We start from the raw sequence: 57,671 nt of genomic DNA on the forward strand, positions 1-57,671 counted from the left end.
AATCAGCAACGTAAAGGCCAGACAGCTACCGACCACCACGGTAAGTGCATTAACCGGGGTTTTCCCGGCGGACAACTGTGCCAGCTTACTTTCCGGGCGCACTTGAGCCTGTGACCACACCATGCGGGCGAAGCTTTGGGTATAAATATTAACACTGGCAAAACAGGCTAAATAGCCAATAATGCAGGCAATCCACAGTGCATGTGCGCCAAACAGCTGCACCACAATACCGGGTAATGAGGCCGCAGCAGCCTGCTGTTCACCATAAGCATGAAAATGCAGCACCGCCACGGTACATCCCCAGTAAACGGCACCTGCAACCAATAACCCGACCATCAGGGCGCGCGGAAAATCACGTTCAGGATGACGGAATTCTGTTGCCAGATGGGCAAAAGCCTCCAGCCCGACAAAGCACCAGAACATCACAGCCAGCGCGCCGAACATATTAGGCAAGGAAATGTCTTGCACCTCAGGCCAGGGGATCTGTGATGGATGAATGTCACCCTGCCACCAAATAGCCACCACTAGCGCGATGACCAGCAATGCAATCAAGGTTTGGACATTAGCACTGGAGCCCGCACTGCGGGTTCCCAACACCCAGATAACCAGCAAAGTGGCCAACTGCACCATCAACAGCCCGCTATCACTCCAACCGAAAGTCGCCTGCCAAAAACCGGCAGCGATTTGGAGTGCCGCGGGTAAACCAACCGGAATGACAGATAAGAATAGCCAGCCAGTGACCTTCCCCAATTTCGGGCCAAAGGCCATTGTGACAAAATGAGCCGCACCACCCGCACTGGGGAAATGACGGCCTAAAGCAGCAAAAGCAATCGCGATGGGAAAAACCAATACAATCAATATCGGCCAAGCCCACAAACTGGCATCACCTGCCAGCATGGCCGCCAACGCGGGAACAGCAAAGACGCCAGTTCCCAGCAGTGAGGTGGATAGCAACCCGACACCCTGCGCCAGGCTTAACTCCTGTTTTAGTCCCACCCAATCCCCTTCTTAATTGACCTTGCAGCGGTGTTAGCTGCGCTCTCTCACCCAAATCACTGACCTGAGTCAGCTCATCGGGATTCACTCGTTTGCTGCCTATTTACAACGCCAATTAATTTGGGGATACCTATTAATTTGGGGATACCTATTAATTTAGGGTTAATAATATTAACGCTGGTTTAGCCACGGCCATTCTTGATTGACTGAATAATATTGGTGGTGGAAACACCATCTTCAAAATTCAGCACTTTAACCTCCCCACCTGCGGCCCAAACTTCGGCGCTACCGGCAATTTCATCTGGCTTATAATCGCCGCCTTTCACCAGTAAATCCGGTAAAATATCAGCAATTAAGCGCTGTGGAGTGTCTTCTTCAAAGGGCACGACCCAATCTACGGCTTCCAGTGCACCTAAGACAATCATGCGTTGATCCAATGGATTTACCGGGCGTTTTTCGCCTTTCAATCGTTTAGTGGAAGCATCGCTGTTAACTGCCACAATCAGCCGGTCACCCAGTTTGCGGGCATTGGCTAAGTAGGAAACATGACCCGCATGGAGAATGTCGAAGATGCCATTGGTCATCACGACTTTTTCGCCGCGCTGCCGGGCCTGCGCAACTGCTTTTTTCAGTTGCTGCTCATCCATCACGCCGAAACCGGTTTCAGCACGGCCACGGATAGCATTTTCCAGCTCAATTGGCGACACCGTCGAGGTGCCTAACTTACCCACCACCACACCGGCTGCTGCATTCGCGAGGAAGCAGGATTCTTCAAGGGTGTTACCTGCCGCCAATGCCGCCGCCAGCACCCCAATAACCGTGTCACCGGCACCGGTTACATCAAACACTTCTTGTGCTTGAGTCGGTAAATGTAACGGTGGCTTGCCCGGTTGTAGCAAAGTCATCCCTTGTTCAGAGCGGGTCACCAGCAACGCTGAAAGCTCAAAATCTGCCACCAGCCTCATCCCACGGCTCACCAATTCTTCTTCATTTTTACAGTGGCCGACCACGGCTTCAAATTCAGATAAATTAGGTGTTAGCAGAGTTGCGCCGCGATAACGTTCAAAATCGCTGCCTTTAGGATCGATAAGTACCGGAACTTTTGCTTTACGCGCCAGTTGGATCATCGGTTGTACGCAGCTCAACGCACCTTTGGCGTAATCAGACAGTACCAATGCGCCAATTTGTGGTAGCGCTTGTTGAATACGCTCAAAAATAGGCTGAGGGTCAACCCCATCAAAACCTTCTTCAAAATCCAGACGGATCAGCTGTTGGTTTCGAGAAAGCACCCGCAATTTGGTAATGGTTGGGTGAGTTGGCACCGAAACAAAATCACAGCGCACCTGGACTTCATTCAGCTTGCTGGTTAGAGCGCGCGCGGCATCATCAATACCGGTCAAGCCGACAAGACGGGAAATTGCGCCAAGGGAAGCGATATTCATCGCAACGTTCGCAGCGCCACCGGGGCGTTCTTCGATGGTATCGACTTTGACAACCGGCACTGGCGCTTCTGGTGAAATTCGGCTGGTTGGGCCATACCAATAGCGGTCTAACATAACATCACCGACAACTAATACACCGGCGCGGCGAAAATCAGGCAGTGTGACTTTCATACGTTAGCCCCCCAAAGTAAGCTGTCATTAACCCCGAAAACACCCATCCCTTCGCTCCAATTTTGTGTTTATTTTATAGCGTCAGATAATATCACAGACGCCTTGCATACCTTTAATAACTGGAATTTATGCACTTGCTGGCGCGGCCACCAGCCATTTATGCCAGCTGTCAGCCACTTGTTTTCTTTCTGTGATAAAGCTCTCAACCGAGACTTTGCTTGATTGTTCCTGCAATGCCAGATGATGAATTTCATCACGCATAGTGACATAAGCATGGGTCAGTGCCGCCGCTTCCTCCGCTGCCATAATGTCGTAATTGGCCATAAGCTCAAAAATACGCACATTATCAGACCAGCGAGTTAGGCGCGGTTCACTGGCGGCATAGCGCAACACCAAGTATTGCGCGATAAACTCAATATCAGTTATGCCACCTTCATCTGCTTTGATATCAAAGACATCGCGCTGCTTACTGCCCAGATGATTGCGCATTTTCTCGCGCATTTCGCGCACTTCTTGCTGCAATTGCGCATTTTCACGATGACGGCAAAGTATTTGCTGGCGAATGCTATCAAACTGTTGGTGCAGCTCAGGATCGCCATACACAATGCGGGCACGAACCAACGCCTGATGCTCCCATGTCCAGGCCTCATTCTGCTGGTAATCGGCGAACGCCTCGACGGTGCTGACCAGCATGCCCGCTTCACCGGATGGCCGCAGCCGCGCGTCTACCTCATACAAAATGCCGGAGGAAGTGCGGGTACTGAATAAATGCATGACGCGCTGCGCTAAACGTAAATAAAACTGGCGACCATCAATACTGCGCTCACCGTCGGTCATTACATCCAGCGGGCAATCGAGCAAGAATACCAAATCCAAATCAGAGCTGTAACCCAGTTCCCAGCCCCCTAATTTGCCATAACCAATCACCGCAAAACCACGTCCTTCGCGGTGTTGTAATGGCTCGGCTGACCGTAGCGCGCGACCATCTGCCCCCAGGCTTGCTGAATAACCGCATCAATAATGGCCTCAGCCAGGTAGGTTAAGTGGTCGCTAACTTTCATTACTGGCAGTGCCTCGGTGATATCACCCGCAGCAATGCGTAATTGTTGAGCCTGTTTAAACTGGCGCAATGCTTCCAGTTGCTGCTCTTCGTCATCTTCCGGCACCCGCAGCAAATATTGGCGCAATTCATCGCGGTAGGCACCGGGCGCTAATGGCTGGTAGAAGGATTGAGAATCGAGTAATTCATCCAACAACAAAGGGTAGCGGGCCAACTGACTGGCAACCATCGGAGAGGCTGAACATAAGCGAATAACATGTTTTAGCGCCGCATGGTACTCAACCAATAATTCCAGATAGGTGGTGCGGGTAACAATGCTCAGCAGCAGCTGCACCAGGCGGCGCAGTGCAATATTGGCATCAGGGCGTGGGCAGACCTCGGCAAACAGCCTCGGCATAAGTTGATCTAGCACCTCACGCCCCCGTGGGCCAATAGTGCGTTTATCCACATCATGGCGAAAATCATAAATAGTGGTCAATAATTGGCGGCGAGCGGCTTCGTCCAGATGAGGAGTCAGTGGCGCTAAGTCACACTCCTCCAGGGCATCCTGCCACAAGCTTTTATACAGGCCGTGACAGGGATCTTCACCGATATCAGGGGTATCATCGCCAATCAGGTCATCAAAAACCCGCCGCACTGCCTGCATATGCTGCTCTAAAGCGCGATGCATTGCAGCCCAGTCCGCATACCCCATCCCCCACGCAAGGCGGGCTTGATTCAGGGTATCATTAGGTAGTGTCTGGGTTTGTTCATCACCAATAGCTTGCAGCAGATTCTCTAAGCGGCGCAAAAACAGATAGCTGCCACTGAGGTCATTTACCTGTTCCTCGGGCAATAAACCTAGCTCTGCCACTGCCTGCAAGGTGGGCAGCAAAGCTCGCAGTTGTAAGCGCGGCTCACGGCCACCACGAATTAACTGGAATACCTGCGTGATAAATTCAATCTCACGGATCCCACCAGCCCCTAGCTTGATATTGTCTTTCAGCCCACGCCGCCGAACTTCGCGCGCAATCATCCCTTTCATGTTACGCAGCGATTGGATCACACTGAAATCGATATAGCGACGAAAGATAAAGGGTCGCAGCGTCTGGCGCAGTTCATGACTGTAATGGTCATCAGCACCGCCCATCAGACGGGCCTTAACCATCGCATAGCGCTCCCAGTCACGCCCTTGTTCCTGGTAATAATCCTCCAGTGCAGCAAAGCTGAGCACCAGCGGGCCACTGTCACCAAATGGGCGTAGGCGCATATCCACCCGGTAGACAAAACCGTCGATGGTTTGCTGATCCAGCGCCTTAATTAACCGTTGGCCTAAGCGAGTAAAAAACTGGGCATTATCCAGTTGGCGGCGTCCGCCCTGTGTCTGGCCGTTTTCCGGGTAGGCAAAAATCAGGTCGATATCTGACGAGAAATTCAGCTCGCCACCGCCTAATTTCCCCATACCTAAAATCAGCAAAGGTTGCGGCAGGCCTTGGCTGTTAACAGGGGTACCGAACTCGCGACAGCAAGCCTGATAAAGCCAATCACGTGCTGCAATAATGACACATTCAGCCAACCAACTCAGTTGCTGCAAGGTATCAGTCGTCGAGCTGGTTTGCAGTGCCTGTGACCAGGCAATTCGCACCATAATCCGGCGGCGAAATAGCCGTAACGCCGCTAATAACGCGGCTTCATCGGTTACGTCGGCCAGTGCCTGCTCTAGCCACTGGGGATAATATTGCCACTCTTGCGGTTGCGGCGGTTGCTGATGCAACTCATCCAGCCATTGAGGGTGAATCAGCAACATGTCACTGACAAAATCACTCAACGCTAATACTGCAATATCTTCTTCACGCAAGCTCGGTGGAGCTGCTAACTCATTGAAGCGCTGCTGAACATGCTGCACCTGAAGCTGTAATTCCGAAGAGAGTGGCAACATAGCAAATTCCTTTAATTGGCAGCGCCATTAAGCCAAAATGCAGCCTGGGATAAAGCTTCCTTACGAGCGGTATCGCGCCAGTGGCCCTGACGTTCCATTATCGCCAGTTGCAAACCAAACCAGCCGTCAATATAGGGATGCCATTCATTCTGTGGATAAAAGCCGGAAAGCAATTGGAAGGACATAATCTGCCGGTTTAAACGCGGAAGTTGTGCCAAATAACCATCATCGTCCATATGGTGGCCAAAGGCCTCTTTCAAGTCCGCTGCACTGCGGCTCAACATGATGTCGCAGAAGCGTTTAAACGAACCTTCAAACTTGGTTAGCGCTTTAGCGTCCATAAATGGTCGCCAGCCGGAGGTTACCAGCCACGATGTGAGTGCTAACTTACATTTCAGATAATCCGCGCTATAGCAGAGTAACTCAGCATTGGCATTTTTCGGCTCTAGCTGTGGTTCTAGCGCAATAATTGAAGCACGTAAATCGGTGCTGGCTTTGCGTGGCACGAGTCCACCAAAAATCGCCAATGTCTGGCGTATCATCGCTAATGCTTCCAGAATCATTGCCTTGGCGGCAGGCTCGCCGCGCAGCCATAACTCTTCGTGATATTGCCAGTGATCCAAAGCCATCTCTAACCCTGCAACCATCCCTTGCTCAACAGTAGATTTTGGCGCTGGCTGTAAGACTAATAATGGGCGCAATTCACGTGGCGGATTGCCTTGTGCTAAATGATAGCCGCGTGCCGCTTTACTCAAATTACCCTGACGCAAGCCGCCGATGTGTGCCAACTCGGTTGCCAGTGCCAGTAAATCTGCCGTATTACCTTGCTTCAGTTCCAGCTCAATTTCACTCACTGGCTCCGACAATTCAACTCCATCATCAGCTTGGAGAGATGAAATAGTGCCTTGGTCAAGAGCAAGCTCAATCTCGCTCTCACCGTAAGTGATTACCCACTTCTCACGAGTGAAATCGGTACGGAACAAGGGCTGCAATTCGGTTTGTAGCGCCGCGATATTCCAGCCTTCAGGCCAGATATCCGCCGGGAAACGCGCCAAATCTAATTTGTCGCTATCAATATCGACATTATATTCAGGCCGCTGATGCACACCGCCGACCACTTTGCCGCCGGTTTTCACCGTCATTTCATAACGGCCATCATAACCACGAATACGTAAGCCAATATCATGTTGGCGCAGACGGTTATCCGCCGTCTCAAAATAGATATTGGTCAGATTTTGCGGCGCTGAATGCTGGCTTTGCCAAGCTGCTACCTGCGCGGGCAAAGCGGCAATGGCCGCAGGAGTAGCAATAAATTTTAATTCTATTTCAACGGTCATAATTTCATTCACACCGGTATGTTACGAGATTACGGACATTATGCCTTTTTTGTGCTGGTTTGCCTGTTTTACACAAGAAAACCGCGCGGCAGCCCCGAGTCAAAGTCTATTTTAACCTGTTTTATCCGGTCTAGACTAAGTCTTCATAAGACTAATTTTCACTGCGGTTAAAATAAGCAATAGAATGGCTAAAGCCGCGTAGGCTATGAGAGTAAGATAGTTCTCATTCCGGTTTATCCGTTGCGTCGGCAAACTGAACACACTACTATCGTCCCATAAATTCACTCACAAATGACTCCCTAATGCAGAAATTACGCCTAATTTGCCTCGCCATGCTAAGTCTCAGTATTTCTCTGGGCGCTTATGCTGAAGAAAAACGTTACATCTCTGATGAGCTGGATACCTACGTTCATAGCGGCCCCGGTAACCAATACCGTATTGTTGGCACGCTAAAAGGTGGGGATGAAGTTACCCTGATAAGCGTTGATAACGATACAAATTATGGTCAAATTCGCGACAGTAAGGGTAAAACAATTTGGATTCCACTGTCTCAATTGAGTGAGACTCCAAGCTTACGTGTTCGGGTGCCAGACCTTGAGCAGCAGGTCAAAACACTGACTGACAAACTGGCTAACATTGATAATAGCTGGAATCAGCGCACCGCAGAAATGCAGCAAAAAGTGGCGGCCAGCGACAGTGTCATCTCCGAGTTACAAAAAGAGAATGAATCACTGAAAAACCAGTTAGTGGTTGCTCAGAAGAAAGTCAGTGCAGTAAATCTGCAATTGGATGACAAACAGCGCACCATTATTCTGCAATGGTTTATGTACGGCGGCGGTGTGGCGGGAATCGGCTTGTTGCTGGGTCTGGTACTGCCACATTTGATCCCAAGCCGTAAAAAGAATAACCGCTGGATGAACTGATATCCGCTTGGTGTGAAAAATTCCACAGGCTGCCCATCCGGGCGGCCTTTCGTTAGTCTGTTTGCATCCCCCAACTATACTGAACTGATTGCTGGTAATTTTGGCGGCCAGTTATAAAATCACCGCCATCTTAGCTGTTATCCCCAACGCTATAACATCAAGAACGAAAGCTATAACCCACAGTTGTTGGTGTTATTGGTGTTATAGCTAGGCAGCAAACGAATAAATCCCGATGAGCTGACACTGATCAGTGACTCGGGTGCATGAGAGCGGCTAACAACGCTATAACGCCAAGAACGAAAGCTATAACCCAAAGTTATTGGTGTTATAGCTAGGCAGCAAACGAATAAATCCCGATGAGCTGACACTGGTCAGTGATTCGGGTGCATGAGAGCGGCTAACAACGCTATAACGCCAAGAACGAAGGGTTAACATGGAAATCTATCTGGTCGGCGGTGCCGTACGCGACAGCTTATTAAACCTGCCTGTTACCGAACAGGATTGGGTGGTGGTGGGCGCGACGCCGGAACAATTACTGGCACAGGGTTATCAACAAGTCGGGAAAGATTTTCCGGTATTTCTTCATCCGGTGAGCCATGAAGAATATGCGCTGGCCCGTACGGAACGTAAATCTGGCCAAGGCTATACCGGCTTTACTTGCTATGCCGCGCCTGACGTTACGCTGGAAGAAGATTTACTGCGCCGCGATTTGACCATCAATGCCATTGCTCGCAGCAGTGAAGGGAAGCTATTTGACCCCTACAATGGCCAACAAGACTTGGCAAACCGCGTGCTGCGCCATGTTTCTGATGCTTTTGGCGAGGATCCATTGCGGGTTTTGCGCGTCGCCCGGTTCGCCGCCCGTTTTGCTCACTTGGGCTTTACTGTCGCCCCAGAGACCCAATCATTGATGGCAGCGATGGCAGAAAGTGGAGAGCTTTCTGCTCTGACACCTGAGCGGGTCTGGAAAGAAACTGAAAAAGCGTTGAAAACATCAAGCCCGCAGATCTATTTTCAGGTGCTACGCGATTGTGGTGCCTTGGCCGTGCTGTTCCCGGAAATTGAGCGCTTATTTGGTGTTCCTGCGCCGGAAAAATGGCATCCAGAAATTGATACCGGGATTCATACCTTAATGACGCTCGCCATCGCCGCCAAACTCAGCCCAGAGGTTGACGTGCGTTTTGCTGCACTTTGCCATGATTTAGGCAAAGGTCTGACACCGAAAGAGTTTTGGCCGCATCATCATGGCCACGGCCCTGCGGGTGTTAAATTGGTCGAACAGTTATGCCAGCGTTTGCGCGTCCCTAATCCTGTGCGAGATTTAGCAAAACTGGTTGCGGAATATCATGATCTTATCCATACCGTGAATAAACTCCGCCCTGAAACCTTACTTAAACTGTTTGATGCTATTGATGTATGGCGCAAACCCGAGCGCCTGGAACAGATGATTCTCACCAGTGAAGCGGATGCCCGTGGCCGCACCGGCTTTGAAGAAAACCCTTATCCACAAGGCGATTATTTGCGAGCAGCATTCCAAATTGCTAATGGGGTATCAGTGCAGGAAGTGGTCGCCAGTGGGCTGCAAGGTTTAGCTATTCGCGACGAGCTAAAACGCCGTCGCCAGCTTGCTTTAGCGCAATGGAAACAAACCCAAGACGCGGTTTCACCCTAAATTACCCAGATTAAAAACTCTGAATAATTATTAAGTTAAAAATAACAGTAACGTTAATCAGAGTGAAAATGTACTCGCTGGGTCTTACTGGCGTAGGCCATATTAGTGCTCATCGTGACTGATTTGACACTGATAATGTCGGTCTATCACAAAATCAAAAGCCCTGAATAATCAGGGCTTTTTTTTATTGCTTAATCTCTCTTGGCGGTTACATAAAGACCCAATACACCGCGGCGGCAACCACAAAACGATAAATGGCAAAAGGCACAAAAGAGATACGTTTAATCAATGACAGGAAGGTTTTGATAGCTATCAGCGCGACGATAAATGCAGTGATAAACCCGACCGCAAACATCGGCAAATCACCCAATGTCAGAAAATGCAGACTCTTATATAAATCTAATGCGCTGGCCCCGAGCATCATCGGGACGGCCAAAATAAAGGAGAATTCAGAAGCGGCGTAGCGATTTACCCCGACCAACATCCCACCGGAAATAGTCGCACCTGAGCGGGAGAACCCTGGCCACAATGCCAGGCATTGGAAGCAACCAATGGCAAAAGCTTGGCGATAAGTAATATCGTCCAGCCCAATGGATTTAGGATTTTTAGGTTTAAACCACTCAGCAGCCAACAACAGTAACCCACCGGCCACTAAGGCATACATCACACTTTGCGGATTAAATAATGATTTGATGGCATCGTGAAATACTAATCCCAAACCGACCGCAGGGATCATCGCCAATAAAATATGGCCCAAAGTCAGATGGCCGCTGGTTTTCCCTTCGTGAGGTACTTTACCAAAATGGATACCAATCAGGCCGAACAAACGCCGCCAGAACACCACGACTACCGCGAGAATCGACCCTAACTGAATAATGACTTCAAAGGTTTTTGCTTTGTCGCCAGTAAAGCCCAATAGCTCACCGACAATAATCATATGCCCAGTAGATGACACCGGAAGAAACTCAGTTAGCCCTTCCACCACACCCAAAACAAAAGCCACAAACAGCGAATACATATCTGTCATCTACGATACCCAATGCCATATAATTGAGAAAGCAAAAAACGGCAATGTCGTAAACCTCACCGATAGTGATAAAAACAATATCGATAGTTAACAAAACAATGCCGTTCAAATTTAATGTTAATTAACTTTTCACGCCATACGCTGTCATCAGACCACATTATTGATACAGCGTTACACTTTTATGTCACTACAGCGAGAAAAATTATTTCGTCACCATCACAATAAATTAGTTGGGACGCTGACCGCGTTCAATCACCACACCGACATTCCGTGCTTGAGCAACCGCGCCGGGTTTGCTGACCTTAATCCGCACCCAAGGAGACTTAAATTGCTGTAATAATAGCGCGGCAATCTCTTCAGCCACCCGCTCAACTAGCGCAAAACGCTGCGCTTCTACGTGTTTTATGACGGCTTCACTGATATCCGCGTAGCTCAGGCAATCATTGACATCATCACTGCCCGCTGCTTTACGATTATCCCAGCCCATTTCGATATCGAACACTAACTTTTGCTGAATGGTCTGTTCCCAGTCATAAACACCGATAGTGGTTATGACACTGAGTTCCTCAATAAATACGATGTCCATCACGTCATTCTCTGTTTTTGCGCCTGCCGGATACCACTTCCAGCCGAATATGCGTATTATCCACTGATGTTGCGATTAAAACGATCATTATTCAACGGGGCGGTGTTATGAGTGCTATCGCGCTTGGCATGATTATCTTCGCGTATTTGTGTGGCTCTATTTCCAGTGCAGTCCTGGTCTGCCGGGTTGCAAAGCTACCAGATCCGCGTGTGCATGGCTCCGGAAATCCCGGTGCCACCAACGTACTGCGCATTGGTGGCCGCACCGCAGCTGCAACAGTGCTTATTTTCGATGTGCTGAAAGGCATGTTGCCAGTTTGGATAGCTTATCTGCTGCATGTTTCGCCGCTGTATCTTGGCCTAACCGCGATTGCGGCCTGCCTTGGCCATATTTACCCGGTATTCTTCCACTTTAAAGGTGGAAAAGGCGTCGCCACTGCATTTGGTGCTATCGCCCCTATTGGTTGGGACTTGACCGGCCTGATGACAGGGACTTGGTTGCTGACGGTGTTACTGAGCGGCTATTCATCTTTAGGGGCCATTATCAGCGCCCTAATCGCCCCTTTCTACGTCTGGTGGTTCAAACCACAATTTACCTTCCCGGTTGCCATGCTTTCCTGCCTAATTTTGATGCGTCACCACGATAATATTCAACGTTTATGGCGCGGCAAAGAAAGTAAAATCTGGGATAAACTTAAAAAGAAAAAACAGAAAACCACCGCAGAAGAAGCCGCAGAATTGGAAGAGAAAGAAGATTAGTTTACCTCTCCCGCCCAATAAAGAATGGCTGAGCGGGAGCGAGGCAAGGCGCAAGGCGTTGAGAGAGCGGAGCATACATCAGTATGTGAGCATCGCGAGATGACGCAGCAACACAGCCACAGCCCCACTCAGACTTTCTGATCAGACTTTCGGCAACTCAGCCAGCGGCCAGCGCGGCCGCACCGACACCGCCAACTCACTATTTACACCGCTTTTTAGCCGAATCAGCCCAGCATAGGCGATCATCGCGCCATTATCGGTACAAAATTCTGGTCGGGCATAAAATACTTCACCACCACGCTTTTGCATCATTTCTGCCAGTTTTGAGCGCAAGGTGCGGTTAGCGCTCACACCGCCCGCAATCACTAAACGTTTAAAACCGGTTTGATCCAGTGCTCGTTTTGATTTAATTGCCAGTGTATCTACTACCGCGTCTTCAAATGCACGGGCGATATCAGCGCGCGTTTGGTCATCATTACCATTGGCACGAATAGTGTTTGCTGCAAAAGTTTTTAAGCCAGAAAAACTGAAATCCAGACCGGGGCGATCTGTCATTGGCCGTGGGAAAGTAAATCGACCAGCAGTACCTTGTTGTGCCATACGCGACAACATTGGCCCACCGGGATAATCCAGGCCTAATAATTTTGCTGTTTTATCAAAAGCTTCACCTGCTGCATCATCAACAGACTCGCCCAGCAACAAATATTCGCCAATGCCCGTCACACTGATTAATTGTGTGTGACCACCAGAGACCAGCAGTGCGACAAACGGGAATTCCGGTACATTATCTTCCAACATCGGCGCCAATAAGTGGCCTTCCATATGATGAACCGGCACTGCGGGAACCCCCCAAGCGAATGCCAATGCGCGCCCCACTGTAGCACCGACCAGCAATGCACCAACCAGACCTGGGCCTGCGGTATACGCGACACCATCGATGTCTTTGGCACTCAGATTAGCTTCTTTTAATGCTGCTTGAATCAAGGGCACAGTTTTGCGCACATGATCACGAGAAGCCAGTTCAGGTACTACGCCACCATAATCGGCATGCAATTTAACCTGACTGTACAATTGGTTAGCTAACAGACCGGTTTCATCGTCATACACTGCAATTCCGGTTTCATCGCAGGATGTTTCTATACCCAAAACTCGCATTACATTTCCCATCATTCACGTGCGGCCGATAGTTTAGCATAACCGAGTCGCCAGTCATGATTTCTGATGGCAAATTGGGTATAAAAACGGCATTTTGGCTCTTCAGCAACAGGAATGTTGTTGATAGTGGTCATATTTGAAAAGAATGTTGATAAATTCGCTCAATGGCGCTGTTTAGTATATAATCAGCGCCCGTCGCACTCTTGGCACCAACTTTCTTGTAAAGAACGGGGGCGACATCACAGGGGCGTGCCTGTTTCAATTTGCTATGGTGCTTTACAAAGCAGCATCCATTGAAGTAAAATTCCGCACCATTTTAAGAAGGCTGGCGATTGGCCAGCAGCAAACCGATTTCTATTGAGGTGAGAGGCACATGCCGGTAATTAAAGTACGTGAAAACGAGCCGTTCGACGTAGCTCTTCGTCGTTTCAAACGTTCCTGCGAAAAAGCAGGTGTTTTAGCTGAAGTTCGTCGTCGTGAATTCTATGAAAAACCGACTACCGAACGTAAACGCGCTAAAGCTTCTGCTGTAAAACGTCACGCGAAGAAATTGGCTCGCGAAAACGCACGCCGCACTCGTCTGTATTAATTCTTCGGGGGTAACCCCCCAGCGTAGTTTTTTATGTTCTAAGAACGCGCAGATCGAGTAGTTGCATACGAAGGCCGTGCTTTCCGAAAGGAATGCGCGGCTTGTTCTCGTTTATGGACTGACCGAATAGGGGCTTATGGCTGGACGTATTCCGCGTATATTTATCAATGACTTGCTAGCTCGCACTGACATTGTCGATCTTATCGATGCCAGGGTAAAGCTGAAGAAGCAAGGCAAAAATTATCATGCGTGCTGTCCGTTCCATCATGAGAAAACACCCTCATTCACCGTTAATGGCGAAAAACAGTTTTATCACTGTTTCGGCTGTGGTGCTCATGGTAACGCTGTTGATTTCTTGATGAATTACGACAGACTTGAATTTGTCGAAAGCATCGAAGAATTAGCCACCATGCACGGGCTAGAAGTGCCTTACGAGGCAGGAACTGGCACCACCCAGATCGAACGTCATCAACGACAAAGTCTCTATCAACTGATGGAAAACCTAAGCGGATTCTATCAACAGTCACTCAAAAGCCAGACAGCCAATCAGGCGCGCGAATATCTTAAACATCGCGGATTGAGTGAAGAAATCATTCAACATTTTGCTATCGGTTTTGCTCCCCCCGGTTGGGACAATGCCTTAAAACGTTTTGGTCGCGATGGTGAAAGCCGTACTGCGCTGAACGATGCAGGGATGTTGGTGACTAATGATACAGGGCGAACTTACGATCGTTTTCGTGAGCGCGTCATGTTCCCTATCCGTGATAAACGCGGGCGGGTTATCGCTTTTGGCGGGCGAATTCTGGGTGACGGAGTGCCGAAATACCTCAACTCCCCAGAAACAGAAATTTTTCATAAGGGCCGCCAGTTATACGGCTTGTATGAAGCGCAGGTTAACCACCCTAACCCAACACGGCTACTGGTCGTGGAAGGCTATATGGATGTGGTGGCCTTGGCGCAATTTGGTATTGATTATGCGGTGGCGTCACTGGGCACAGCCACTACAGCGGAACATATTCAATTATTATTCCGCGCGACCGATAATGTCATTTGTTGCTATGACGGTGATAGGGCGGGTAGAGATGCAGCCTGGCGCGCATTAGAAACGGCGTTGCCCTATCTAAATGATGGGCGTCAGCTACGTTTTATGTTTTTGCCTGATGGCGAAGATCCGGACACACTGGTTCGTAAAGAAGGGAAAGATAGATTCGAAAAGCGGATGGAGGAGGCGCAGCCACTCTCAACTTTCTTGTTCGAAACATTAATGCCGCAGGTCGATTTGAGCAGCCCAGATGGCCGAGCCAAATTAAGCACCTTGGCACTCCCTTTGATAAGCCAGGTGCCCGGCGAAACCTTGCGGCTTTACCTACGCCAACAGTTAGGTAACAAGCTAGGTCTGCTCGATGATAGCCAGCTTGATAAGCTGATGCCCAAACAAGCTGAAAGCATAAATAGCTACCAGCCGCCCCAGCTAAAACGCACAACCATGCGTATACTTATAGGGCTACTGGTACAAAACCCACAACTGGCTACACTCATTCCCTCATTGCAGGGTGTTGAGCAGGCAAAGTTAGCTGGTTTGCCGTTATTTATTGAGTTAGTTGAGACTTGCCTGGCCCAGCCAGGGCTAACAACCGGGCAGTTATTAGAACTGTATCGTGATAATAAATTCAGCCAACAGCTTGAAACTCTCGCAACATGGAACCACATGATTGTTGAGGACATGGTTGAACAGACTTTTGTCGACACGCTAACAAGCCTGTATGACTCCATATTGGAGCAACGTCAGGAAACACTCATAGCGCGTGACCGTACTCATGGATTAAACGCCGAAGAACGTAAAGAACTTTGGTCTTTGAATCTGGCTTTAGCCAGAAAAAAATGAAATACCTAACGGCTTAATTGCCGATAAATGTGGGGGCGAATCCCCACAACATGCCGTCATAGCGGGCAGCGGCGACAAAAAAAAAGCCCCAAATGTTATTGTTGGCGGTTTCGCCGACCGACACCAACCCAAATACTCTGAAGTGTGGATACCGTCTTATGGAGCAAAACCCGCAGTCACAGCTGAAGCTACTTGTCACCCGTGGTAAGGAGCAAGGCTATCTGACCTATGCTGAGGTCAATGACCATCTGCCGGAAGATATCGTCGATTCCGATCAGATCGAAGACATCATCCAGATGATTAATGACATGGGCATACAGGTGCTGGAAGAAGCGCCTGATGCTGATGATTTAATGCTGGCCGAGAACACCACTGATACCGACGATGACGCAGCCGAAGCTGCTGCACAGGTGTTGTCCAGTGTTGAATCCGAAATCGGGCGTACTACTGACCCGGTGCGTATGTATATGCGCGAAATGGGTACCGTTGAGCTATTGACGCGTGAAGGCGAGATTGATATCGCCAAACGCATCGAAGAAGGTATCAATCAGGTTCAATGTTCAGTTGCTGAATATCCTGAAGCTATTACTTATCTGTTGGAACAATATGATCGTGTTGAAGCGGGTGAATCCCGTTTATCTGACCTGATCACCGGCTTTGTTGATCCAAACGCCGAAGAAGACATTGCGCCGACAGCAACTCACGTTGGTTCTGAATTATCCACTGAAGAAATGGATGATGACGACGACGAAGAGGAAGACGAGGAAGAAGAAGAAGACGATAACAGCATTGATCCAGAGCTGGCTCGTCAGAAATTCAGCGAATTACGTGAGCAGTACGAAAGTACGCGCATGGAAATCAAGAAAAACGGCCGTAGCCATGCGAATGCTGCCGCTGAGATTCTGAAGCTTTCTGAAGTCTTCAAACAGTTCCGCCTGGTACCGAAGCAGTTCGACTATCTGGTTAATAACATGCGTGCCATGATGGACCGCGTTCGTACTCAAGAACGTATCATCATGAAGCTGTGTGTTGAACAGTGTAAAATGCCGAAGAAAAACTTCGTTACCTTGTTCTCCAGTAATGAAACTAGCGATACTTGGTTTGCGGCAGCGATCGCCATGGGTAAACCTTGGTCTGAAAAACTGAAAGATGTTTCGGACGATGTTCAACGTAGCTTGCAGAAATTGCGCCAGATCGAAGAAGAAACCGGTCTGACCATCGAACAAGTGAAAGACATCAACCGCCGTATGTCTATCGGTGAAGCAAAAGCCCGTCGCGCCAAGAAAGAAATGGTTGAGGCTAACCTGCGTTTGGTTATCTCTATTGCGAAAAAATACACCAACCGTGGCCTGCAATTCCTTGATTTAATTCAGGAAGGCAATATCGGCTTGATGAAAGCAGTAGATAAATTCGAATACCGTCGTGGTTATAAGTTCTCAACTTATGCAACTTGGTGGATTCGTCAGGCAATCACCCGCTCTATCGCGGATCAGGCACGCACCATCCGTATTCCGGTGCATATGATTGAGACCATTAACAAACTCAATCGTATCTCACGCCAGATGCTGCAAGAAATGGGCCGCGAGCCAACGCCAGAAGAATTGGCTGAACGCATGCTGATGCCGGAAGACAAAATCCGTAAAGTATTGAAGATTGCTAAAGAGCCAATCTCAATGGAAACCCCAATCGGTGATGATGAAGATTCACATCTGGGCGATTTCATTGAAGATACCACTCTGGAGCTGCCGCTGGACTCTGCAACTTCTGAGAGCCTGCGTTCTGCCACTCACGACGTGTTAGCTGGCCTAACTGCGCGTGAAGCCAAAGTTCTGCGTATGCGTTTTGGTATCGATATGAACACTGACCACACTCTGGAAGAAGTGGGCAAGCAGTTCGACGTAACCCGTGAACGTATCCGTCAGATAGAAGCTAAGGCATTGCGCAAACTGCGCCACCCAAGCCGCTCTGAAGTGCTACGCAGCTTCCTTGACGATTAATCGTCAGTCGCAGTGATAAGCACAAAAAACCCCGACGTGTAATACATGCCGGGGTTTTTCTTTTTTGTCGAAGACTAAGTATTCTGCTGTTATTGTCTAATATCTCACGGTTATTTACGTAAAAAACCTTAAATTTGTGCATAAAACATCCATCTAGTTCTTCAGCTCTAGACCGCGGGATAAAAACTACCGTATAATCAGCGCCCAAGTCTGGCCCCTTAGCTCAGTTGGTTAGAGCACGCGACTCATAATCGCTTGGTCACTGGTTCAAGTCCAGTAGGGGCCACCAAATAAAACAAGGAGTTAGATGAGAAATCGTCTGACTCCTTTTTCGTTTTATACGAATCGGGTCAGGTAATGGGTCAGGTAATGGGTCAGGTAAGGAATTGCTTCCCTGCCCTCTTCATCTCGCTGCCAGCATCCCCGGATAGTGCTTCGCCACGATATCATTCATCTTTTCTGTCAGATCACACCGCTTAAAAGTGATGTGCGCGGTTCCTTTCTGGAAGTAACGTATACTGAAAAAATCATCTTCGTAGAGATCCTTCGAAGGGTTGTCCCGAATATGCTCCATCAACCGTGTAGTGACATCGCCACGATTGTCAGGTATCGGTTTACCATCGAGCAGAAACAACATTCTCTCCAGGTCCGCTAGTTGATCCCGTCGCCAACCCCAGTTCAAACTAAATCCCCAGCGATTGTGATTCACCAGATTGTTGACGATGATTCTCTTATTGAAGCTACAAGGACTATTGGTTTTGTAATCCCATGACAGTCCTTTGAATACATTAATAATACCACGCTCAAAGACATCCATTTTGTTCAGATGTAGCTGCTCAAAAGTACTGAGGATATTCGCCTCGCTGATGGCAGGCAGATCCCCTTCCTCCAGGTTCTTATGCCACTGGTCACGAGCCTGAGCATCCATCAATGCCATCATGCCGGATTTCAACATCAAGTCTCGCCAGATACTACGGTCAATATTGCGGGTGACAGCAGGCAGCGCTTTATCTACCTTTTCGGTCATCCAGCTGTCGTAACGGTGCCCGGCTTTCATCGCCCAGTCTTGCGCTGTACCACCGCCAATTTCTGAGGTTAGCCGTGAAATCGAATCAAGCTGCTGAATGAGTTGTTCTATCTGTTTCAGTGCGGTATCACGGCCAGTGACCACACGTTCAATATTGGTCGAAAGGATAAGTTCGTTGTGATCTGTTAACACGTCGGGTTCTGTTTGCATCGTTAATCTTCCGTAAAAGCAAACACGCCTGCCGAAAGTGGCAGGCGCATTATGCGTTGAATAAAAAAGGTGGAAAGCGCAGAGGTAAAAATCAGGAATGAGGCTCGAAGAATTTACGTATTCATTAATCCGGTAGCTCGCTTTGCTCTGAGAATATCGGTAGCGGTCAGGAACGGTGTCTGCTCCTGCCATGTAAACCCTTTACGGTCAGTGCGTATCAGTTCATAGCGTTCCACAAGGAAATTCACCGCATCAGCAAGCGTTATTCCCGCTTCGATGTGCTCATGAATAGCTGAATCATCGTGGAATGGTGTATCGTTGAGTGTGAGGCCGTAATGGTGTTCCAGTAGATACGTTAACAGTTGTTGCCACACCTGGATGGGAGACAGGCGTGATGAAACCGGCATCGTGGCCGGTACAGTTGAGATATGCATGAGTTGAGTCTCTCAATAAAGGAAGAAAATGTTTGAAGGATTACGATGCAGGGATTATGTTAAAAATCAGGCTTTAACCAGATTTGAGGGATAAATTGCGATATACACATACCCATGACTGCCCAGCGTATCGGCTTCACAGGTCAGCTCGTTACGGTACAGCGCGACGCAGTATGCGCACCGGGGATTCAGCTCACCGGAGAGCAGCATCAATTCCGTATGCGCGACAAAATGCGGAAAGGCTTCATCCAGATCTCGGGCCTGCATCTCGCTGAATGAACCGTTGAATCCTGCCCGGTCTGCCAGAAAATGCAGACGATGACCTTCCTGCACCAGCCGTGCTCCAAAACACGGCGTGATCTCTCGTTTAAGACCCAAGGCTGGGGTAGCGTCGTTATTCATCATTTTATTCCTGTTAAATAAGGCCATGTTCGGCGAATGAGAATATTTGCCTGCCGCCGACAATCAGGTGGTCGGGAACCCGGATTTCCACCAGCATCAGCGCCTGTACCAGACGCTGGGTGATGGCTTTGTCTGCCTGGCTCGGAGCAACCTCCCCGGATGGGTGGTTATGGGCAAATATCACTGCTGCCGCGTTAAAGTACAGGGCGCGTTTCACCACCTCGCGGGGATGGACTTCAGTGTGACTGATAGTGCCAGTGAATAGCGTTTCGTGGGCAAGCAACTGGTTCTGGTTATTGAGGTACAGCACGACAAATTCTTCACGCTCAAGAGTTCCCATTTTTAGCCTGAGCCAGTCGCGAGTTACCTGTGTGGAGGTGAATGCCATACCCGGTTCACGCAGGTGTTGTTCAAGCAGAACCAAGGCTCGCTTAATGGTACGCAGTGCCGGTAACGGCAGTTCAGGTGTAAAAAGAGTGATTTGTTTATCCATAGCAAATCTCCTTAATTAAAGGTGGTAAGGATGGCACTGGATTCGGTTCGGCAGACATAATGGCTGTATTCGAGCAGGCAGATGGCAATATGAGTGCGAAATGCATGAGGAAACGAAGCCAAAATGACCCAGTAGTTCATACCCAATCACAGTGTTAAAAATAAAAAACCCCGCTATCCAATGAGGATGCGGGGGATGCATGGGAATAATATCTATCTGAAAAAATTTAGAAAAAATGGATTTATTCCGAGACCTATTATGAAATTTTTTCGTTCAGATACTTCTCGGATATGATCGTCTGCTGAGTGCCAGGAGCGGACGTTGGGCGTTGTGGTAAATGCCTGATAATTTCTTCTTTTACTAGCACAAGCCGCTGGATAAATTCCCAAGTCTCCAGCTTATGTAAATTCAAGAACAACTAGCGTACTGGCTGTATAAAGTTTGCCGGACGCAAATTTATTGATTTCAGAAAAACCTTTTGAAATAGAGGTACATCAGCGTTAGTTTGGTATGGGTAAAAATCAGGAAAGGAGGCAGAAAAATGTTCGACTTGCGGGCAAAAAAGCCTTCTATTAAATTGTTAAGGCTTTATGAAGATCGTACATTACGAATCGAATGCACCATGGGTAGGGAAAATGAAATGTCCAAACCCTAAGTGTGGGAGGGAAACTCCTGCTTGGCAATCAAGCGGTATGAGCGATAGTTGCCCACATTTTTTCTGTGATACTTGCTCGAATGTAATCCACAGAGAACAAGATCATGCACTGCTCTATGAGTATGAAGCTAACCAAGAGCTCTTGGATCAAATAGCGGCAACTCTTCCAAATTGTCCTTGTCGCGGCAGGTTTGTTCCTGGAGCAAACCCAAAGTGCCCGAGCTGCAAAACCGAATACGCCCACCAATGGGATGCTGTGAAAAGATTAAATGTACCTTTTATGCCAATCTTGGATGGCTCCTGCTTGATTCGGGGTAGGTTGTATTCGTATGAAGTATGTATTGGCTCTAAACCCAAATACTGGTGGCGTTTGTTCGCAAATACCTTAACAAGTTTAGGCAAGGGACGCTCCTGACGTCGCGCCCCTGCTAAAAGCGTTAGCCGTTCTCTAGCCCTTAACCAGATAAGGAAATAATCGTATGAGTTCAGAATTGATTGCAAAACCTGGAACAGGGTTGCTTTCCACAGATACAACAAAATTTGAAGGATATTTAGCCTATCTTGGTTTGCCGACCGAAAATATAATTGCCTCTCTCCCTGAGCGCCAAACTATTGAAAAAAATCTCCCCGCATTCATAGAATCTTTACCTGTTGAGGTAAAAAGAGATGCGCGATATTTATCAAAGTTCGTTGCTGGTGCGGCTATAGGACTATTTGACGCATCGTTGAATTATGTTTGGAATGAAGTTGTAATGAATTTAAGGGAAAAAGTGGTAGTTTATGGTCTCGATATGTTCTTTGATGCCGCAGTCGGCGGAGGACGTAGAGAGCTTTATTCTACCGAAGAAGATCTTTCTGGTTTAAAAGACAACACCCTTATTAATACATGCCGCAAACTTGAATTAATATCTGACATTGTTTACACCAAGCTCAATCATATATTGACTATGAGGAATGACATTGGTGCGTCGCACCCAAATTCATACTCCATAAATGCTTTTGAACTTCTTGGCTGGCTCCAAACATGCGTTCAAGATATTTTGAACGACAAACCGTCTGCATCTGCTATACAAATAAAATCATTTATTGAGAATCTAAAAAAATCCACTGATGTCCTTGATGAAGCCACAATTCAAAGCATGGAAAGACCTTTGAATGATCTTTCGCTTCAGAATACTGACAATCTACTCAATAGTATTTTCGGCATGTATACAACTGATTCAACAGGAAATGTTGTCAGAAAAAATATCGCTCTTTTTGCTCCGCATATTTGGAATAAAAGTAGTGAGAACGTCAAATACAAGCTCGGCGTGACGCTAGACGGATACAAGAACAACCTCCATAAAGAGAAACATGCTTTAGGTATTGAGTTTTTTACGTTTTGTAATGGTAATCGTTATCAATCATTAGACTCTAGAATTATATCACTGGACGGCCATGCCGATGATCTCTTAGAGGCTAGGTATACTTGGGATAACTTTTATAATGAACCCCCTCATATGCGGAAGATTCTTTCGTATTTAAAGACTGAAAACGACATCCCATCAGAGAGGGTTCATAAGCTTATTAAAACAGTTTTGATTTGCCGTGTTGGTAAAGGAATACCATATAATACTGGTGTTTCTCCGGCGGGGCGACCTTTGTATGATCAGTTTTTTGGCATGCTTGGCGATCAAAATATTATCAATACAGTTATAGCAATGCACTCTAATGAAGTGCGAGTGAATTTAGACAATAAATACTGCCAGCAACATATGGTAAGCGTTTTAACTTTGTTAAGAGCCAATGCTCGTAGCGAAAGAATTCAAGAAATTATAGATTTTTTGATCGCCAACCAAACGATCCTCCCTAAAGTACACAGCGATAAGAGATATAGAGACCTAACTAAGAATCACATCAGTTTCGGCTAACAAAGCGCTGCGCACGGACTAAATTACGCTGCGCTTCATTTAGCCGGTGAGCGCGGCGTTAGTGTAAGCCTCAGCAACGGCGAACCAAGTCACCATGAAAAAATTCTTGAGGAACATCTAATTTCATTAAATGAATCGCGAAAACTGTTTGGTGCAGTTTAGATATAACAACTGGTTCAAACCGTTCGCTTCGCTCACTGGGACGGGCTAAAGCCCGCCCCTTAATCAAACGTTAATGTCTGCAATTCGCTCAATGCAGACCTGGCAGCGCTATAGGCGGTCCGCTCCGTATTTTGTTTCGCGAGTTATATTTTTTGCGGTTGCGTATTGAAAAAAAGATGAACAGTACCTATTTCAGTATTTCCCGTGCTAATGGTTTTTCCTTTTCAGGAGTACCCTTACGTGAATGCGAAAAAAAAGGCGGATGATTCGAGTGGGCGTTTTAACACTAGCCCTGAAGTGAAAATTCTGGTCTGGATCCGTGCAGCGGGTCATTGTGAACTCTGCGGAACCGATCTGACCCATGATTTTCGTATCGGTACGCCGATGAAATGGGGAGAAGTGGCCCATATTCTTCCTGCCAGCCCGAAAGGCCCCAGGGGAAACGCCACACACAGCGAAGAAGAGGCCCTGGCACTGACGAATGACAGCGAGAATCTTATGCTACTGTGTCCGGGATGCCATGACCGGGTTGATCGTGACGGCGATAATTATCCCGAAGACGATCTTAGCGGACTTCACTCTGCCTGCCTGACCAGAATTCGCCTAGCGGCTTCCACGCCCGGGGAGGAACGCGCCATACCGGTTATCATTCAAAGCCAGCATCATCAGACTCTGGTTGCAATTCCTGCGCAGGCCCTTCTTACCGCAATGTCTGCAGAAGGGCTGACGGCACAGTGCCATCCGGTTACGGTTGTGTTCCCTGAGCCCAGTTCACGGGGAAGGGATGCGGGTTACTGGCAGGCGATTAAGGATTTAATCACTGAAAAACTCGAGGCCGGGCTTGCCCGCCGCGGGGGGCAATTTGGCGATAAGCCGGCTCTGGCCATGGTTGGGCTTGCGGATATTCCGGCGTTGTTTTTCCTCGGCCAGACCATTGGCGACCGCTATAAACGCTTTCAGTATTCATTTAACAGGGAACATATATTGCGCTGGCCGGATACAGATGCCCTGCCGCCGGCGTTTATCTCTTCTGAACTTCCGCAAGGTGAGGGGCCAGTTGCTCTGGTGCTGTCTCTTTCCGCAGCGGTACCGCGAGGCGATGTTACCGCCGCACTGCCGGGTGCCCGGATTGTAGAATTCACTGTACCTGCACCCAGCTACGCCATGGTGACAAACCGCAGGGTCATCCATGCGTTCAGAGATGAGCTGCAGAAGCTGCTCAGTCAGTTAGAAGCCACCACGACCCAGGCCATTCATGTTTTTGCCGCGGTGCCTGCTGCGCTGGCCATTGAATTTGGGGCTTTGCTGACGACCCAGCATCAGCATCCCTACATCATCTTTGACCGTGACAAAAATAACGCAAACCAGTTTCGCCCCATGCTTAGCATCGGATGTACAGAGGAGCAACGTCCATGAGTAACGAACAGACTAAACACCGCAGCTGGGAGTATTTTCTTCTCCGTGCAGCCCGAAAAATTTCGTTATCAGCAGCACAGTACAGCGTTATTGATGCTCGCTACTCTCAGCTGGAAAAAATTCTTTCTGCTGCCGATGATCCCCTGCTGGCGGATGCCCATATTTTTCCCCAGGGTTCTATGCGTCTTCAGACAACGATTAACCCGGTGCCTGGGGCGCCAGCAGATCTCGGGACAATTGATGCAGATGCGATTGTCTGGTTACCCCATGCCAGAGGGATCGATGCCCGGACTGTATTAGAGGTCATTGAACGTCGTTTCCAAGAGGGCAGTAGGGTTCAGGAGGATATTCAACAACTTCGTCGCGGTGTCAGGATTGTTTACGCCGATGAAAATCCGGGTTTCCACATTGATGTCACACCTGCACGTCCCTGCCATAATAATGAGCAAAGCGACGGACTGGGCATGCTCGAAGTACCCGACAGGGAGTACGGCTGGAAGGCAAGTAGTCCCATTCCTTATGCAGACTGGCTGCATGATGCGTCAAAGCAGGACATCATGCTTGAACATGTTGTTGAGTTTAATAAAAGTCGTGCAGCAATGGACTCTGCGACCCAGGCCCCGCTGCCTGAATATAAAGAATATCAAAAAGACGATCCGTTACGTGCGAGCATTAAACTGATGAAAAGGCACAGGGATGAATGGGCGATCAGGACGAAAAATGAAGGATACCGGCCTATTTCGGCAGTTATCACCACGCTTGCAACTCACGCTTATCTGGATGTTGTCGCGCAGTCAGAATATACCGCCTTCACCCCGCTTCAGGCTATCCTGGCAATCGTGAACAGGATGCCTGACCATATTCACCGTTACAGTAATGAGTATTACGTCTGCAATCCTGAAGATAACGGCGAGAATTTTGCGGAAAAATGGAATCGTCCGGATGAAGGTTATAAATACGTTGATGCCTTTAATAAATGGCATGCGAGTGCCCGCTCGGCGCTGATGCTGGGGCTCGACAGCCACGCGTCGACAGAAACCTTTGCGAAGGCGGTCCAGGAGCAGTTCGGTATTGGTACGACATTCGTTCGCGAAGTTAACGAAAGCATTCCGGCAAACTGGACGATGCCCGGGCGGCAAGACGGTGTGACACGGAACTCTGTCGCAATGGGATCTCTATTCGGGAGTTCAGTCAGCAGTAACCAGTCTCAGGAAAATGTTGCACCTGTCGGGCGACTCGGCTGATATGAAGGATGAGATGATACAACGCGGCATTTCCGCCCTTAAAGACTGTCTGGGCGCGGACAATGCTTCGGCTCTTCTCAGGCCCGCTGAACTGCGGGTCGGTGAGGCGGCCGCCTTTGATTTTCCTTTACCCGTTGATTACACCGGCCTTGAGCGAAGACTACGGATTGGTTTTCCCAACGGTTTCCCGTCTGAATCCCCTAGCCTTCAGGTTGAACCTTCACCGTGGTTAGTCTGGCCCCATGCCATGGCGTCCGGGTTGTGTCTCCATGGATTCAGGGAAAAGCCCGTTACGGGCTCGCCTGAGAAAATTGTTCAGGACAGCTTGTCCCGTTTTGCGAGCATTGTGTCTTTTTCTCTGGAAAACGCAGATCCTGCACGGCGGGAGGCGGAGTTTCAGAATGAAATTTCCACTTACTGGCTCTGGCAGCTTAAACGATCGGCACGTAACTTGATTCTTCTGGGGGAGCCTGAATCGGGTTCAGTTTTGTATGTTGTAAGCGATCCGAGGTATATCGGACATACTGGTCTCAACCCGGTATGGGTTTCGTCTGACAAGAACGCTATCCGCCAGCATTTCAGACGTGCCACTGGCCGTTCGGTTGTGATAAGAAGCCCCCATGAAGCAGGTTTCTTTGTCAAACTGACGTCTTTCCCTGGCATTAAGGTGCCTGAACCTCACGAGTTTCTCGAATGGCTTGCTCCCCATATTTCTGAAGAATCCCTGGCCGCGATGTCTGAATGGTCAGAAAAGAGTAGTGCTTTACTTTCCCGATGGGTTGTCATGGCATTACCGGGTGGGGACGGGGCGGCAAGATTTACTGTTAACCTGTGCACCAGAAAGAAGGAAACAGATCGTACACATTTTTACGGCCTGAGATCCTCACGCCGTCAGTCCGGGTTAAAGAAAGAAGGACCTCCGGCCAGTATTCTGTCATCGCGTGTGAACATTATTGATCGTGGGGCATTTTTTTCACGGGATCGAAGTAACACAGCAAAAACACTTGAGAACTCGCATGTTGTCTTTGTCGGTGTAGGGTCGCTGGGATCTGCTGTGAGTATTCAACTCGCCAGGGCCGGTCTGGGCAGGCTGACCCTTATCGATCCTGACAGGCTGGAGTCACCCAATCTGGGGCGGCATATGCTGGGTGCTGAGGATTTAGGCAAATTTAAGTCTCAGGCCATGCGCCATCGTCTGCTTCAGGATCTGCCTGTGCTTGATGTCACCGCGCTGGATACATACATCGAATGGGTTATTGGTCAAAAACCCGATATTTTCGAGGATGTTGATCTGGTTATTATCACGACAGCTGACTGGGAATCAGAGTCTGCCCTTTGGGAAAAGAAAGCCTCCGGAGCGAAATGGGGGCTGATACAGGCCTGGAGTGAACCGCATACACTTGTCGGGCATGCACTGATCGCACCTGAAGGCCGCTTTGATGCAAGATATCTTTTTAGCGATAGAGGTGACTTCAGGCACCGGTTTACCGACTGGCCGGATGGAGGCGTTGTGCCTCTTCCTGCCTGTGGTGAAAGTTTTATACCGGGAGGCTCGGCGGGAATGAATGGTGTTGCAACAATGGTCACTCAGGCCGCAATACGTTACCTGACGACTGTAGGGGATGTCACTCAATGGCATTCCAGTGTGTATCGCCCTGATGAGGCCGGAGTGTTGGGGGGACGCTATACGGGACCTGTACTTCCTGAAGGAGTTGTCCAGAGTGTTTTTGAACGTAACTGGCCGAAACCCGGGCAAAACGCATGAATGAAATAGCATGGCGCTGGGCCTGGCCGGATATGAATGCGGAGATGCAGGTTGGGCGGCAGGTCTCTGAGATGTTCGGTCACTACCGGCAGTCACAGGGAGAAAATGAGCGAGGCGGGCAGCTGTTTGTCGATCCCGCCCATCCCGGCGGCATTGTACTGTGTCATGCTTCAGCGCCACATCCTGCGGACCGCGCTGGCAGAACGTGGCTCGAACTGAACAGCGATCGCTGCCGCACTGAAATCGAGAACGCAAACAGGAAGGGATTGCGCTTGGTTGGATACTGGCATACGCATCCGCAGGCAATTCCTCACATCTCAGGGACTGACATTGCCAGTTTTGCGCGATTCGCGAGGCAAAATGCACGTGATCTTCCCCATCCCGTGGCGGTGATTGTCGGCACGTCACCATCGACCACAGGCATTAAAGCCTGGATATTTCGGGAGGGCAGGTATCAGGAGGCAGTGTATACAGCATCCTTGTCACGGCCTTAACGGACCCAATTCATCAAGACCCTTTATTTTGCATCAACGCAAAAAGCTCTGCCTGAAATAATGCATCATCCAGAGCATTATGACTGGGTCTTCCTTTGGCAGATAAACGCTGTGTCATCATTGATGATTTGGTCTCAGACCACGTACAGCCTGTTGCCCCCATAAAGTAAGCTTTAATATCTAATGCACTGAAGCCAAATGGGTTGTTCCCCGTATATTTATGGAAGTAGTAATTGATGAATGACCAGTCAAAGGGGGCATTCAGTCCCGTAAAGACCGGCTTCTGGCTCGGTTGAAGGTGGGATGTGAGCCAGGTGGATAACTGAAGCATGGCGTCCGCGGGGGCTATGCCGGTGGTAGCCAGTGCCTGAAGGTTAAATCCCGTCACTGCCAGCGCCTCAGGATCAAAGCCAGTGCAGTCAGGCTTCAACTCGGCATAAAAACGCACGTCGGGCGCATGCACCAGACAGGCCCCAATGGAAAGCAGACTAAATAATCCCGGAACCGGGCCGGATGTTTCAATATCGACTGAAACGAAAATCTCGCTAGCATTCATAATCACTCCTGCGATTGAGAGCACTGCTATTCGGTTTGTAAAAGAAAACGATACGCTATTACCGGTGGTATGTATCTACCACACCACCCTTTCTTTAAGTAATGCCTTCATCAGACTAAAACCATATGCAAACTTCCGCTGTTCGCTCTTAGCAGGCTTTATAACCAGAAGCGGATACATTTACCTGAAGAAATAAAGTGACAACTGCGCTCGTGGTTCGGAAGTGCTAAGGATATCGGTGGATACTAAGCGACAAAAAAAGAAACCCCGGCTGCAGGAGGCAATCAGGATTAGTAATGCCACGAGTGCGGAACCCGCTACCTGTAAAATGTGAATGTATGGATTGAATTTCATATTCTTTCTTTAATGAAAGTTAGCGTGTTTTCTTCTGCTGGCTCAGATATCACGCACGCCTTAAATACAAAAAAGCCCCTGTTGCGTGAGCAACAGGGGCTTTGTATATTTTGTGTCGATAGCAGTATCAGTATCCGGTTTTAACTTTATACATCAGCAATATTTTGCTGCCCCGGATAACCTTCACATACAGGCCGTTATCCTTCGCACCACGCACGAAACTGGCCTTCACATCACCCTGACAGTCACCGCCACCGTAGGGCACATTGATGCCGGTCTCATGTACCAGGTCGATAACACCAAAATTATTATCAGCACAGGCAGTGCCCGGCCAGTCCTGAATCAAAGCAAATTTATGGTCGTCACTGACACCGGTCAGCGAGCAGACGGAGCTATTGATATCGTTTCCCTGACACCAGTACGACTCGCCCGGGTTGTCTTTATCCATCAGTTGTTCAGGTAACTGTGCTGCACTGGCGGTAAAAGACAACACAACGGCGGATACTGCAGTAATCATCTTGAACATTGTTTACTCCCTGAATCATCAGTGGTGCATGGCTACGCAGATTTGTTCTGTACCAGTCATGATTAAAAGCGTTTATAGCGAAACAGCTCTTTGCCCTGGTACAGCACCACCAGGTCGTCGTAATCTGGCTTTTTGTGATTGGGCATAAAGGTGGCAATCGTTCCGGGACGGCACAGGTCTTTTACGGTGACACCAAATTTCTGGTCTGGAGTAATGGTGAAACCTTTTGACGCTTCATCGCGCCGGATGCTTATCCAGCCCCATAACCCACCCTCGCAGTCTTTAAGCGGTGCGGAACGTACGGTCACCATTCCACTACTGCGATCAGCAAACATAGCTTCGCATTTCCCGGTAACCTGACGGTGTGCATCACACCAGAAAATATTGCCGCTTTTATTGTTTACCGCAGCAGGTAATACCCGGTTGTAAGGCGCCCCCTGCACCGTGGCGCAAGTCAGCAGACTGACTGCTATCAGCAGCGTTCTGAACAAGCAGCGTTCTGAACATTGGTTTCATGATAATTTCCTTTAAAGAGAAGCCATCGGTTGAAGGCCGATGGGAATACATTAGGCCACCAGCGTCAGGAACAGCATCACCAGCCAGACCCAGAAATAAGCTGATTTCTGCCCCAGTGATTTAGCCCGTCGCCAGAGATAGAACGGCACCAGCCACGCCAGCTTGCCGAAGGCTGTCGTATCCACCCCGGCCTTACGCAGACGTCTTTCATCCAGGTAGCCCAGAGAGATATTGAGCAGCAATGTAATAAACCAGTACTGTCCACCCGATACGGCGTCATAGGCCTCCTCAAAACCCATACCGCTCAGTCCCACCGTCCACAGTTCAAGCGCGTAGCCAATGAACGGGGCAAAAGCCAGTGTCCAGACGACACCACCCGGAATGCGGTGCCCCGGCAGTGCTGGTGGTGTAATGCAATGCGCCAGCGCGACCGTCAGCGGGGTTGTGGATAAGGGTTGCCAGTCTGACATTCCCGGCTTCCACACCAGTGTGGAGGCGGTAAGTTCGCCGCGTTTAACACGCTCCATCATTTCCTCTTCGGTGATACCGTCGTGACGGATGCCATTTTTCTCGTAATGCCAGTTCATGATTCTCCTTATCTCTGAAATACCGGCACAGGCCGGAGGTTGATTAAGCAGCACTGCCCGCTGAGCTTCTGTCAGGAGAGGTCAGTAACAGGGCTTCGCGAATGAAACTAAAGTGAGGAAGTGCGTGGATGAAAGCAGGCTGACTGGTCAACTGGCTGATGGTTTTTCTGGGTGTAAAAGTGGTGTTCAGCACTGTGACGGCGTGAATATCTGTCAGCGGATGGACCGTGATATGCCCCCGAAACTCACCGGCCAGATACCAGCAACCTGACTGCGAAATCAGACGGTACGGGGCCAGGCTCTCACAGCGTTGCCCCTCGGCCAGCAGCGTCACCCGCTGGCGGGAGGTAATGGCGGTTACCAGTCGGTAAAACACCAGTGAGCCGGAAGGACTCACCCCATGTGGCAGTTGCCACACCAGACAGGGTGCATCATCCGACGCCAGCAGGGCACTGACCAGTCTGCGGTCAAAGCCCGGAAATACATCAGCGAGACCGGTGCGGTGAGCAAAGGTCAGCACATCCAGTTCACCCTGTGCGCCGTTACCGCCAGTACGCAGACGACAGAGACCCTGACGGTACTCCAGGTCCAGATACATCAGCCGCTCTCGAAAATCCCGCCGTAGGGTGCGAACTGACACCCCGAACTCGACGGCAAGCTTCGTCACATTCAGGGTTTCGCCCGCCACCAGGCGACCGATGATGAGTGACAGTCTGACCGCCAGCCGGTCATGGCGACGTTCTGCCTGTGTCATAGAAGATTCTCCGTGAAGGATTAACTGACTGAAATTAATGTGATTACTTTACAGAGGGGGGCGGACAGGGAATGGACACTGCGGGAACTATTTTTTGCATCTGCATTATGCGAGAACGGACGCGGTCTACAGAAGCATTAGACTGTTTTGCAAACAATCCCATTGAGGGGTAACGGACAGGTTGTGTCCATTATTAACGCAGCGATAACAATACCAGGGTTATGAAGAGTACAACTCGCTCCGTTACAGTTGCTCAAGCAGGGTTTCCGCCATCACCCACAGGGCACGATTAAGCTTCACATCGCCATCTATGCCACGAACCGCACGGGTATGGGTTCGTCCACCTTTTGCACTACGACCACTTAACCCGCCTTTAATCAGGTTTTCCTGGATACGCTGATAGGTGGTCCATAGGTCATCACTGTAATCCTCGTAACGACGGGGAGTCAGAACCTGCGCCTCAGTTACTGGCTGGTGGTCCTCGCCGAAGCGATAAGTGATAGCGGCTTTTGCCAGTGCCTGACGGGCCGGAGGTGGCAGCATCAGCGACTGCATTGCATCGCGCTTTTCCTCTACCTGGTCAAAAATTCCCAGTACCTCATACGCCCCTTCAATCACCTGACTCACCACGTCTCCCTTGTGCGGAACGCGCACCTCGCCAAATGTCTCACCGCAAATCAGCCCATTCTGGCAAACCTCACGAAACAGCCCCGGCAGCATCTGGTATGAACTGGAGCCATCGTGGGAATTCAACAGAATGATTTCCGGTACCTGCTTGCCGGTAATCTGACCCTCACGGCGCAGGCGCAACATGTGCTTGGTGTGCTCCCGGCGTTCCGGGTCACGAACACGGGTCTGACAGGCAAAGAACGGCTGAAAGCCTTCGCGCTGTAGGCTGTCGAGCAGGGAAATTGTGGGAATGTAGGTATACCGTGCGCTGCGTGAAGCGTGTTTATCTTCGCTGAAAACACTCGGAACCGCGCGAAACAGCTCTTCACGGGGTAAAGGGCGATCACGACGGATAACATTAGCTGCGCCAAAGCGCGAAGCCAGACGGGTCATAAGCAGACTCCTTACGGAAATTAAATAAAGGAAAGCTCTGTCGCACAGGCGACAGAGTTCAGGGAATAGCAAAGAGTTGAAGAAAATTCAGAAGAAGAAACTCCAGACAGCACGGGCGACAGATACTACCGTATCGCGTACAGTCTGAATGATGGTCCGAACCGGGGCCGGTATCAGTGGCATAGCGCTTACTGCGTCCAGCACCGAGCCTACCGTTTCCCCAAAATCATCACAGGCTTTTTTATTAACGGCATCGGTACGAAGTGGCGCACTGAGCTGGGATACGACCGAGCTACTCGCCTCGCGTGGCAGGCAACGAATCATCCGTTCAGTCATCACCCGCAGTCCCCACTGTAATCGGACCGACACCGCACAGACTGGATTTACCGGCTGGAACAGCTCATGCAACAGGCCGATTTTGCGGCTGATATTTTTCTTCTGCTCCGTGGAGAGTTTATTGTCACTACTGGTGGGTTCGACTTTATCTGCCTGACTGATAACAAACAGCACCTTATGCCGGTATGCCTCGCCAATCACCTTGTGATAAAAGTGCTCATCCACTGCCAGCGCCCGGTCATCAGCCTTAATCAACCACAGCACTAGGTCCAGTCGAGGAAGCTGTTCACGGTAAAGAGCAGCATATTCGGTATCACGTGCACCGCTTTCCCCGATTCCAGGCAAATCCATCAGTGTCATAAACCGCCCTCCAACCTGAAAACGAAAACGCAGTGGTTCACGGGTACAGGCTGCTACGTCGCTGACTGGTGATACCTCACCGGCAAACAGTGCATTGCACAGACTGGATTTACCAGTCCCGGTTTTGCCCATAATGCCTATTACGGGCTCGTAGTCGGTTAACTGGTTTATTTGCTGCAGAATCCGCTCTGATGCCCACTGTGGCAGACCAGAAAGCGATTGCCGAAACGACTTCAAACCTTCAGAATTGTTCATTGCTACTCCGCTGAAAAATAATACAAAAACGGCAGGATCGTGAGATTCTGCCGTTGATCAGGTATGTTCAGAAGAATGATATATATCTGAAAATAATTTGAAAAAGGTAAGCGTTAAGCCACTGCGCCTTTGATCCCGCTCCCTGAGTAGTTAGGTTATCTTGGCCCCCTCCTCCGCAAACCAGATCAGTGGATAAGAGCAAATTGCCCGAGGGGCATTGGGTATTGGGTATTGGACAGCAAGGTTTTATAGTTGGCTAGCATCAATCTAACGGTATAGAAACATCAGCCAATATGATGACTGTCTATGTTTGAGACATCATTTCTTGCTGTTACATAAGTATTATTGCATGATTATCATCAATTTGATTACAACCATGGCACTTTATGGATTACCGTATTCAATTTTCATTTTCCCATATAGTGATGATTCATGCCTAGTTCCCCTTCTAAGCGGCTTGAGGACTTGAGTCTGGTCCAGCGCGAGCGGCTGGCCTACATCGATTTTCGGCTCTACTTCTTCGGTGAGATCGGTCGCCCAGATCTGATTGAACGCTTCGGTGTAGCTCCGGCAGGGGCGACACGCGATTTGGCTTTGTACCGGGAAATCGCGCCGCATAACATCACCTTCGATGGTAGCAACAAGATCTATCGCATCGGGCAGGAGTTCTCCCCGTTGTTCAAGCACGCATCGCAGCGCGTTCTGTCGGCGCTGGCTCTCGGCTTTGGCGATGGCGTGAACGGTCCAATGCAGGCACTGCTACCATGCGAATCCCCCGCGGCCCTAAGCATTCCCAAGATGGATGTGTTAGCCACGATTTGCCGAGGAATCCACGCTAAGCGACCCGTCGCCATCCGCTACCACTCGATGAGCAGCGGCGAGTCCAAGCGGGTAATTGTGCCCTTTGCTTTGGTTGATACCGGCCTGCGCTGGCACGTCCGAGCCTTTGATCGCAAGAGTAGAGAGTTTCGGGATTTCATCGTCACCCGCATCGAAGAACCAACATTGCTCGACGAGGAGCCACAGGCCAACGAACGACAGGATAACGACATCCAGTGGACGCGCATCGTCGAGCTGGATTTTGTGCCGCACCCGAGCGTTGAGCGGCCCGATATTATCAAGATGGACTACGGGATGACAGATGGTTCGATCAGGATGCGCGTTCGCGCGGCGGTGGTGGGCTATATGTTGCAGCACTGGCGGGTGGACTGCTCACCCGATCATTGCCTTCGTGGACCGGAGTACCGGTTATGGCTCAAAGATCATCTCGCAATTTACGGCGTAAAAAATGCCTTACTGGCACCAGGCTATAGCGCCACTAAGAAGGCTGACTATTAATGGAACTGATCGACAATATCAACCGCCTGCTCGGAGACGACCTGAAGCAGACGCTCAAACCTGGCGCTCGCCTGAAGATCGCCGCCTCCTGCTTTTCGATGTACGCGTTCGAAGCGCTCAAAGCAGAGCTGGAAAAAATCGACGAGCTGCAATTCATCTTTACCTCGCCGACGTTTACCGCTAACGAGGTTACCGACAAGATTCGCAAGGAACGCAAAGAATTCCACATACCGAAGGCTGACCGCGAACGGAGCTTGTACGGGAGTGAGTTCGAAATTCAGCTGCGTAACAAACTGACCCAGCGCGCAATTGCAAAAGAGTGCGCGAACTGGATGCGGCGCAAGGCAACATTCAAGTCCAATCGCAGCAAGGCACCGATGCAGCAGTTTACTTGCATTCAGGCTGCTTCCGCAGATACTGCCTACATGCCACTGCACGGCTTTACCGCCGTCGATCTCGGCTACCAGCAGGGCAACGCTGTCTCCAACTTCGTCAACAGGATGGACGAGCCGACGTTTACGGCGATCTACCTCGGTCTGTTTAACCAGATCTGGCAAGACCCCGAGAAGCTGGAGGATGTAACGGCGCAGATCTGCGACCACATTGCGTCCGTCTACCAGGAAAACTCGCCCGAGAGCATCTACTTCCTGATGCTCTACAATATCTTCAATGAGTTTCTGGACGACATCAACGAGGATGTCCTGCCGAACGACCGCACGGGCTATCAAGACACGCTCATCTGGAACAAACTCTTCAATTACCAGAAAGATGCTGCCACCGGGATCATCAACAAACTTGAGAACTACAGCGGCTGCATCTTGGCCGATAGCGTGGGCTTGGGCAAGACTTTCACCGCGCTGGCCGTGGTAAAGTATTACGAACTGCGCAACAAGTCAGTTCTGGTGTTATGCCCCAAGAAGCTGGCGGACAACTGGCTGAACTACAGCCGTAACCTCAAGACCAACATATTTGCTCGCGACCGGTTCAACTACGACGTGCTTTGTCATACCGACCTCAGCCGTACGAGCGGTGAGTCGTTCGGCACACCGCTGAATCGCATCAACTGGGGCAACTATGACCTCGTCGTCATCGACGAGTCGCACAACTTCCGCAACAATGACGCCTATAAGGACAAGGAAACCCGCTACCAGAAGCTGATGAACAAGGTTATCAAGGAGGGAGTGAAAACCAAGGTGCTGATGCTTTCGGCCACCCCCGTGAACAACCGCTTCAACGACCTGCGCAACCAACTGGCGCTGGCCTACGAAGGCGACTCCGAAAACCTCAGCAAGAAGCTGCGTACCGGCAAGACGGTAGAGGACATTTTCCGTGGTGCGCAGGCTAGCTTCAATGCATGGGCAAAGCTTCCATCGGAAGAGCGCACAGCGCGGGCTATCCTGGATTCGTTGGACTTCGACTTCTTCGAATTGCTCGACAGCGTCACCATCGCACGTTCGCGCAAGCATATTCAGACCTTCTACGATACCAAGGAAATCGGCCAATTCCCTGAGCGCCGCAAACCCTTGTCGTTCCACAGCCCGCTCACACAGAGAACGGATGTGATGAGCTTCAACGAAATTTTCGAGCAGCTGTCTTTACTCAAGCTCGCTGTTTACGCCCCGATCAGCTACATCCTGCCCAGTCGGCTCAAGAAGTACGAGGAGATGTATGACACTCAGGTTGCAGGGAAAGGCAAGCTTAAACAAATCGACCGTGAAAAGAGTTTGCAGGCATTGATGACGACCAACCTGCTCAAGCGCCTGGAAAGCTCGATTGAGTCTTTCCGCTTGACGCTCAAGTCCCTGCGCGCAAACCACACTAATACGCTGGCCAAGATCAGCACTTTCAATGAGACTGGCGGCATCAGTGGCATTGATAGCAGAATAAATGACCTGACCGACCAGTTAGAAAACCTCGACGTGGACGACGACCTGCCAAGCAATGGCGACAGTGAGATCGGTGGCAAGGTCAAAATCAGCCTCGCCGATATGGACTTGCCTTCTTGGGAGCACGAGCTGAAGGTCGATCTGGAAATCATTGATGCCTTGCTGACGTCGATGAACAAGATCACGGCAGCCGATGATGCCAAACTGCAGCATCTCAAGACACTGGTTCTGGAGAAGATCGCAGCACCGCTGAATCCTGGCAACAAAAAGGTGCTGATCTTCACCGCCTTCGCCGACACCGCTGACTATCTGTATGCCAATTTGGCTCCGGAATTGCTGGCCACACAGACCTTGCACAGTGCGAAAGTCACCGGCAAAGGGGCGCCGAAGAGCACGCTCAAGAAGAACTATGACTTCCAGGAACTGCTCACCCTCTTCTCGCCACACTCGAAGGAGAAAGCGATCGTGCTGCCAAATGAGGCGGCAGAGATAGATTTGTTGATCGGCACCGATTGTATCTCTGAAGGCCAGAACCTGCAGGACTGCGACTACCTCATCAACTACGACATCCACTGGAATCCCGTGCGCATCATCCAGCGCTTCGGCCGTGTGGATCGCATCGGCTCACCCAACAGCAGCATCCAACTGGTTAACTACTGGCCAGACATCTCGCTCGACGAATACATCAACCTGAAGGAACGGGTTGAGAGCCGAATGATGATTGCCGATGTCACAGCCACCGGTGACGACAATGTGCTGAGCGCCCAAGCCAACGATGTGTCTTATCGCAAAGAGCAATTGCGACGTTTGCAAGAGGAAGTGATTGAGCTGGAAGACCTGAAAACCGGAGTGTCGATTACTGATCTCGGGCTCAATGACTTCCGAATGGACTTGCTCAACTATGTGAAGGTCAATGGCGAATTGAGCAACGTGCCAAGCGGGATGCACGCCGTAGTGCCTGCCAAGCCGGAGATGGGCCTACGCCCGGGTGTGATCTTCACGCTACGCAACCGGAATCCAAGCGTCAACGTCAGTCAGCACAACCGCCTGCACCCTTATTACCTCGTCTATATTAATCGCGAGGGGGAAGTCATTCACGATCACACCGAAGTCAAACGTTTGCTGGATCTGGTTCGCACCTGCTGCAAGGGACAAGCCCAGCCTATTACAGATGCCTGTCTCCTGTTCAATAAGGAAACGGCCGATGGCCGCAAGATGCAGATGTATTCGGACCTGCTTGGCAAGGCCATCCGCTCAATGATCGAGGTGAAGGAAGAGAAGGATCTGGACAGCCTCTTCTGCAGCGGAAAGACCACCGCGTTGGTCAATACTATCGTCGGACTGGACGACTTCGAACTGATTACCTTCATCGTGATTCAGGAGGCCGGATGAGTCAGTCTGCGCGATTTGAGTCGAATACCGCGTTCATCAACTATCCGAAGCAGGCTGTCTTTGGTCGTACCCTGCCAAAGAATAAGATCTACGAACACAGCGGCGCCAATACAAGACTGAAGGATTTGTTCGTCGAGCAGGTGGAGCAAATCGTCTGGCAATACAAGTTGGCTCCGGAAACGATCAACCTGCCCGCCAGGCCGGGAGTACCAGAGCTTCAGATTTTCTCAATCCAGCTCAAGACATCGGAGCTGAATCTGGACGTTTTGCGTTGCATCGATGGCGCGGTGCAGTTTCCCATCATCTTCGAGCTGAGCTTTGATGGCCGAACAAAGGTGATCGCTGCATACAAACGACCGAATGAGTCAGACGCCAGCCGTTGGGTCATGAGTGACTACTTTACGACAGGCTGGTTGCCGAGTGACTGTGAGCGCGCCGCCATGCCTTTAGCACTCGACCTGGGCGGCTTGTATGAGCAGACGCTTCACCGCCTAATCCCCACGCCTGCGCGCCCACAAGAAAGTCTCGCTGACTTGGTCGTACGCGTCGAACTGGTTGAAGCCAAGCAGCGTGAGGTTGAGAAAGCTGCCAGTAGACTTGCCAAAGAAAAGCAATTCAACCGCAAAGTAGAGATCAACGCGCATTTGCGGCAGCTTAAAAAAGAACTTGAAGAATTGACCGGGAGTGAGAGTGCATGACACAGAGCTTGAATGATGAGTCAAGGATACACATCGAGCAGATCGCTGGTGAAGCGTTGGCGCAACTCGAAAGCATCGCTGAAACCGCTAGGGGCAAGCTGCACGATGGGCGGATATTGGGCTCAGAAGCGTTGGCAAGCATCAACACAATGACGTCCAGTTCAGCCATTCAAAGGCTGGGTCACATCAGTCAGGTGAACCGCGAAAGCTATCGGGTACTGGTGGCGGAGCCTGCCATCGCTCGTGTTGTGGTGGTCGATGAAGAGGGAGAGGAAAAACCTTCTACATCTGCCGCACGACGCCGGTATCGGGCTTTCCTAATTTGGCCAGCTACCGTGCGCCGATTGGACGCTTGGCCTCGTTGGCAATTGGCGCCGAGTTCACGCTTCCCAACGGAACCGTCGTCGAGGTTCTTGAGCGGGCCCAGCTTCGGCCCAATGCGCTTGCCGATGGGTGGGACTCTCGCGACACCGTCGTTGAAGCCGAGCATTTTGGACCGTTCACCATTGAGTCGCTGCGTGCGCTGCTGACCGAGGTTGCGGGAGAAGAAGTCACCGAAGACATTCTTGGCCAATTGCTGGCCGAGGAGTCAGTCAAGGCCAACATCATCGACGGTGTTCGCCGCAGCGTCATCACCAAGATGGGACTGCGTGATCAGCCTATCCTCGATCAATATCAAGATGAGATTTTCCGTCGCCCTATCGACAATCGTCTTTTGATCCTGGGCCCGCCAGGTACAGGCAAGACGACCACCCTGATCCGCCGCCTCGGCCAAAAACTCGACACCGCCTACCTGGATGAAGATGAACAACGTCTGGTTGAAACAATCGCTTCAGCCCAAGGCATTGCGCACGCCAACAGCTGGCTGATGTTTACGCCCACGGAATTGCTCAAGCAGTACCTCAAGGAGGCTTTTGCGCGTGAAGGTGTTCCCGCCTCGGATCAGCGCATCAGAACGTGGCAAGACTATCGACGCGAGCTGGCCCGAAACGCATTCGGCGTCCTCAGAACGGCTTCAGGTGGAGGTACCTTCGTCCTGAAAGACGGACTGGCCAGCCTGACCGACTCCGCACTAGAGCGCCCCATTCAATGGTTTGACGATTTCGATGCATGGCAGCGCAAGACCTACGTGCAGGAGTTGCGTGAAGCTGCAACCCAGCTCCACGATGCCAAAAATCCCGAAGTCCTAAGTCTCGGTGCACACCTGCAAGACATCTTGTCGCGGGCAGCCGATGGCGCGCTGGTTGCAATGTTTGGCTCGCTGGCGGTGGAGATTGCCAAAGTACAGATGCTCGTCAGCAGTCTCAAGGAAGGCTCTGACGCCAAGATCAAAGCCGCACTCAACCTGCAGCTCAACCGCAACCGAGTTTTTCTGGATGAGTTGGCCCGCGTGATCGACAGCCTCCAACAAGCGCAAGCGACTGAAGCTGACGACCAGGACGACCCGGATGCCGATGAAGAAGAAGACACCACAGCATCCCGCACAGGTCGTACCGCCGCGCTCAATTCCTACATGCAAGCGGTACGCGCCCAAGCCCGGGCAGCAGCATCCAAGCGCACAGTCAGCAAAACCTCTCGCAATGGCAAAATCATCGAGTGGTTAGGGGAGCGTGGTCTGACAGAAGCGGATCGCGTTGAGGTGGGTGCAAGCCTTCTGGTGCAGGCCAGTGCACGCCGCTTCGTTAATCCGGTCAAACGCTACCTCGAGGGCATCCCGAAGCGCTACCGTGCATTCAGGCGCGAACGCCAACCGACAAACACCTGGTATCGCCACGAAGGCTTTGAGGCGCGCGACATCCACCCCCTGGAGTTGGACATCGTACTGCTTGCGATCTTGCGCGCCGCAGGCGACCTGCTCAGTCGGCCCAACGTTCAGCGCGACATTGATAGCCCCGCCTGGTCATCGCTCCAGCCCATTCTGGGGCATTACTGCAACCAGATCCTGGTGGATGAAGCCACTGACTTCTCGCCCATTCAGCTTGCGAGCATGGCGTCGCTGGCGCATCCACGACTGCGCTCATTCTTTGCCTGTGGTGACTTTAATCAGCGTCTGACCACCTGGGGCGCACGCTCTGTCGACGATTTGAATTGGGTCTTTGCGGATTTCGACATCAAGGAGATCACGGTATCCTACCGGCAGAGCAAGCAACTGAACGATCTGGCTCGCGACATGATCCGCGCCGTCGGTGGCCCCGAGCAAAACGCCAGCTTGCCTGCGCATATGGACAGCATAGGCGTTGCGCCAGCCTTGCTGGAGCACGCGACCAACACAGAAACCATTGTCGGTTGGCTGGCGGATCGCATTCGCGAGATTGAGCGCTTTGTCGGCCAGTTGCCATCCACCGCCATTTTTGTGAGCACCGAGGATGACGTTGCTCCGCTGGCCGAAGCACTCAACACAGCCTTGGCGGAGCACAACATTCAGGTCATCGCCTGCCGAGAAGGCAAGGCTGTGGGGCAGGAAAGCAACGTGCGCGTATTCGACATCCAGCACATCAAAGGCCTGGAGTTCGAGGCGGTGTTCTTTGTCAGCATTGACCAGCTCGCCACGCTGCATCCGGCGCTATTCGACAAATACCTGTACGTCGGCACTACCCGGGCGGCCACCTACTTGGGTGTGACCTGCCAGGGCTGCTTGCCCTCCGCCATCGAAAGTCTGCGCCCGCACTTTTGCCAGGACTGGCAACAAGGCGACTGAACCTACAAATACGAATTCGAATTGTGAGTCGCTATGCCTTTTCCATAAAAAGCATAGCGACCAGAGGAAAAGAACATGGAAAAGCTAAAAATGCATTCACCCAATCTCACGCAAGACAACATCGCCCGCCTTCGTGATCTGTTTCCAGGCTGCGTCACTGAAGCCAAGGGCGAAGACGGCAGTGTGAAACTGGCGGTGGATTTTGACCAGCTACGGCAGGAATTAGCCGAGTCGATTGTGGAGGGTCCACAGGAACGCTACCACCTGAACTGGCCAGGCAAGCGCGAGGCACTGCTCACAGCCAACGCACCGATTGCCAAGACGCTACGCCCCTTCCGCGATGAAAGCGTGGACTTCGACACCACGAAGAACTTGTTCATCGAAGGCGATAACCTCGATGCGCTTAAGTTGCTGCAGGAGACCTATCTTGGCAAGGTCAAGATGATCTACATCGACCCGCCGTACAATACAGGGCGCGACTTCATCTATGACGACGACTACAGCGCAGATGTCGAGGGTTACCAATTGGCCTCTGGCCAGGTGAATCAAACCGGCGGAAAACTTGTGGCTAACACTGAAGCCAATGGGCGCTATCATTCTGACTGGCTAAGCATGATCTACGCACGTCTTCGATTGGCTCGTAATCTGCTGAAGGATGATGGCGTCATTTTTATGTCTATCGACGATAACGAGGTGGACAACCTGCGCAAAGTAGCTAGCGAAGTATTTGGTGATGAGAACTTCGTTGCGCAAGTTATATGGCAGAAAGTTTTCTCTCCAAAGAACAGCGCACGATGGTTCTCGGAAGATCACGACTACGTTCTGGTTTATGCGAAGAATGGCGACAGTTGGAGCCCCAATCTTCTGCCACAAACTGACGACATGATTGCTAGGTACAAGAATCCTGACAATGATCCTCGTGGCGTCTGGCAATCCGACAACCTTACCGCGCGCAACAGATACGATGCAGGACTCTATTCCGTTAAGTGCCCCTCTGGCCGCGTTATCGAAGGGCCACCGAAGGGAAGCTATTGGAGAGTGAGCGAATCAAATTTCAAGAAGCTTGATGTGGATAATCGAATTTGGTGGGGTGCTGATGGTGACAACATGCCCCGCCTAAAGCGATTTTTAACTGAAGTCAAACAAGGTAAAACACCACAAACCCTTTGGTTTTACAAAGAGGTGGGCCATACGCAGGATGCGAAAAAGACGTTGCTTAAATATGTTCAATTCGAAGAGACGGAAAATGTTCTTAACTCAGTAAAACCAGTTGAGCTACTGCAGAGAATCCTGCAACTTGCGACGAGCCCAAGTAGTGACGACATTGTTTTGGACTTCTTTAGCGGAAGCGCTACGACAGCCCATGCCGTTATCAAACAAAACGCCGAGGACGGCGGCAATCGACGATTCATTGCCGTTCAGATTGCCGAGCCACTCCCTACGCCGGAACCGGCAATGGCCTCGATATTTGAAATGGGTTTGAAGCGGGTGCGCAATGTAGCAATGGAGCTGCGTCAGCAATCCAGCACGAGCCAGCTGGATCTAGGCTTCAGAGTGCTGAAGATCGAGTCTTCCAACATGGCCGACGTTTATTACTCGCCTGACGCGCTTGACAATGCCAAGTTCGATCTCTTCGTTGACAACATCAAGCCCGACCGCACACCTGAGGATCTGCTGTTCCAAGTAATGCTGGATTGGGGTGTCGATCTGGCGTTGCCCATTGCCAAGCAGTCCATTCAAGGTAAGGACGTGTTCTTTGTCGATGGGAATGTGCTTGCCGCCTGCTTCGACGCCAGTGGCAGCATTGACGAAGCCTTTGTGAAGGAACTGGCCAAGCGTCAGCCACTGCGTGTGGTGTTCCGCGACGCGGGCTACAAGAACAGCGCGGTCAAGATCAACGTTGAGCAGATTTTCAAGCTCTTGTCGCCCGTCACCGAAGTGAAATGTATCTAAGGGGGCGTGCGATGAAGCTTAAATTCAAACATCAGCCCTATCAGGCTGCCGCCGTGCAGGCGGTCGTAGATATTTTTCAGGGGCAGCCACCGGCCTCTAATGCAGCCATGAGCTATCGCCTTGACCCTGGTAATACCAAAAACGGCATGGGTGATCTGTTTGCGCTAGATACCGGTTTTAAAAATGCTGAGCTAACCCTCAGTGAGGATACCTTACGGGAGAACATCCAACTGGCCCAGCGTCAGCAAAACCTGCCGTTGTCGAAGGACTTGGTTAAGACTGAGGTCGCCAAGTTAAATCTTGATATCGAGATGGAAACAGGTACGGGCAAGACCTACTGCTACATCAAAACAATCTTCGAGCTGAACAAACAGTACGGCTGGAGCAAGTTCGTCATAGTGGTACCGAGCATTGCTATCCGCGAAGGCGTGGTCAAGTCGTTGGAAATCACGGCTGAGCACTTTCAGGAGACCTACCACAAGAAGGCGCGTTTCTTTATTTACAACTCTAAGCAGCTACACCATCTTGAGAGTTTTTCTTCCGATGCCGGTATCAATGTCATGGTGATCAACGTACAAGCGTTTAACGCCACCGGCAAAGATAATCGCCGCATCTACGAAGCGCTCGATGATTTTCAGTCACGTCGCCCGATCGATGTGATCAGCGCAAACCGGCCCATCTTGATCCTCGATGAGCCACAGCGGATGGAGGGGAGCAAGACGCTGGATTCCCTCGCAAATTTCAAACCGCTGATGGTGTTGCGCTATTCCGCTACCCACAAGACCACACACAACAAGATCCACCGCCTGGATGCGCTTGATGCCTACAACCAGAAGCTGGTGAAGAAGATTGAGGTGCGCGGGATCTCGGTGAAGGGACTGGCGGGAACCAATGCCTATTTCTATTTACAAGCCATCGAAATCTCAAACAAAAAACCGCCAGTCGCGGTTGTGGAGTTCGAACAGAAACTCAGCGGTGGCAACATCAAGCGCGTCACCCGCAAGCTGGGCAAAGGTGACAATCTGTTTGTGCTATCGAACGAGCTGGATCAATACCGCGATGGGTTTGTGGTATCGGACATAAATGCCAATACGGACACCTTGAGCTTTACCAATGGCGAAGAGCTGACGGTGGGTGATGCGACTGGTGATATTTCCGAGATAGCGCTGCGCCGTATTCAGATCCGTGAGACGATCAAGGCGCACTTTGACAAGGAGATGGAGCTCTTCGATAAAGGGGTGAAGGTTCTCTCGTTATTCTTTATCGACGAAGTAGCCAGGTACCGGGACTACTCCGCTGCCGATGAAAAGGGAGAGTACGCAAAAATATTTGAAGAGGAGTACGCTAAGCACCTTCAAGAAGTGTTTGATAATGGGTTTATGGAGGGGGATGCCCCTTATGCTAAATATCTACGCCGCATTGCGGTCGATAAGACGCATAGCGGCTACTTTTCCATCGACAAGAAGAGCAAGCGCCTCACCGATCCCAAAGCCGCTGCGCGCGGTGAAAATGCGGGCTTGTCGGATGACGTAGATGCTTATGATCTGATCCTCAAAGACAAGGAACGGTTATTATCACTAGCTGAGCCGGTGCGTTTTATCTTCTCACACTCGGCCTTGCGTGAGGGCTGGGATAACCCAAATGTGTTTGTTATCTGCACACTCAAGCATAGTGATAACACCATTTCACGCCGCCAAGAGGTCGGGCGCGGCCTGCGTTTGTCCGTCAATCAAAATGGTGATCGCATGGATCACCCGTCCATTGTTCATGACATTAACGTACTGACAGTTGTGGCCAGCGAAAGTTACAAGGACTTCGTGACCGCCTTGCAGAAGGACATTAGCGAGTCCTTGTCAGCTCGTCCGCGTGTGGCGGACAAAGCCTACTTCACGGGCAAGATGCTGAACACGAAGGAAGGCCCAATTACGGTATCAGACGACCAGGCTACGGACATCGAGTTTTATCTGATCCAGAACGGCTACGTCGATAAGAAGCGCAATATCACGGAGAAGTACCACCAAGCTAAGAAAGACGGCACGCTGGAGGCATTACCGGACGAGCTGCAGTCCTATGCAGAGCAGGTATTCCAGCTGATTGATAGCGTTTTCAGCGAAAGCCAACTCATGCAGGTAGAAGATGGACGCAAGCCCAAAAGACTGCAGACCAACGCCAACTTTGAAAAGCAGGAGTTCAAGGCGCTGTGGGGGCGAATCAATCGCAAAGCTACCTACAGCGTACTGTTTGATGATGTTGAGCTAGTGAACAATGCGATCAAGGCGCTCAATGATAAGAATGCTGGGTTACGAGTAACGCCATTACAATACACCATTCACCGTGGCGAGCAGGCTGATACGGCAACTTACGATGACCTCAAAAAGGGTAACGCCTTCGAGCTGAAAGTTACCGAAACAGAATCGCACAACGCCTCCATCCACTCCGCTGTACAGTACGATCTGATTGGCAAGTTATCAGAGGGAACTTTGCTTACAAGACGAACCGTTGCCGAAATTCTTAAAGGCCTCAATGCTGACGTCTTCGCACAATTCAAGAGCAACCCGGAAAGCTTCATTGCCGAAGCCATTCGCTTGGTCAACGAACAAAAGGCCAATGTCATCATCGAGCATCTGGCTTATGACACGCTAGAAGACAAGTTTGATTTGGACATCTTTACCACAGGACAGAGCAAACAGGATCTCAGTAAGGCTGGGAGTAAATTGCAAAATCACATTTATGACTATGTACTTACCGACTCCGCAATTGAGCGCAAGTTCGTCGAAGAGTTGGATACCAGCAAGGATGTGGTGGTATATGCCAAGTTGCCACGTGGTTTTCTGATCCCAACCCCTGTCGGCGATTACAACCCCGACTGGGCCATTTCCTTCAAAGAAGGCTCGGTCAAGCATGTGTATTTCGTTGCTGAGACCAAGGGCTCGATGTCGTCACTGGATTTACGGCCTATTGAAGCCACCAAAATTAAATGTGCCCGTAAGTTCTTCGATGAGATCAACAAGAAGTTTGCTCCAGAAAACGTGAAGTATGACGTAGTGGATAGTTTCGGTAAGCTGATGGAAGTGGTGAAGTAAGGCACTAAGGATTGGCCATGTGGTAGTGAGATTATGGCGTACACAAATTGCCACCTATGCACATGGCCACATCTGAGCTTTCGTCCTGCATCTCTTGTTTGCGTTTGTACTGCGGCGTTTGTTCCCATTTGAAAACGGCCGAGCAATGCTTTGAGGTAAGATACTTTAGCTGCGATTAACTTATCTGTGCGCGTGACGCAGCAGACCGAACCAGTGTCTGAGGAACATGTAGTCATCGGCAATATTCGCATGACGATGAAGGGCGGCTTAACGTTTATCTTCGGACTTGAATCCGCCTAAAACAAAAAGGAAATGAGCTAATGATCCTTAGGAATACGCGAAAAACTTGCCAAGGAACCAACCAGAATACCCAACTCCAACCGGCAAATGCGATTGTTGAGCAGGCATTGTAGTCATGGGAACTGTATCTTATCTGGTAAAAAAAACCGGGATGCTGCTAGAGCAGCGCCTCGCTATTCCGTCATACCAGCGCCCCTACAAATGGCAACAAAAACACGTCAATCAACTAATTGATGATGTGTTAACCCACCGAAATAAACAGAGCTACCGCCTTGGGACTGTGGTGTTGCACAGGGATAAATTAAAGCCAGCTTATGCAGGTGAGCTCGATATCGTTGATGGTCAGCAGCGCCTTCTGACCTTAACCTTGCTTTGCTCAGTGCTCGACCAGAGTGGTGAGTTTTCAACGCCCCTGTTGGAACAATCTTTTGCTTCAAGGGTTAGCATCAATAACCTTGAGCACAATGCCAAAGTCATTGAGAACCGCCTTGTGGGACTAAATGATAACGAACGCAAAACACTACTTCACTTCGTGTGTGACAAGTGTGAACTGATCGAAGTGACGCTCGATGATTTGAGCGAAGCCTTTCAGTTTTTCGACTCGCAAAATGCCAGGGGTAAGACCCTCGCGCCCCATGACTTGCTAAAGGCATACCATTTGCGCGAAATGATGGATGATACAGAGCAAGCGGAACGACTACACCACGTTAGCCTATGGGAGCAAGGAGTCAGTCCGGATGATGAATCCGCTAACCTTCACCTCATTATGGGCGAGTATTTGTTCCGCCTGCGCCGATGGCTGGATGGCGATTATGGCGTGCAGTTCAGCCGCCACAATCTTGAGGTGTTCAAAGGCGTCAACCTCTCCACCTCTGATTACCACTATCTGCAGTCTCTGCTCGCCCTGGATTTTGCGGTTGAGCACTACAATAATGACCCTATCAGGAAGTGGGACAAGCAGAATAAATCTTATCCGTTTCAGGTGAATCAGTTAATAATTAACGGAAAGCGCTTTTTTGAGTATATCCAGCACTACAAATCCCTGCATCACACCCTATTTGAAGGTGACAACGCGCTGCTTGGCAATTTCTTAAAAAAACATACCCGTTACGCTGGCAGTTCACGCAAAGGGGATATGTATATTAAAAATCTCTTTATGTGTGCAGTGATGGCCTATTACGATAAGTTTGGCGACAAAGAATTAATTCAAGCCGCAACAATCTGTTTTTGTTGGAGTTACTACTTGCGCTTGCAATATCAAAAAATCGGCATGGACAGTGTTGATGGTTATGCGCGTGAGCCCCGAGGACTATTGAGAGTGCTCGATAAAGCGATCCACCCACAACAAGTCCTACACTTTCAGCCAAAGCGTTGTATAAACATTCGTTTTCAAAATGCCAAACCCGTAGAAGATTCAATCGCTCAGATGCTGGGAGATGTAGATGCCGACGAATAATGATTTAGCCTTGCTGACCATCGAACAGTTATTCAGCGCTAATAGCCATTATGTTATCCCTATTTATCAGCGTAACTACGCCTGGGGCGCGCAGGAGATTGAACAGCTTATTCGGGACATTGCAGATGCTGCTGAAGCCCTTAAAAATGCAGAGCAACAGGAAGACCCGAAATACTATCTGGGCAGCTTGGTGGTATATGTCAGAGATGGCGCTGATAGCGCACACCAAGGCGTAATAGTCTATGAAACGATTGATGGACAGCAAAGGTACACAACGCTGTCGATTTTGCTCGCATACTTAAAAAAAGTTGCTTGTTGCAGCGAACAAGGTTTATCCCCGCTTCACCTTAATCTCGACTTTGACAGCCGCCCTAAATCAGCCCAAACGCTAAATAACCTGTTTCAACAGGCTCAGAGCAATGATCCTGAAGAACCCTCAATCCGAGCGGCGTTTACTATTATTGAACGCTACTTTGAGAAAGAGAATATCGACACCAACAACTTTTGCCGATATCTACTCCAGCGCGTCACTATTTTGCGGGTTCCGGTGCCAACAGAGACTGATCTCAACCACTACTTTGAGATCATGAATAACCGTGGTGAACAGCTAGAAAAACACGAAGTGTTGAAAGCGAATTTGATGTCAGTTTACAACGGTGATACTGCCGCAAGAAACGGCTTTTCTGCCATATGGGATGCCTGCGCTGATATGAACCGATATGTGCAATTGGGCTTTAGCCCAGAGACTCGCAAAGCATTATTTGGTGAACAGTGGCTAGGATTCCCTGCCGATTTTGAGGCGATCAAATGTGCTATAGAAACTAATCCTGATACACACGAAAAGCCGACGCTACGGGAAATTATCGAAAGGCGACGCTTTCATCACACTGATGACAACGATGAAAAAGCAAAAGAGCAGCGTTTTGATTCGATTATCGATTTCTCCAACTTCCTACTGCATGTGCTAAAAGTGACAGTGGATAATGACGTGTCTTTGGACGATAAAAAGCTACTTCAGGCATTTGAAATCATAAAAAATGACCGAAAAAAAATCACCCAGTTTGCTTTTAAATTACTGAAGTTTAGGGTCTTGTTTGACCGCTATATCATTAAGCGCGATCAGGCTGAGAAGTGGAGCCTGCTGACGCTTGAGTACTATGTCAGAGACAGGAATTCGAGCTTTAGCTATAACAACTCTTTCGATCAAGATGAACTGTCTGGTGTAAATAAACAACTAGCGATGATCTTGTCGATGTTCCATGTCTCCCACCCTGCCTATGTTTACAAGCGATGGCTCAATCGCTCGCTGGCCATTTTGAATACTCTGGCTTTGGATCAACTGAACGTTGACGGAGCGGCTTACCTCAGAGAGCTTGAGCAACTCAGCCATGAGTTTTTGGCTGAGATTTGTGGTGAAAAGGAGCAATTCGATTCAGAGGCTCTGCACCGCGGTACCAGCGTACAGAACTTTGTGTTTAATCTGCTCGACTATCGTTTGTGGCGTGATCTTACTACGGGCCAGTCATTCGATGGTAAAGGGCTTAATAATCCAGATATTAAGAAACACTTTGATGGCTTCCAGTTTTCGCCGAGCCGAACATCGGTTGAGCACTACTTTCCTCAAACCGATCCCTCTGGCGCAAACAAAATGGGGGATGATGTCCATCGTTTCGGTAACCTCTGCCTGATCTCACCAAGCAGCAACTCGAGACTTAGTAATTATTCGCCGGCAGACAAGAAAAAATTCTACGTCGAAACAGAGCGAGCAGAGAGCTTAAAACAAGCAATCATGATGAGCTATGAGGAATGGGGACCGGAGGGACAAGGCTTTAAAAACATAGCAAGCCATGAATACGCGATGCTGACGTTGCTCAGGAGACATTGAATGCCCTCCACCACTATAACGTATCTCTTCTATGAGATTCAGGGGCTGGTTACATCCGGCAGCAGTGCCTATGACGCAATGAACACCATGGAAAACAGGAAAAAGCCGACCGGGAGATAATAGTGATGCAATGTGATGTTAATTCACGATTAGAATACGCCACATCACCCTGAAAAAACCGTGTGGCCGGGATCGGCCCTCTGAGCAAAGGACTGGTGAGCACATTGTTAAGTTTAAAGATTTTACGCAAAGCAGTTTCCAGGCTGATATTTCGCCTGCTGGCGGACAAACCTCTGCCCACGAAAACCCCTGGCGAAAAACTGCATATTCTTCTGCTTCGCTGGGATGCAAAATTGGGCGACTCCATCGTATCTTCTTTCTTTTTTCGCGAATCACGTAAGCTCAATGCACGATTGACTGTACTTACGGTTAACGAGTTAGCTGAAATGCATACCAACACCTTCGGTGTGGATGAAGTCATCGTTACGAATCCGCATCCAGGGCTTGGTGAACTACGCAGATTGGTGAACCAACTAAGTAATGTCGATGTCGTTGTTCATCTGGTTGGACGACTGCAACCTGCCGAAATCGTTTTTATGCGGTTACTCCGCCCGGCGAGTCTCTATTCCCTTGATGATTCACTGCGCTGTGTGAATCGTAAAATGGGTTTTGCTGCAAACACGCTCAATATCGTGGAGCAGTACAAATATATTCTGCAGGATCTGGGCGCGAAAGTGATCGACACCCAGTACATTGTGCCGTTGCCTGCTGAGCTCCCGCCTGCAGCACTTTCCCCCCAAATACTTTTTAATCCTTATGCCAGCCGAAGAGACAAGGGGCTATCCCCTTCCCGTGCAACCGCAGCTCTACAAGCTATCACCGACGAGTTTCCCGGCCATTCCGTGGGAATTCTTTGCAGCCCTTCAACGCTGCACAGCGCACAGCATCTGGAAAACGCAGTTGCACGCGATAATGTGGCAGTCTTGCACGACGGGCTAACGCCCGAAAAGGTTGCAGGCTATATTCGCCGCGCGCAGGCAGTTGTTAGTGTGGATACTGCCATTGTGCATATGGCTGTTGGCCTGAAAGCGAAGCTGGTGGCGATCTACCCGTTGATTGCAGGTCAACACAACCCATGGCTGCCGCCTCGCTCACCTTTTACACAAGTGATCTACAGCGAACAACAGCCAGACACACTCCGTCGTACGGGCAAAAAAAATATGGATGCTTTTTCGCTAACGTCATTAATGAACGCATTGCAGACTCTCTTAACGCTGCCAGCAGAAGCGAAAAACAGCATGTCGCTTAACGCCAGAATCATCCCAGGGTTAGGGGTAGCGACGGGCACGCTGGCGCGACAACTGCCCTTAATCTGTGAAAAATTTCCTGAAGTTGCTGGCTGTTATGCCGGGACGATCAACCTTGAATTCAGCGTTCCTGTCGCAGTCGTGCAGCCCGATCACCGTACCGCGCCGCTGGCCTGGACTCCCAGTGGACGCACCACCGAGATATTCGATCTACTGCGCATTGAACTTGAATTCAGCCATTTAACTGAACGCATCCCCGCATGGCTGTATATTGCCCACAGCTCGCCACACCGCCGGACGCCGACCATTCACGAAGCAATCGCGCCGCGTATTAACCTCAATGGCGCCACGCACTGTCGACTCCACTTACCCGCTGAGGCTATCGTACTAGGCGAAAGCGGTACTCAGGCAACGGAAGCTATCAATTTGTCACTTTCATCAACCCAGTAATCCGCATTCGCCTCAATATGCAAAAACAGTTTTGCCAGCAGCGAGCCACCCGCCAGGAATTCAGCCACGGTTTCTCTCCGGGCTTCGGTACGCCGGAAATAGGTGTTGTAAAGTTTGAGAATGGTCACGTCGTTAATCAAAAATGCCCCGACGGCAATATCGGTGCGACGCATCACCTCGCAACCAGCAAAGTTGTAAAGAGGACGGTATCCGGGATCGATGACCTCCCCGCCAATCGGGATGGCAGCATCGGCAGCCTGGGCAATGATATTTTTGATTCTCCCAGGATTACCCCAAGCGTGATTCTCGCTCTCAAGCCCTATAGCTAAGGCTTGCGCAAGTATGGGGTTTCCCGGCAGGGACGCGAAAATACACTCGCTATACCAGTGCAATTTATGGCTCAGCCCTGTCGGAAATAACTCAACACTCGGATCTCTAAACAGCAACGTATCCGCATCCAACCATGCCCCGCCCCAGCGATGTACAAACGCCATGCGAATGAAATCGCTCTTCGCCACAATAGCTTCAATGCCGTTCGCCAGCGTAAAGCTCAGCGGTTCAAAAGCCCAAGCTTTATTCATGATGTCAGCATCGATGTGCTCGCTTACCGTTCGCGGCGTAAGCAGAAGAAAACGATCGCCCAGAGCTCTGCGCATAGAAACCAGTGCTAGGGCAACATAAGCCGGCATGGTCTGACCCGGTGCGTTTTCCCAGTAACTGACGTAATGGATAGTGTCGGACGTCATTTCACCAGCACCTTACCTTTCGCACACAACAGCCCATTTTGCATCAGATATGTTCTGAGCATCACCAGTGATGGCGCGCATGCAGGCTGAGCCAAAAACTCATTATTTAACGCTGATTTATAAAGATTAAGCCAGGTAAGCACCGGCACATTTGGCAGGAAAGCCGGTAAACTACCCCGGTTGTCTTCGCCAAATAGCAGACGCAACGCACGCAGAATGGGCTGATAGCCCGGAGCAGAGAGCAGTTGCGCGACGTTTTCATCCAAATGCTGCTTTACGCTCACGCTGTTCAGCCGATCCTCCACCGACGCATCAGTTAATGCCACCCGGGGATCTAGCGCCACTGGGTAAATGGCACGAAATGACCGGGCGCCGTTACACAGCGATTCATACAACACTTTGTCCGCCGTTGCCCCAGTCACCAGCACGTCATCTCCGAAAATGACATGCACGCCGCTCCAGCGGTAAAAATTCTCCGCTGGAATCACATGATCCTGCACAAGATTGACCCGATCGCGCTCGGCCTGACTAAGGCTAGCGTAATTTTCACACGGCGGCGCAATCCTGGGCAGTTTAACGTTGATAATGGTGGGCAATCCTTTATGCGCCAACGTGAGATTAATTTCCTCAACCACGATATCGTAGAGCACATTGGCCGTGGAAGGCACATTACGCCAGCCCGTGGTCATCATCACAACACTCTCTCCCTCCTCTTTGGCCTGGCAAAACAACCCTGACCATGAAGAAGAGGTGTCATCCAGTTCTGCGGCAAGATAGTCGATAACGCACCGTGCCAGATAGCGTATCTCGCTCACTCCGCCATATTTCGCACGGCTATAAATGCCCGCCAATGTTGTAGCGTCAGCACCTGTGCGCATATCGCAAAATGATCCAGTCGCATTCGGCGTCAGATAATGCAGCGCCTTACCACCAAAAATAGCGACGTAATCGGACATGTCGATCAAACCGCGCGCCAGCAAATCGGTCGCGAACGCGCGAAAACCGGATTTAACATCCTGCGCATTGATCTTTGCACTGGCCTGGCGAAACATTGCCAACTGGGTTGCGAGCGGTTCGTTGTGCAACGTGTTCCACGCAAGTGAATGCGGAGTTTTTAGTCCATTCATGGTGAAGATCCTTAGCGAGACACTGGCACAGTGTGAAATTGAAGGTCATCCAACAGAACATCAATACGTTGACGCTGCTGATAATAGCTGATGGATTGAAGCCCTAATGGCCTAAGTGCCTCCATCAACTCGGCGATCCCCGTTCCGGCATCACGAGGATCATGCGCATCGGATCCGATGGTCAATGGAACATTGTTCCTCAGTAATTTCTCCAGCAAAGCGCGGGAAGGATAGGACCATCTTCCTGCAATTTCTTTACCCGTCGTAGGATTAAGGCTGGATTTTCGCAGGCCCGAAGCATTCAGTTCATATGCAATACCGCTGCGTACGAGCGGCGCAATCAACGGTTCAAAGCGACGCAAAAACACATCCTCTGGGATTGCGCGCAGTAGTGTGTCAGCGTGCCCAATCGCATCAAACAACCGGCTTTCCAGCAACGCTTCAAGCTGAGCAAAGTACTTATCCAGAAAGGAGTCTGCCGCTAACCGGGGCAGTTCCCAGACCTTCACCATCGGCTCATCGGCAACAGTGACGTAGTGAATTGAACCGATGACAAAATCCATTGGATAGCGGGCAAGTAATTGCCGGTTATAACGCTCAGTACCCGGCATATAATCGAGTTCCAGACCGCGTAGCAGCGTGATCTCTCCTTTATAGGCCTGCTGCGCCTTATCAATATCGGTGAAATAGCTCTCCAGTTCCGATTCCAGCAAACGGTTCTGCGCATCCACCGGGAACGGAGCATGATCAGTGATGGTGAGTACCGTCACCCCCGCAGCAATCGAGGCACAAACAAGTTCGTCGATGGTACCTACAGCATGTTTCGAGTAGAACGAGTGGCAGTGCGAATCAATCATGCTGCCTTCCATTGTTCAAGCAACCCGGAATGCTTCCCCATCTCTTTGACCAGCCAGTAAGGATTATTGGCGGTCGCGATGATCGCGCGAAGCTGCGGGGTGTCATCCAGCCGCGCCAGCAGTTCGGTTAACGGCTGGGTATATAACGCGCGCGACAAGGGATTCTCCCGCACATGGCTCGCCAGATGATGCCAGTCGATCGCATCAGAATGGATATTTGCAACACGCTCGGTCTCAATACCGTACAGAAACACATCGCCGTTGGGTTTAATTGTCACGTCCATGCCATTGGGCTGGGGTGCACGGTTCAGGCTGCCAAAGGTAAAAGGTTTATCCACTTTGGACTCAATCGCGGCAATATATCCCTGTAAGTCCAGATAACCCTCCGGCGTATCTCTTGCCGGATGAACCAGATTTTTGTAGTCGATGTTAAACGTGTCCGCACCTATTAATAATTTGTCTTCCAGTACGCTGACTGGCTTTATGCTGGCGTTAATTCCCCATGAGGCCAGTTCACTCACCAGATATTCGCGAGTGAAGGCCCGATCGATATCAATTGAGCGAAATGAAAAACTGAGCGATGACGGTTTTTTGCGCTGAACATAATCCAGGCTAAATCCATGTGCACGCCATTTTACTTTTTCAATATGGTGGCTATCTGAACTCAGGCGAATATTACAGGTATCACCATTGGCGGAGACAAGACGATTAATCTCATCAAAGATCTTTTCCATCTTCTCATGGCGAAAAAAACCACTGGTAATAAACTCAAAGCTGTTGCCCCCTCGGGACAACGCCAGTAAGTCATAAAAGGTATGAATGTTATTGAGCGGTTCACCTTCACCACTCACGGAAATACGCTTTACAGATGGATCATTAATGAGCGCCGACAGGTTGTCACGAGCCTGCGTTGACAGCACCATACTCTTACCCGTTACGTGCTTATCCGCATACATGCAGAACGCACAGCCGATGCCGCAGATCTGGGTGATATCCACATAAAGCAAATGACCATGTAAATCCATATATAATATTCCGTCATATTTTTGAAAAAAATTCAATTTGGTACAAATCAAACTCTTTTGCAGTGTATGTTTAAAACACCAATTCTCTGCGTATAACTCCTCGGTGTCTTTGATGTATTTAGACAGGTTCCGGGTCCGATCCCAACAAAGCCTGTAAACGCGCATCGGCCTGCGCCCTACCGTCCTGTAACATCGTTAGTACGGCATTGTCTTCCTGCTGGTGCTGCGCGCCAAACAGATCTAATCGATCGAGCATATAGACCGTTAATACGGTACCAAGGCCGGTGACGCACCCCGTCAGCACAGCCACTAGGGTAGTGATCAGCCCACCGGGCAGAACGGTAAACAGCGCACCGAGAGTTTTGCTGAGGTACTCTTCAAGCAGTACGCCACCAATGACGAATGCGCCGCTGACGGCAATCTTCAGCCCTGCATCTAGTGCTTCGGCACGGCTTGTACCCTCTGGTCGCATCAGTACAGTTTTGGCTGCGCGGAACAGCGAAAAAACCCCTTCACGGATCATTCGCACCAGGCTGCGTGCGGTGGTGAAGAAAGTATTTATCAGCGTTGTCATCAAGTTACTAATGATCCCGCTGATGGCCCCGTCACGAAACGCCGTTAGCACGTTGCGCCAGTTATCGAGACAGCTCTTTGCCACCCGCCCAGCACGGATTTTTAATGCCTCCCAGACATGCTCCTGGTCCACCCCATCACAAAACCCGTTATGCCAGCTGTCGTGAACTTCCAACAACAGGCCGTCGACAAAATCCGTCAACACCAGGCCAATCGCCTGCTGTAGGCCCATTTTCCCCGCTTCGACAGCGCTGGTTTTCAGTAAATATGCACCGAATTTCGCACTACCGTAGTAGCCCCAACGAAGACTGCTTTCATACTGCTTGCGTGCCACTTCATCCAGCTCGCGCAATTTTTCCTGATCGACGGCGTTCTGTTGTTTGTACTTCTCCAGTGCATTTTGATCTTTTTTGCTCAGAGGCTCATTTTTGGCTTTCTCTTCCAACCGGGCAATTTGGGAATCGCGATCGGCGCGGTTTTTGTTCAACCAGACGATGTACTCCTCTGCGCTCTTTTGCTGTTTCGATTCATTGATCGAGTGGTGCGTCTGATGCAGATTGGTTTTGTGGTTCGCCAGATCCGCACCATTGGCCTCCGCCAGCCGAACCGCAGGGTCGTTATGGATAGAATTGGCAGAAACCAGGTGATCCTGCTGCGCTTTGGTATTTCTGCTCAGTGTCTGCCCGGTATAGGCATCCACCGCTTCGCCTGCATCCTGTTTTTCACTGTTTTCGGCGTTGGTATTCTTGTAGTTGTCATGTTTGTGGTACGGATCGCTGTTGTACTTGCCACGGCTTGCGTAACGCGCCTGCTCCTCTTCCGTGGCATACACCCCGGTACGAACATTATGAATGGTATCGACATTGCCCCCCACCTTGTCCCACGCAGAGACAATGGTCCCCAGCCCAAACGGACCAATAATGCTATGCAGAAGACGCTGTCGGCACTCAGCCAGCATCAATGTGGTTTGTTCCGTGCGCCACTTCTGTTGATACTGCCGAACTCGCTGATACGCCTGCCAAGCACTGACATCAGGTATGGTAACTGCCTCTTTTGCTGCGGATGGTATGAGATCGCTTGTCTGTCGCTGACGCTGCTGGTTCAGACGCAATAAAAGTGTTTTTCTGTCCATAATCTCCCCTTAGTACACATCTGCACGCTGGCTAAATGCCTCACGAAGCACCGCCATCAACTCAGCAGCCTCAGTTTCCTCAATACCTAACTCGAACGCCTGTTCAAGCGCAGTGTGGATATCAGGCGGGTTGGCAATAAGGCGACTAATTGTGGCTTGTAATACCAAGGAAAGATGCCCGCTCATCATCCCCAGGCAGCAGGTTTCGATATCGCTGCGCACGTCAGACGGCGCGATGCCCTGCTCCTTAGCACAAGCAAAGGCAACAGCCAGCATTGCCTCACAACGTTTTTCAAAACGCTGAACTTCATCCATTTTTTTGAGGACCTGATCGGCATACTCTTCTGTCGTCTGCTGCTGTCCGGACATCACCCCCTGCTCAAACGCCATATTTCGCTCACGCCTTACACTGGCTGCAGTAGAGAGTCCTACCATACGAAACATGTTCGCCACCCAGCTGTCAGCATCTTTCTCATCCTGCCAACGGTGGTACTCCCACCAAACTTTATCGGTTTCCGCCGTAGCATGAATCCGTTGGCGAAGTAATGCCACCTGGACCACGGAGGGGATCGTAACGCGAAACGCTGGTCCCGCCAGGTCTAAGGTGGTCCATAGCCCAGTGATCACCCAGCCAATCGGCCCCAGAAAAGAAGCTGCCCCTCGCGCGGCCACAAATGATGCTGCAGACATAACCACCGTCCGTCCGAGCAGTTGGCTGGCAAAAACGTTGG

At 50.2% G+C, this 57,671-nt stretch carries 43 protein-coding genes, 1 tRNA gene and 1 pseudogene (2 of these 45 cut by a window edge); 21 read left to right on the forward strand and 24 right to left on the reverse strand.

What is annotated here, in order from left to right; translation table 11 throughout:
* The 4 genes and pseudogenes from yjeH to YROHD0001_RS09750 all read right to left on the reverse strand — a co-directional run.
* Nucleotides 1-996: the 5' portion of an L-methionine/branched-chain amino acid transporter gene (gene yjeH, locus YROHD0001_RS09760; RefSeq protein WP_004714510.1), read on the reverse strand. It extends 252 nt beyond the left edge of the window; 996 of the gene's 1,248 nt are visible here — the first part of the coding sequence; the start codon lies at nt 994-996; its stop codon lies beyond the left edge, outside the window.
* 182 nt (nt 997-1,178) lie between these two features.
* On the reverse strand, nt 1,179-2,609 hold the full coding sequence (gene hldE / locus YROHD0001_RS09755) for a bifunctional D-glycero-beta-D-manno-heptose-7-phosphate kinase/D-glycero-beta-D-manno-heptose 1-phosphate adenylyltransferase HldE (protein WP_004714511.1): 1,431 nt from the start codon (nt 2,607-2,609) through the stop codon (nt 1,179-1,181).
* Nucleotides 2,610-2,735: 126 nt separating this feature from the next.
* Nucleotides 2,736-5,587: pseudogene (gene glnE / locus YROHD0001_RS19300) on the reverse strand (bifunctional [glutamate--ammonia ligase]-adenylyl-L-tyrosine phosphorylase/[glutamate--ammonia-ligase] adenylyltransferase).
* Between the two features lie 11 nt (nt 5,588-5,598).
* Nucleotides 5,599-6,924 carry a CYTH domain-containing protein gene (locus YROHD0001_RS09750; RefSeq protein WP_032816779.1) on the reverse strand — a complete coding sequence of 442 codons (1,326 nt, stop codon included), beginning with the start codon at nt 6,922-6,924 and terminating at the stop codon, nt 5,599-5,601.
* 302 nt (nt 6,925-7,226) lie between these two features.
* Here YROHD0001_RS09750 and YROHD0001_RS09745 point away from each other — a divergent pair, with 302 nt between their 5' ends.
* Both YROHD0001_RS09745 and YROHD0001_RS09740 read left to right on the forward strand, forming a co-directional pair.
* On the forward strand, nt 7,227-7,847 hold the full coding sequence (locus YROHD0001_RS09745) for a TIGR04211 family SH3 domain-containing protein (protein WP_004714515.1): 621 nt from the start codon (nt 7,227-7,229) through the stop codon (nt 7,845-7,847).
* A 433-nt stretch (nt 7,848-8,280) separates the two neighbouring features.
* Nucleotides 8,281-9,519, forward strand: a complete 1,239-nt coding sequence (locus tag YROHD0001_RS09740) for a multifunctional CCA addition/repair protein (RefSeq protein WP_004714516.1) — start codon at nt 8,281-8,283, stop codon at nt 9,517-9,519.
* A 208-nt stretch (nt 9,520-9,727) separates the two neighbouring features.
* On the opposite strand, the gene bacA is transcribed toward YROHD0001_RS09740, so the two are convergent.
* Both bacA and folB read right to left on the reverse strand, forming a co-directional pair.
* Nucleotides 9,728-10,546: an undecaprenyl-diphosphate phosphatase gene (gene bacA, locus YROHD0001_RS09735; protein WP_004714518.1), complete on the reverse strand. Its 819-nt coding sequence runs from the start codon at nt 10,544-10,546 to the stop codon at nt 9,728-9,730.
* 226 nt (nt 10,547-10,772) lie between these two features.
* Nucleotides 10,773-11,132 (reverse strand): bifunctional dihydroneopterin aldolase/7,8-dihydroneopterin epimerase, encoded by a 360-nt coding sequence (gene folB, locus YROHD0001_RS09730; protein WP_004714519.1) that lies wholly within the window; start codon nt 11,130-11,132, stop codon nt 10,773-10,775.
* Between the two features lie 107 nt (nt 11,133-11,239).
* Between folB and plsY the strand changes: the two genes are divergently transcribed.
* The gene (gene plsY, locus YROHD0001_RS09725) at nt 11,240-11,890 is read left to right on the forward strand and encodes a glycerol-3-phosphate 1-O-acyltransferase PlsY (protein ID WP_032816781.1); all 651 of its coding nucleotides are present in this window, start codon (nt 11,240-11,242) and stop codon (nt 11,888-11,890) included.
* Between the two features lie 141 nt (nt 11,891-12,031).
* Here plsY and tsaD read toward each other — a convergent pair whose 3' ends face one another.
* Entirely contained in the window at nt 12,032-13,045 is a 1,014-nt protein-coding gene (tsaD, locus tag YROHD0001_RS09720; RefSeq protein ID WP_032816783.1) for a tRNA (adenosine(37)-N6)-threonylcarbamoyltransferase complex transferase subunit TsaD, read from the reverse strand.
* Between the two features lie 373 nt (nt 13,046-13,418).
* On the opposite strand from tsaD, the gene rpsU reads away from it, so the two are divergent.
* The 4 genes from rpsU to YROHD0001_RS09700 all read left to right on the forward strand — a co-directional run bounded on the left by rpsU (nt 13,419) and on the right by YROHD0001_RS09700 (nt 17,805).
* Nucleotides 13,419-13,634, forward strand: coding sequence for a 30S ribosomal protein S21 (gene rpsU / locus YROHD0001_RS09715; RefSeq protein WP_001144069.1), 216 nt, complete (start codon nt 13,419-13,421; stop codon nt 13,632-13,634).
* A gap of 136 nt (nt 13,635-13,770) precedes the next feature.
* Nucleotides 13,771-15,519 (forward strand): DNA primase, encoded by a 1,749-nt coding sequence (gene dnaG / locus YROHD0001_RS09710; RefSeq protein WP_004714522.1) that lies wholly within the window; start codon nt 13,771-13,773, stop codon nt 15,517-15,519.
* Between the two features lie 158 nt (nt 15,520-15,677).
* Entirely contained in the window at nt 15,678-17,516 is a 1,839-nt protein-coding gene (gene rpoD / locus YROHD0001_RS09705; RefSeq protein WP_004714524.1) for an RNA polymerase sigma factor RpoD, read from the forward strand.
* Between the two features lie 212 nt (nt 17,517-17,728).
* A tRNA-Ile gene (locus tag YROHD0001_RS09700) sits at nt 17,729-17,805 on the forward strand.
* A gap of 114 nt (nt 17,806-17,919) precedes the next feature.
* Here YROHD0001_RS09700 and YROHD0001_RS09695 read toward each other — a convergent pair.
* From YROHD0001_RS09695 to radC, 4 genes are all read right to left on the reverse strand, one after another.
* Nucleotides 17,920-18,753, reverse strand: a complete 834-nt coding sequence (locus tag YROHD0001_RS09695) for a DUF4942 domain-containing protein (RefSeq protein WP_004714525.1) — start codon at nt 18,751-18,753, stop codon at nt 17,920-17,922.
* A 113-nt stretch (nt 18,754-18,866) separates the two neighbouring features.
* Complete coding sequence (locus YROHD0001_RS09690) at nt 18,867-19,187, reverse strand: TA system toxin CbtA family protein (protein WP_032816784.1); 321 nt, start codon at nt 19,185-19,187, stop codon at nt 18,867-18,869.
* 66 nt (nt 19,188-19,253) lie between these two features.
* A complete protein-coding gene (locus tag YROHD0001_RS09685) occupies nt 19,254-19,589 on the reverse strand; it encodes a type IV toxin-antitoxin system YeeU family antitoxin (protein WP_032816785.1) in 336 nt (111 codons plus the stop codon).
* Nucleotides 19,590-19,602: 13 nt separating this feature from the next.
* Nucleotides 19,603-20,082, reverse strand: a complete 480-nt coding sequence (gene radC, locus YROHD0001_RS09680; protein ID WP_004714528.1) for a RadC family protein — start codon at nt 20,080-20,082, stop codon at nt 19,603-19,605.
* 1,134 nt (nt 20,083-21,216) lie between these two features.
* Between radC and YROHD0001_RS09675 the strand changes: the two genes are divergently transcribed.
* The 5 genes from YROHD0001_RS09675 (at nt 21,217) to YROHD0001_RS0117815 (ending at nt 27,728) form a co-directional block, all read left to right on the forward strand.
* Entirely contained in the window at nt 21,217-22,647 is a 1,431-nt protein-coding gene (locus YROHD0001_RS09675; protein ID WP_004714530.1) for a hypothetical protein, read from the forward strand.
* Between the two features lie 402 nt (nt 22,648-23,049).
* The gene (locus tag YROHD0001_RS09670; protein ID WP_004714531.1) at nt 23,050-24,225 is read left to right on the forward strand and encodes an HNH endonuclease; all 1,176 of its coding nucleotides are present in this window, start codon (nt 23,050-23,052) and stop codon (nt 24,223-24,225) included.
* A complete protein-coding gene (locus tag YROHD0001_RS09665; protein ID WP_032816788.1) occupies nt 24,222-25,469 on the forward strand; it encodes a nucleotidyltransferase domain-containing protein in 1,248 nt (415 codons plus the stop codon). Before YROHD0001_RS09670 ends, YROHD0001_RS09665 begins: the two co-directional genes overlap by 4 nt.
* A 1-nt stretch (nt 25,470) precedes the next feature.
* Nucleotides 25,471-27,234, forward strand: a complete 1,764-nt coding sequence (locus YROHD0001_RS09660; RefSeq protein ID WP_004714533.1) for a HesA/MoeB/ThiF family protein — start codon at nt 25,471-25,473, stop codon at nt 27,232-27,234.
* Entirely contained in the window at nt 27,231-27,728 is a 498-nt protein-coding gene (locus YROHD0001_RS0117815) for a Mov34/MPN/PAD-1 family protein (RefSeq protein WP_032816789.1), read from the forward strand. Before YROHD0001_RS09660 ends, YROHD0001_RS0117815 begins: the two co-directional genes overlap by 4 nt.
* A gap of 13 nt (nt 27,729-27,741) precedes the next feature.
* On the opposite strand, the gene YROHD0001_RS09655 is transcribed toward YROHD0001_RS0117815, so the two are convergent.
* From YROHD0001_RS09655 to YROHD0001_RS09625, 7 genes are all read right to left on the reverse strand, one after another.
* On the reverse strand, nt 27,742-28,284 hold the full coding sequence (locus YROHD0001_RS09655) for a 3'-5' exonuclease (protein ID WP_000994210.1): 543 nt from the start codon (nt 28,282-28,284) through the stop codon (nt 27,742-27,744).
* 481 nt (nt 28,285-28,765) lie between these two features.
* On the reverse strand, nt 28,766-29,155 hold the full coding sequence (locus tag YROHD0001_RS09650; protein WP_004714534.1) for a hypothetical protein: 390 nt from the start codon (nt 29,153-29,155) through the stop codon (nt 28,766-28,768).
* A 71-nt stretch (nt 29,156-29,226) separates the two neighbouring features.
* Nucleotides 29,227-29,655 (reverse strand): hypothetical protein, encoded by a 429-nt coding sequence (locus tag YROHD0001_RS09645; protein ID WP_032816792.1) that lies wholly within the window; start codon nt 29,653-29,655, stop codon nt 29,227-29,229.
* Nucleotides 29,656-29,730: 75 nt separating this feature from the next.
* Nucleotides 29,731-30,267 carry a DUF4339 domain-containing protein gene (locus tag YROHD0001_RS09640; RefSeq protein WP_004714536.1) on the reverse strand — a complete coding sequence of 179 codons (537 nt, stop codon included), beginning with the start codon at nt 30,265-30,267 and terminating at the stop codon, nt 29,731-29,733.
* A 43-nt stretch (nt 30,268-30,310) separates the two neighbouring features.
* Complete coding sequence (locus YROHD0001_RS09635) at nt 30,311-31,021, reverse strand: DeoR family transcriptional regulator (RefSeq protein ID WP_004714537.1); 711 nt, start codon at nt 31,019-31,021, stop codon at nt 30,311-30,313.
* Between the two features lie 243 nt (nt 31,022-31,264).
* Entirely contained in the window at nt 31,265-32,083 is an 819-nt protein-coding gene (locus YROHD0001_RS09630) for a DUF932 domain-containing protein (RefSeq protein WP_004714538.1), read from the reverse strand.
* 87 nt (nt 32,084-32,170) lie between these two features.
* Nucleotides 32,171-33,034: a GTPase family protein gene (locus YROHD0001_RS09625; protein ID WP_004714539.1), complete on the reverse strand. Its 864-nt coding sequence runs from the start codon at nt 33,032-33,034 to the stop codon at nt 32,171-32,173.
* Nucleotides 33,035-33,499: 465 nt separating this feature from the next.
* Here YROHD0001_RS09625 and YROHD0001_RS0117820 point away from each other — a divergent pair, with 465 nt between their 5' ends.
* The 9 genes from YROHD0001_RS0117820 (at nt 33,500) to YROHD0001_RS09590 (ending at nt 51,480) form a co-directional block, all read left to right on the forward strand.
* Entirely contained in the window at nt 33,500-34,372 is an 873-nt protein-coding gene (locus YROHD0001_RS0117820) for a helix-turn-helix transcriptional regulator (protein ID WP_487237202.1), read from the forward strand.
* Entirely contained in the window at nt 34,372-37,650 is a 3,279-nt protein-coding gene (locus YROHD0001_RS09620; protein WP_004714540.1) for a helicase-related protein, read from the forward strand. Before YROHD0001_RS0117820 ends, YROHD0001_RS09620 begins: the two co-directional genes overlap by 1 nt.
* Complete coding sequence (locus YROHD0001_RS0117825) at nt 37,647-38,348, forward strand: DUF4391 domain-containing protein (RefSeq protein ID WP_032816796.1); 702 nt, start codon at nt 37,647-37,649, stop codon at nt 38,346-38,348. Before YROHD0001_RS09620 ends, YROHD0001_RS0117825 begins: the two co-directional genes overlap by 4 nt.
* 322 nt (nt 38,349-38,670) lie before the next feature.
* Nucleotides 38,671-41,046, forward strand: a complete 2,376-nt coding sequence (locus YROHD0001_RS20725; protein ID WP_004714542.1) for an ATP-binding domain-containing protein — start codon at nt 38,671-38,673, stop codon at nt 41,044-41,046.
* A 75-nt stretch (nt 41,047-41,121) separates the two neighbouring features.
* Nucleotides 41,122-42,999 carry a site-specific DNA-methyltransferase gene (locus YROHD0001_RS09610; RefSeq protein WP_004714543.1) on the forward strand — a complete coding sequence of 626 codons (1,878 nt, stop codon included), beginning with the start codon at nt 41,122-41,124 and terminating at the stop codon, nt 42,997-42,999.
* An 11-nt stretch (nt 43,000-43,010) separates the two neighbouring features.
* Nucleotides 43,011-46,082 (forward strand): type III restriction-modification system endonuclease, encoded by a 3,072-nt coding sequence (locus tag YROHD0001_RS09605; RefSeq protein ID WP_004714544.1) that lies wholly within the window; start codon nt 43,011-43,013, stop codon nt 46,080-46,082.
* A 415-nt stretch (nt 46,083-46,497) separates the two neighbouring features.
* On the forward strand, nt 46,498-47,838 hold the full coding sequence (locus YROHD0001_RS09600) for a DUF262 domain-containing protein (protein WP_004714545.1): 1,341 nt from the start codon (nt 46,498-46,500) through the stop codon (nt 47,836-47,838).
* Nucleotides 47,825-49,723, forward strand: a complete 1,899-nt coding sequence (locus YROHD0001_RS09595; protein ID WP_032816799.1) for a GmrSD restriction endonuclease domain-containing protein — start codon at nt 47,825-47,827, stop codon at nt 49,721-49,723. Before YROHD0001_RS09600 ends, YROHD0001_RS09595 begins: the two co-directional genes overlap by 14 nt.
* A 215-nt stretch (nt 49,724-49,938) precedes the next feature.
* Nucleotides 49,939-51,480, forward strand: a complete 1,542-nt coding sequence (locus YROHD0001_RS09590) for a glycosyltransferase family 9 protein (RefSeq protein ID WP_235427885.1) — start codon at nt 49,939-49,941, stop codon at nt 51,478-51,480.
* Here the strand turns inward: YROHD0001_RS09590 and YROHD0001_RS0117830 are convergent.
* The 6 genes from YROHD0001_RS0117830 to YROHD0001_RS09565 form a co-directional block, all read right to left on the reverse strand.
* A complete protein-coding gene (locus YROHD0001_RS0117830; RefSeq protein WP_032816801.1) occupies nt 51,435-52,226 on the reverse strand; it encodes a glycosyltransferase family 32 protein in 792 nt (263 codons plus the stop codon). The genes YROHD0001_RS09590 and YROHD0001_RS0117830 overlap by 46 nt on opposite strands.
* Nucleotides 52,223-53,353, reverse strand: a complete 1,131-nt coding sequence (locus tag YROHD0001_RS09585; RefSeq protein ID WP_032816803.1) for a hypothetical protein — start codon at nt 53,351-53,353, stop codon at nt 52,223-52,225. Before YROHD0001_RS09585 ends, YROHD0001_RS0117830 begins: the two co-directional genes overlap by 4 nt.
* A gap of 11 nt (nt 53,354-53,364) precedes the next feature.
* Nucleotides 53,365-54,210 carry a histidinol-phosphatase gene (locus YROHD0001_RS09580; RefSeq protein WP_032816805.1) on the reverse strand — a complete coding sequence of 282 codons (846 nt, stop codon included), beginning with the start codon at nt 54,208-54,210 and terminating at the stop codon, nt 53,365-53,367.
* Nucleotides 54,207-55,235, reverse strand: a complete 1,029-nt coding sequence (locus YROHD0001_RS09575; RefSeq protein WP_004714550.1) for a radical SAM family protein — start codon at nt 55,233-55,235, stop codon at nt 54,207-54,209. The genes YROHD0001_RS09580 and YROHD0001_RS09575 overlap by 4 nt, the downstream gene beginning before the upstream one ends.
* Nucleotides 55,236-55,353: 118 nt before the next feature.
* Complete coding sequence (locus YROHD0001_RS09570; protein ID WP_032816807.1) at nt 55,354-56,940, reverse strand: membrane protein; 1,587 nt, start codon at nt 56,938-56,940, stop codon at nt 55,354-55,356.
* Between the two features lie 9 nt (nt 56,941-56,949).
* Nucleotides 56,950-57,671: the 3' portion of a YaaW family protein gene (locus tag YROHD0001_RS09565; RefSeq protein ID WP_004714553.1), read on the reverse strand. 493 nt of this gene lie beyond the right edge of the window; the window shows 722 of its 1,215 coding nt (coding positions 494-1,215); the start codon falls outside the window, past its right edge — the gene reads right to left on this strand; its stop codon occupies nt 56,950-56,952.

This window comes from Yersinia rohdei ATCC 43380, from assembly GCF_000173775.1.
Lineage (GTDB): Bacteria > Pseudomonadota > Gammaproteobacteria > Enterobacterales > Enterobacteriaceae > Yersinia > Yersinia rohdei.

What these genes read in the sequence shown, in the direction of transcription:
- YROHD0001_RS09570 (WP_032816807.1), bottom strand. Translation starts at nt 56,940, where the DNA reads ATGGACAGAAAAACACTTTTATTGCGTCTGAACCAGCAGCGTCAGCGA.
- YROHD0001_RS0117825 (WP_032816796.1), top strand. Translation starts at nt 37,647, where the DNA reads ATGAGTCAGTCTGCGCGATTTGAGTCGAATACCGCGTTCATCAACTAT.
- YROHD0001_RS09585 (WP_032816803.1), bottom strand. Translation starts at nt 53,353, where the DNA reads ATGAATGGACTAAAAACTCCGCATTCACTTGCGTGGAACACGTTGCAC.
- YROHD0001_RS09740 (WP_004714516.1), top strand. Translation starts at nt 8,281, where the DNA reads ATGGAAATCTATCTGGTCGGCGGTGCCGTACGCGACAGCTTATTAAAC.
- YROHD0001_RS09640 (WP_004714536.1), bottom strand. Translation starts at nt 30,267, where the DNA reads ATGAACTGGCATTACGAGAAAAATGGCATCCGTCACGACGGTATCACC.
- rpoD (WP_004714524.1), top strand. Translation starts at nt 15,678, where the DNA reads ATGGAGCAAAACCCGCAGTCACAGCTGAAGCTACTTGTCACCCGTGGT.
- folB (WP_004714519.1), bottom strand. Translation starts at nt 11,132, where the DNA reads ATGGACATCGTATTTATTGAGGAACTCAGTGTCATAACCACTATCGGT.
- YROHD0001_RS09690 (WP_032816784.1), bottom strand. Translation starts at nt 19,187, where the DNA reads ATGCATATCTCAACTGTACCGGCCACGATGCCGGTTTCATCACGCCTG.
- YROHD0001_RS09580 (WP_032816805.1), bottom strand. Translation starts at nt 54,210, where the DNA reads ATGATTGATTCGCACTGCCACTCGTTCTACTCGAAACATGCTGTAGGT.
- dnaG (WP_004714522.1), top strand. Translation starts at nt 13,771, where the DNA reads ATGGCTGGACGTATTCCGCGTATATTTATCAATGACTTGCTAGCTCGC.
- plsY (WP_032816781.1), top strand. Translation starts at nt 11,240, where the DNA reads ATGAGTGCTATCGCGCTTGGCATGATTATCTTCGCGTATTTGTGTGGC.
- YROHD0001_RS09675 (WP_004714530.1), top strand. Translation starts at nt 21,217, where the DNA reads ATGAGTTCAGAATTGATTGCAAAACCTGGAACAGGGTTGCTTTCCACA.
- YROHD0001_RS09625 (WP_004714539.1), bottom strand. Translation starts at nt 33,034, where the DNA reads ATGAACAATTCTGAAGGTTTGAAGTCGTTTCGGCAATCGCTTTCTGGT.
- YROHD0001_RS09650 (WP_004714534.1), bottom strand. Translation starts at nt 29,155, where the DNA reads ATGATTACTGCAGTATCCGCCGTTGTGTTGTCTTTTACCGCCAGTGCA.
- YROHD0001_RS09745 (WP_004714515.1), top strand. Translation starts at nt 7,227, where the DNA reads ATGCAGAAATTACGCCTAATTTGCCTCGCCATGCTAAGTCTCAGTATT.
- YROHD0001_RS09595 (WP_032816799.1), top strand. Translation starts at nt 47,825, where the DNA reads ATGCCGACGAATAATGATTTAGCCTTGCTGACCATCGAACAGTTATTC.
- YROHD0001_RS09635 (WP_004714537.1), bottom strand. Translation starts at nt 31,021, where the DNA reads ATGACACAGGCAGAACGTCGCCATGACCGGCTGGCGGTCAGACTGTCA.
- rpsU (WP_001144069.1), top strand. Translation starts at nt 13,419, where the DNA reads ATGCCGGTAATTAAAGTACGTGAAAACGAGCCGTTCGACGTAGCTCTT.
- YROHD0001_RS0117830 (WP_032816801.1), bottom strand. Translation starts at nt 52,226, where the DNA reads ATGACGTCCGACACTATCCATTACGTCAGTTACTGGGAAAACGCACCG.
- YROHD0001_RS0117815 (WP_032816789.1), top strand. Translation starts at nt 27,231, where the DNA reads ATGAATGAAATAGCATGGCGCTGGGCCTGGCCGGATATGAATGCGGAG.
- YROHD0001_RS09685 (WP_032816785.1), bottom strand. Translation starts at nt 19,589, where the DNA reads ATGAATAACGACGCTACCCCAGCCTTGGGTCTTAAACGAGAGATCACG.
- hldE (WP_004714511.1), bottom strand. Translation starts at nt 2,609, where the DNA reads ATGAAAGTCACACTGCCTGATTTTCGCCGCGCCGGTGTATTAGTTGTC.
- YROHD0001_RS09695 (WP_004714525.1), bottom strand. Translation starts at nt 18,753, where the DNA reads ATGCAAACAGAACCCGACGTGTTAACAGATCACAACGAACTTATCCTT.
- YROHD0001_RS09610 (WP_004714543.1), top strand. Translation starts at nt 41,122, where the DNA reads ATGGAAAAGCTAAAAATGCATTCACCCAATCTCACGCAAGACAACATC.
- YROHD0001_RS09620 (WP_004714540.1), top strand. Translation starts at nt 34,372, where the DNA reads ATGGAACTGATCGACAATATCAACCGCCTGCTCGGAGACGACCTGAAG.
- YROHD0001_RS09605 (WP_004714544.1), top strand. Translation starts at nt 43,011, where the DNA reads ATGAAGCTTAAATTCAAACATCAGCCCTATCAGGCTGCCGCCGTGCAG.
- tsaD (WP_032816783.1), bottom strand. Translation starts at nt 13,045, where the DNA reads ATGCGAGTTTTGGGTATAGAAACATCCTGCGATGAAACCGGAATTGCA.
- YROHD0001_RS09630 (WP_004714538.1), bottom strand. Translation starts at nt 32,083, where the DNA reads ATGACCCGTCTGGCTTCGCGCTTTGGCGCAGCTAATGTTATCCGTCGT.
- radC (WP_004714528.1), bottom strand. Translation starts at nt 20,082, where the DNA reads ATGGATAAACAAATCACTCTTTTTACACCTGAACTGCCGTTACCGGCA.
- YROHD0001_RS09600 (WP_004714545.1), top strand. Translation starts at nt 46,498, where the DNA reads ATGGGAACTGTATCTTATCTGGTAAAAAAAACCGGGATGCTGCTAGAG.
- YROHD0001_RS09665 (WP_032816788.1), top strand. Translation starts at nt 24,222, where the DNA reads ATGAGTAACGAACAGACTAAACACCGCAGCTGGGAGTATTTTCTTCTC.
- YROHD0001_RS09750 (WP_032816779.1), bottom strand. Translation starts at nt 6,924, where the DNA reads ATGACCGTTGAAATAGAATTAAAATTTATTGCTACTCCTGCGGCCATT.
- YROHD0001_RS09660 (WP_004714533.1), top strand. Translation starts at nt 25,471, where the DNA reads ATGAAGGATGAGATGATACAACGCGGCATTTCCGCCCTTAAAGACTGT.
- YROHD0001_RS09575 (WP_004714550.1), bottom strand. Translation starts at nt 55,235, where the DNA reads ATGGATTTACATGGTCATTTGCTTTATGTGGATATCACCCAGATCTGC.
- YROHD0001_RS09655 (WP_000994210.1), bottom strand. Translation starts at nt 28,284, where the DNA reads ATGAATGCTAGCGAGATTTTCGTTTCAGTCGATATTGAAACATCCGGC.
- bacA (WP_004714518.1), bottom strand. Translation starts at nt 10,546, where the DNA reads ATGACAGATATGTATTCGCTGTTTGTGGCTTTTGTTTTGGGTGTGGTG.